This window comes from Azospirillum tabaci (assembly GCF_014596085.1).
GTDB lineage: Bacteria > Pseudomonadota > Alphaproteobacteria > Azospirillales > Azospirillaceae > Azospirillum > Azospirillum tabaci.
The window spans coordinates 1-56,350 of record NZ_JACCJY010000031.1 but is presented as its reverse complement, the minus strand read 5'-3'; the positions used below and the strand labels follow the sequence as shown (position 1 = coordinate 56,350).

At 69.8% G+C, this 56,350-nt stretch carries 54 protein-coding genes (1 of these 54 cut by a window edge); 36 read left to right on the top strand and 18 right to left on the bottom strand.

Going from position 1 to position 56,350, the window contains the following annotated elements; all coding sequences use genetic code 11:
- From H0B54_RS23675 to H0B54_RS23630, 10 genes are all read left to right on the top strand, one after another.
- Positions 1-211, top strand: the final stretch of a protein-coding gene (locus tag H0B54_RS23675) for a branched-chain amino acid ABC transporter permease (protein WP_014200179.1). Its footprint begins 662 nt before the window's first position; 211 of the gene's 873 nt are visible here — the last part of the coding sequence; the start codon falls outside the window, past its left edge; it ends in the stop codon at positions 209-211.
- A 1-nt stretch (position 212) separates the two neighbouring features.
- Positions 213-1,184, top strand: a complete 972-nt coding sequence (locus tag H0B54_RS23670; protein WP_188262359.1) for a branched-chain amino acid ABC transporter permease — start codon at positions 213-215, stop codon at positions 1,182-1,184.
- Positions 1,181-1,969: an ABC transporter ATP-binding protein gene (locus H0B54_RS23665; protein WP_188262358.1), complete on the top strand. Its 789-nt coding sequence runs from the start codon at positions 1,181-1,183 to the stop codon at positions 1,967-1,969. The genes H0B54_RS23670 and H0B54_RS23665 overlap by 4 nt, the downstream gene beginning before the upstream one ends.
- Positions 1,966-2,730 (top strand): ABC transporter ATP-binding protein, encoded by a 765-nt coding sequence (locus H0B54_RS23660; protein WP_188262357.1) that lies wholly within the window; start codon positions 1,966-1,968, stop codon positions 2,728-2,730. Before H0B54_RS23665 ends, H0B54_RS23660 begins: the two co-directional genes overlap by 4 nt.
- Before the next feature lie 99 nt (positions 2,731-2,829).
- A complete protein-coding gene (locus tag H0B54_RS23655) occupies positions 2,830-4,041 on the top strand; it encodes an FAD-dependent monooxygenase (protein WP_188262356.1) in 1,212 nt (403 codons plus the stop codon).
- Positions 4,042-4,208: 167 nt separating this feature from the next.
- Complete coding sequence (locus H0B54_RS23650; protein ID WP_281390110.1) at positions 4,209-4,964, top strand: maleate cis-trans isomerase family protein; 756 nt, start codon at positions 4,209-4,211, stop codon at positions 4,962-4,964.
- An 11-nt stretch (positions 4,965-4,975) separates the two neighbouring features.
- The gene (locus tag H0B54_RS23645) at positions 4,976-5,785 is read left to right on the top strand and encodes an alpha/beta fold hydrolase (protein WP_188262355.1); all 810 of its coding nucleotides are present in this window, start codon (positions 4,976-4,978) and stop codon (positions 5,783-5,785) included.
- A 27-nt stretch (positions 5,786-5,812) separates the two neighbouring features.
- Positions 5,813-6,859 (top strand): 2,5-dihydroxypyridine 5,6-dioxygenase NicX family protein, encoded by a 1,047-nt coding sequence (locus H0B54_RS23640; protein ID WP_188262354.1) that lies wholly within the window; start codon positions 5,813-5,815, stop codon positions 6,857-6,859.
- Positions 6,856-7,470, top strand: a complete 615-nt coding sequence (locus tag H0B54_RS23635; protein ID WP_174451711.1) for an isochorismatase family protein — start codon at positions 6,856-6,858, stop codon at positions 7,468-7,470. The genes H0B54_RS23640 and H0B54_RS23635 overlap by 4 nt, the downstream gene beginning before the upstream one ends.
- 91 nt (positions 7,471-7,561) lie before the next feature.
- The gene (locus H0B54_RS23630) at positions 7,562-8,326 is read left to right on the top strand and encodes a TetR/AcrR family transcriptional regulator (protein ID WP_188262353.1); all 765 of its coding nucleotides are present in this window, start codon (positions 7,562-7,564) and stop codon (positions 8,324-8,326) included.
- A 117-nt stretch (positions 8,327-8,443) separates the two neighbouring features.
- Here H0B54_RS23630 and H0B54_RS23625 read toward each other — a convergent pair whose 3' ends face one another.
- Positions 8,444-9,475, bottom strand: coding sequence for a LacI family DNA-binding transcriptional regulator (locus H0B54_RS23625; RefSeq protein WP_188262352.1), 1,032 nt, complete (start codon positions 9,473-9,475; stop codon positions 8,444-8,446).
- A gap of 221 nt (positions 9,476-9,696) precedes the next feature.
- On the opposite strand from H0B54_RS23625, the gene ptsP reads away from it, so the two are divergent.
- From ptsP to H0B54_RS23600, 5 genes are all read left to right on the top strand, one after another.
- Positions 9,697-12,234: a phosphoenolpyruvate--protein phosphotransferase gene (ptsP, locus tag H0B54_RS23620; RefSeq protein ID WP_188262351.1), complete on the top strand. Its 2,538-nt coding sequence runs from the start codon at positions 9,697-9,699 to the stop codon at positions 12,232-12,234.
- Positions 12,231-13,193, top strand: coding sequence for a 1-phosphofructokinase (gene pfkB, locus H0B54_RS23615; RefSeq protein WP_188262350.1), 963 nt, complete (start codon positions 12,231-12,233; stop codon positions 13,191-13,193). The genes ptsP and pfkB overlap by 4 nt, the downstream gene beginning before the upstream one ends.
- 35 nt (positions 13,194-13,228) lie before the next feature.
- A complete protein-coding gene (locus H0B54_RS23610) occupies positions 13,229-14,971 on the top strand; it encodes a fructose-specific PTS transporter subunit EIIC (RefSeq protein WP_188262349.1) in 1,743 nt (580 codons plus the stop codon).
- Between the two features lie 261 nt (positions 14,972-15,232).
- Entirely contained in the window at positions 15,233-15,820 is a 588-nt protein-coding gene (locus H0B54_RS23605; protein ID WP_188262348.1) for a DUF6655 family protein, read from the top strand.
- 143 nt (positions 15,821-15,963) lie between these two features.
- Complete coding sequence (locus tag H0B54_RS23600) at positions 15,964-17,568, top strand: GAF domain-containing protein (RefSeq protein ID WP_188262347.1); 1,605 nt, start codon at positions 15,964-15,966, stop codon at positions 17,566-17,568.
- A gap of 61 nt (positions 17,569-17,629) precedes the next feature.
- Here H0B54_RS23600 and H0B54_RS23595 read toward each other — a convergent pair whose 3' ends face one another.
- Positions 17,630-18,310 carry a LuxR C-terminal-related transcriptional regulator gene (locus tag H0B54_RS23595; protein WP_014200193.1) on the bottom strand — a complete coding sequence of 227 codons (681 nt, stop codon included), beginning with the start codon at positions 18,308-18,310 and terminating at the stop codon, positions 17,630-17,632.
- 306 nt (positions 18,311-18,616) lie between these two features.
- Between H0B54_RS23595 and H0B54_RS23590 the strand changes: the two genes are divergently transcribed.
- The 4 genes from H0B54_RS23590 to H0B54_RS23575 all read left to right on the top strand — a co-directional run bounded on the left by H0B54_RS23590 (position 18,617) and on the right by H0B54_RS23575 (position 20,945).
- Positions 18,617-18,817 (top strand): hypothetical protein, encoded by a 201-nt coding sequence (locus H0B54_RS23590; protein WP_014200194.1) that lies wholly within the window; start codon positions 18,617-18,619, stop codon positions 18,815-18,817.
- Between the two features lie 100 nt (positions 18,818-18,917).
- Positions 18,918-19,346 (top strand): VanZ family protein, encoded by a 429-nt coding sequence (locus tag H0B54_RS23585; protein ID WP_188262346.1) that lies wholly within the window; start codon positions 18,918-18,920, stop codon positions 19,344-19,346.
- 109 nt (positions 19,347-19,455) lie between these two features.
- Complete coding sequence (locus H0B54_RS23580; protein ID WP_040137885.1) at positions 19,456-19,698, top strand: hypothetical protein; 243 nt, start codon at positions 19,456-19,458, stop codon at positions 19,696-19,698.
- 209 nt (positions 19,699-19,907) lie between these two features.
- Positions 19,908-20,945, top strand: a complete 1,038-nt coding sequence (locus tag H0B54_RS23575) for an FkbM family methyltransferase (RefSeq protein ID WP_343069019.1) — start codon at positions 19,908-19,910, stop codon at positions 20,943-20,945.
- 6 nt (positions 20,946-20,951) lie between these two features.
- Here the strand turns inward: H0B54_RS23575 and H0B54_RS23570 are convergent, their stop codons facing one another.
- The 12 genes from H0B54_RS23570 to H0B54_RS23515 all read right to left on the bottom strand — a co-directional run bounded on the left by H0B54_RS23570 (position 20,952) and on the right by H0B54_RS23515 (position 33,119).
- Positions 20,952-23,072 (bottom strand): tetratricopeptide repeat protein, encoded by a 2,121-nt coding sequence (locus H0B54_RS23570; RefSeq protein ID WP_188262344.1) that lies wholly within the window; start codon positions 23,070-23,072, stop codon positions 20,952-20,954.
- Positions 23,073-23,194: 122 nt separating this feature from the next.
- Entirely contained in the window at positions 23,195-24,499 is a 1,305-nt protein-coding gene (locus H0B54_RS23565; RefSeq protein WP_188262343.1) for an NAD(P)/FAD-dependent oxidoreductase, read from the bottom strand.
- Complete coding sequence (locus H0B54_RS23560) at positions 24,496-25,695, bottom strand: M20 aminoacylase family protein (protein ID WP_188262342.1); 1,200 nt, start codon at positions 25,693-25,695, stop codon at positions 24,496-24,498. Before H0B54_RS23560 ends, H0B54_RS23565 begins: the two co-directional genes overlap by 4 nt.
- Positions 25,692-26,234 (bottom strand): L-2-amino-thiazoline-4-carboxylic acid hydrolase, encoded by a 543-nt coding sequence (locus tag H0B54_RS23555; protein ID WP_188262341.1) that lies wholly within the window; start codon positions 26,232-26,234, stop codon positions 25,692-25,694. Before H0B54_RS23555 ends, H0B54_RS23560 begins: the two co-directional genes overlap by 4 nt.
- A gap of 19 nt (positions 26,235-26,253) precedes the next feature.
- Positions 26,254-26,991, bottom strand: a complete 738-nt coding sequence (locus tag H0B54_RS23550) for an ABC transporter ATP-binding protein (RefSeq protein WP_188262340.1) — start codon at positions 26,989-26,991, stop codon at positions 26,254-26,256.
- Positions 26,981-27,748, bottom strand: coding sequence for an ABC transporter ATP-binding protein (locus tag H0B54_RS23545; RefSeq protein ID WP_094307113.1), 768 nt, complete (start codon positions 27,746-27,748; stop codon positions 26,981-26,983). The genes H0B54_RS23550 and H0B54_RS23545 overlap by 11 nt, the downstream gene beginning before the upstream one ends.
- A gap of 8 nt (positions 27,749-27,756) precedes the next feature.
- Complete coding sequence (locus H0B54_RS23540) at positions 27,757-28,824, bottom strand: branched-chain amino acid ABC transporter permease (protein WP_188262339.1); 1,068 nt, start codon at positions 28,822-28,824, stop codon at positions 27,757-27,759.
- Positions 28,805-29,722 carry a branched-chain amino acid ABC transporter permease gene (locus H0B54_RS23535; RefSeq protein ID WP_188262338.1) on the bottom strand — a complete coding sequence of 306 codons (918 nt, stop codon included), beginning with the start codon at positions 29,720-29,722 and terminating at the stop codon, positions 28,805-28,807. Before H0B54_RS23535 ends, H0B54_RS23540 begins: the two co-directional genes overlap by 20 nt.
- 127 nt (positions 29,723-29,849) lie before the next feature.
- Positions 29,850-30,971, bottom strand: coding sequence for an ABC transporter substrate-binding protein (locus H0B54_RS23530; RefSeq protein ID WP_188262337.1), 1,122 nt, complete (start codon positions 30,969-30,971; stop codon positions 29,850-29,852).
- Positions 30,972-31,003: 32 nt separating this feature from the next.
- Entirely contained in the window at positions 31,004-31,501 is a 498-nt protein-coding gene (locus H0B54_RS23525; protein WP_188262336.1) for an L-2-amino-thiazoline-4-carboxylic acid hydrolase, read from the bottom strand.
- Between the two features lie 78 nt (positions 31,502-31,579).
- Positions 31,580-32,731: a PLP-dependent cysteine synthase family protein gene (locus tag H0B54_RS23520; RefSeq protein WP_188262335.1), complete on the bottom strand. Its 1,152-nt coding sequence runs from the start codon at positions 32,729-32,731 to the stop codon at positions 31,580-31,582.
- A 7-nt stretch (positions 32,732-32,738) separates the two neighbouring features.
- Positions 32,739-33,119, bottom strand: a complete 381-nt coding sequence (locus H0B54_RS23515) for a Rid family detoxifying hydrolase (RefSeq protein ID WP_014200209.1) — start codon at positions 33,117-33,119, stop codon at positions 32,739-32,741.
- 182 nt (positions 33,120-33,301) lie between these two features.
- Here H0B54_RS23515 and H0B54_RS23510 point away from each other — a divergent pair, with 182 nt between their 5' ends.
- From H0B54_RS23510 to xsc, 15 genes are all read left to right on the top strand, one after another.
- Positions 33,302-33,781: an Lrp/AsnC family transcriptional regulator gene (locus tag H0B54_RS23510; RefSeq protein WP_014200210.1), complete on the top strand. Its 480-nt coding sequence runs from the start codon at positions 33,302-33,304 to the stop codon at positions 33,779-33,781.
- A 540-nt stretch (positions 33,782-34,321) separates the two neighbouring features.
- A complete protein-coding gene (locus H0B54_RS23505; RefSeq protein ID WP_188262334.1) occupies positions 34,322-35,137 on the top strand; it encodes an IclR family transcriptional regulator in 816 nt (271 codons plus the stop codon).
- Between the two features lie 209 nt (positions 35,138-35,346).
- Positions 35,347-36,219, top strand: coding sequence for an IclR family transcriptional regulator (locus tag H0B54_RS23500; protein ID WP_188262333.1), 873 nt, complete (start codon positions 35,347-35,349; stop codon positions 36,217-36,219).
- 14 nt (positions 36,220-36,233) lie between these two features.
- Positions 36,234-37,232, top strand: coding sequence for a bifunctional enoyl-CoA hydratase/phosphate acetyltransferase (locus tag H0B54_RS23495; RefSeq protein WP_188262332.1), 999 nt, complete (start codon positions 36,234-36,236; stop codon positions 37,230-37,232).
- A gap of 33 nt (positions 37,233-37,265) precedes the next feature.
- A complete protein-coding gene (locus H0B54_RS23490) occupies positions 37,266-38,255 on the top strand; it encodes a Bug family tripartite tricarboxylate transporter substrate binding protein (RefSeq protein ID WP_188262331.1) in 990 nt (329 codons plus the stop codon).
- 58 nt (positions 38,256-38,313) lie between these two features.
- On the top strand, positions 38,314-38,850 hold the full coding sequence (locus H0B54_RS23485; protein ID WP_188262330.1) for a tripartite tricarboxylate transporter TctB family protein: 537 nt from the start codon (positions 38,314-38,316) through the stop codon (positions 38,848-38,850).
- Between the two features lie 24 nt (positions 38,851-38,874).
- Positions 38,875-40,428: a tripartite tricarboxylate transporter permease gene (locus H0B54_RS23480; RefSeq protein WP_188262329.1), complete on the top strand. Its 1,554-nt coding sequence runs from the start codon at positions 38,875-38,877 to the stop codon at positions 40,426-40,428.
- Positions 40,429-40,474: 46 nt separating this feature from the next.
- On the top strand, positions 40,475-41,902 hold the full coding sequence (gene sauS / locus H0B54_RS23475) for an acylating sulfoacetaldehyde dehydrogenase (protein ID WP_188262328.1): 1,428 nt from the start codon (positions 40,475-40,477) through the stop codon (positions 41,900-41,902).
- Positions 41,903-41,913: 11 nt separating this feature from the next.
- Positions 41,914-43,038 carry an ADP-forming succinate--CoA ligase subunit beta gene (sucC, locus tag H0B54_RS23470; RefSeq protein WP_188262327.1) on the top strand — a complete coding sequence of 375 codons (1,125 nt, stop codon included), beginning with the start codon at positions 41,914-41,916 and terminating at the stop codon, positions 43,036-43,038.
- Positions 43,035-43,943, top strand: coding sequence for a succinate--CoA ligase subunit alpha (locus H0B54_RS23465; RefSeq protein WP_188262326.1), 909 nt, complete (start codon positions 43,035-43,037; stop codon positions 43,941-43,943). The genes sucC and H0B54_RS23465 overlap by 4 nt, the downstream gene beginning before the upstream one ends.
- Positions 43,944-44,046: 103 nt before the next feature.
- A complete protein-coding gene (locus tag H0B54_RS23460; RefSeq protein ID WP_188262325.1) occupies positions 44,047-47,031 on the top strand; it encodes a molybdopterin oxidoreductase family protein in 2,985 nt (994 codons plus the stop codon).
- Positions 47,028-47,786 carry a 4Fe-4S dicluster domain-containing protein gene (locus tag H0B54_RS23455; RefSeq protein ID WP_188262324.1) on the top strand — a complete coding sequence of 253 codons (759 nt, stop codon included), beginning with the start codon at positions 47,028-47,030 and terminating at the stop codon, positions 47,784-47,786. The genes H0B54_RS23460 and H0B54_RS23455 overlap by 4 nt, the downstream gene beginning before the upstream one ends.
- A 13-nt stretch (positions 47,787-47,799) precedes the next feature.
- Positions 47,800-48,765 carry a dimethyl sulfoxide reductase anchor subunit family protein gene (locus tag H0B54_RS23450; protein WP_188262323.1) on the top strand — a complete coding sequence of 322 codons (966 nt, stop codon included), beginning with the start codon at positions 47,800-47,802 and terminating at the stop codon, positions 48,763-48,765.
- Positions 48,766-48,803: 38 nt separating this feature from the next.
- The gene (locus H0B54_RS23445; protein WP_188262322.1) at positions 48,804-49,172 is read left to right on the top strand and encodes a hypothetical protein; all 369 of its coding nucleotides are present in this window, start codon (positions 48,804-48,806) and stop codon (positions 49,170-49,172) included.
- Between the two features lie 63 nt (positions 49,173-49,235).
- Positions 49,236-51,011, top strand: a complete 1,776-nt coding sequence (xsc, locus tag H0B54_RS23440; protein WP_188262321.1) for a sulfoacetaldehyde acetyltransferase — start codon at positions 49,236-49,238, stop codon at positions 51,009-51,011.
- Between the two features lie 259 nt (positions 51,012-51,270).
- Here the strand turns inward: xsc and H0B54_RS23435 are convergent, their stop codons facing one another.
- Both H0B54_RS23435 and H0B54_RS23430 read right to left on the bottom strand, forming a co-directional pair.
- Complete coding sequence (locus H0B54_RS23435) at positions 51,271-52,128, bottom strand: ParB/RepB/Spo0J family partition protein (RefSeq protein WP_109068426.1); 858 nt, start codon at positions 52,126-52,128, stop codon at positions 51,271-51,273.
- Positions 52,118-53,140, bottom strand: coding sequence for an AAA family ATPase (locus H0B54_RS23430; RefSeq protein ID WP_188262320.1), 1,023 nt, complete (start codon positions 53,138-53,140; stop codon positions 52,118-52,120). The genes H0B54_RS23435 and H0B54_RS23430 overlap by 11 nt, the downstream gene beginning before the upstream one ends.
- Before the next feature lie 177 nt (positions 53,141-53,317).
- Between H0B54_RS23430 and H0B54_RS23425 the strand changes: the two genes are divergently transcribed.
- Together H0B54_RS23425 and H0B54_RS23420 are read left to right on the top strand one after the other, a co-directional pair.
- Complete coding sequence (locus H0B54_RS23425; protein ID WP_094307134.1) at positions 53,318-53,542, top strand: hypothetical protein; 225 nt, start codon at positions 53,318-53,320, stop codon at positions 53,540-53,542.
- A gap of 443 nt (positions 53,543-53,985) precedes the next feature.
- Positions 53,986-55,086, top strand: a complete 1,101-nt coding sequence (locus H0B54_RS23420; protein WP_246472727.1) for a lipid II:glycine glycyltransferase FemX — start codon at positions 53,986-53,988, stop codon at positions 55,084-55,086.
- A 71-nt stretch (positions 55,087-55,157) separates the two neighbouring features.
- On the opposite strand, the gene H0B54_RS23415 is transcribed toward H0B54_RS23420, so the two are convergent.
- Together H0B54_RS23415 and H0B54_RS23410 are read right to left on the bottom strand one after the other, a co-directional pair.
- A complete protein-coding gene (locus H0B54_RS23415; protein WP_035683083.1) occupies positions 55,158-55,355 on the bottom strand; it encodes a hypothetical protein in 198 nt (65 codons plus the stop codon).
- 97 nt (positions 55,356-55,452) lie between these two features.
- Positions 55,453-56,106 (bottom strand): HAD family hydrolase, encoded by a 654-nt coding sequence (locus H0B54_RS23410; protein WP_188262318.1) that lies wholly within the window; start codon positions 56,104-56,106, stop codon positions 55,453-55,455.
- Between the last annotated feature and the right edge of the window lie 244 nt (positions 56,107-56,350).

The window sequence follows — 56,350 nt, the reverse complement described above, 5'->3', positions numbered from 1 at the left end:
CAGCCTGAAGAGCTTCGTCGTGGTGATCCTCGGCGGCATGGGCAGCTTCGCCGGGGCCATCGCCGGGGGCCTGCTGCTGGGCGTCGCCGAGGCGATGTGGGGCGGCTACGTCTCCATGGGCATGGTGGACGTCATCGGCTTCGTCCTGGTCATCCTGATCCTGCTGTTCCGGCCCCAGGGCCTGTTCTCGATCCGCACGGAAAGGGCCTGACATGACCCTGGAACGCAACATCCTGCTGGCCCTTCTGGCGGGGGCGGCGCTTCTGCCCTTCGCGGTGTCGGACCAGTACATCCTGCACCTCGCCATCATGGCGCTGTTCTACGCGGTGCTGGCGAGCAGCCTCAATCTGGTGGTCGGCTATGTCGGCGAATTCTCGCTGGGCCACACCGCCTTCCTCGGCACCGGCGCCTACACGGCGGCGCTGCTGTCCACCCAGGCCGGGATGCCGATGTGGGTGACGATCCCGCTGGCCGGGCTGGTCTCCGCCGTCTTCGGCTTCGCCATCGGGGCGATCACGCTGCGGCTGCAGGGCCCTTACTTCGTGATCGTCACCCTGTCCTTCGCCGAGGTGCTGCGCATCATCGCCAACAACTGGATCGCGGTGACCAACGGCCCGATGGGACTGGCGGGCGTCGGCCAAAATCTGTTCGGGGACGTGGCCGTCACCGACAAGGCCGGCTTCTTCCTGATCGTGCTGGGCATCGCCGCGGTGGCGCTCTACCTCTCCTACCGCTTCGTCTATTCGAACGCCGGCCGGGCTGCGGTGGCGGTGCGCGAGAACCGCTACGTCGCGCAGTCCATCGGCGTCGATCCCTTCGGCACGGCCATGCAGGCCTTCGTGCTGGGCGCCTTCCTGGCCGGCTTGGCCGGGGGCTTCTACGCCCACTACATCTCCTTCGTCGGGCCGGAGGTGTTCCGCTTCGCCTTCATGGCGACGATGATCATCATGGTTCTGCTGGGCGGCAAGGGCACGCTGATCGGCCCGCTGGCCGGCGCGGTGATCGTGACCGTGCTGGAGGAGTATCTGCGCGAGATGCAGGAACTCCGCCTCACCCTGTTCGGGCTGATCGTCATGGCCATCGTCCTGTTCCTGCCCAACGGCCTGATGGGCTTCATCGCCCAGCGCCGCGAGCAGCAGGCCGCCAAGCCGACCCTCAACGCCGCGAAGGAGCGCACCGTATGACGGCGACAACCGACCGGCAGCCGCTTCTGCGCGCCGACGAACTGACCATGACCTTCGGCGGCATCACGGCGGTGAAGGACTTCAGCTTCCACATCGAGCCCGGCGAGATCGTCGGCCTGATCGGCCCCAACGGCGCCGGCAAGACGACCTGCTTCAACATGCTGACCGGCTTCTACGCGCCGAGCAACGGGCGGGTCCGCTTCAAGGGGCAGGACATCACCAACCGCAAGCCCCACGCCATCGCCCGGCTCGGCCTCGTCCGCAGCTTCCAGAAGACCAACGTCATGAAGCGGCTGACGGTCTTCGAAAATGTGCTGACCGGCCATTACATGGCGAGCCGCCAATCCCTCCTCGCCACCTTCTTCCCCGGCGAGGCGGTCCGCCGCGCCGAGCGCGAGGCGCGGGAGAGCGCCGCGGCCATCGTCGAGACGATGGGTCTGGCCCAGCGTATGAACGCCCCGGCGCATCTGCTGTCCTGCGGCGAGCTGCGCCTGCTGGAGGTCGCGGTGGCGCTGGCCGCCAAGCCCAGCCTGCTGATGCTCGACGAGCCCGCCGCCGGGCTGAACAGCCACGAGGCCGGGACCTTCGGCGCGGTGCTGAAGACGCTGGTCGGGCGCAGCATCGACGCGCTGCTGATCGTGGAGCACAACATGGATCTGGTCATGTCGGTGTCCGACCGGATCGTCGTCCTCAATTTCGGCCGCAAGCTGGCCGAGGGCCGGCCCGCCGAGATCCTGGAGAACCGGCAGGTCGCCGAAGCCTATCTCGGAAAGGCCGCCGCATGACGCTGCTCTCCGAATCCCCCTCGCCCTCCGCCATCGCCGAGGCCGCCAACGCGCCGGTCCTCGCCGTCGACGGGCTGCACGTCTCCTACGGTTCCACGGCGGCGCTGCACGGCGTGTCGCTGGACGTGCGGGCCGGCGAGACGGTGGCCCTGATCGGCGCCAACGGCGCCGGCAAGAGCACCATCCTGCGGGCGATTTCCGGCCTGCTGAAGGCGCGCTCCGGCACCATCGTCTGGAACGGCAAGTCCATCGCGAACCTGCCCGCCGACCGCATCGTCGCCGCCGGCATCGCCCACTGCCCGGAGGAACGGCACGTCTGGCCGAACATGACGGTGCAGGAGAACATCGCGCTCGGCGCCTATCTCTGCCGCTCGCGCGAGGAGGTGCAGCGGCGCATCGGCATGGCCTTCCACCGCTTCCCCCGGCTGCGCGAGCGGTCGCGCCAGATGGCCGGGACGCTCAGCGGCGGCGAACAGCAGATGCTCGCCATCGCCCGCGCGCTGATGTCGGAGCCGCGGCTGCTGATGCTGGACGAGCCCAGCCTCGGCCTCAGCCCGAAGATGGCCGACGAGGTGTTCGACGTGGTGCGCTCCGTCAACGCCCACGGCGTCACCGTTCTGCTGGTCGAGCAGAACATCCACAACGCGCTGGGCGTCGCCAACCGCGCCTATGTGGTCAAGACCGGTCGCATCACCGCCAGCCGCCCCTCGGCGGAGCTGCGCGGCGATCCCGACCTGCTGCGCGCCTATCTGGGCGGCTGAAGGCCACAGCGACGGCGCAAGGCCGTGTCATGAATAATTAAACGAACGACCGAACAATTCTCGGTCGCCGTCCTTCAGGAGGCAAGAGTGCGAACCAACATGCGAATTGGCATCGTCGGCGGCGGCATCGGCGGCGTCGCGCTGGCCGGCAGCCTGCTCCAGCGCGGCTTCGAGGTCCGCCTGTTCGAGCGGGCGCCGGGTTTCGGCGAGATCGGCGCCGGCATCCAGATGACGCCGAACGCGGTGAAGGTCATCAAGTCGCTGGGGCTTCTGGACCAGATGCTGGCCGCCGGCTTCCTGCCGCAATCGCTGGTCGGGCGCAACTGGCGCAGCGGGCGGGAGAGCTTCCGCACGCCGCTGATCGAGACCTGCCCGGTGCTCTACGACGCGCCCTTCATCCACATCCACCGTGCCGACCTGCACGCCATCCTGGCCTCGCTGGTCCCGGACAGCGTCGCCAACTTCGGGGTGAGCTGCACCGGCGTGCGCCAGGACAAGAGCACGGCGGTCGCCAGTTTCAGCGACGGCAGCGAGTACGAGGCCGACCTGATCGTCGGCGCCGACGGCGTGCGCTCCGTCGTGCGCTCCGCCCTGTTCGGGCCGGAGGCGCCGCGCTTCACCGGCCACATGTGCTACCGCGCCGTGGTGCCGACCGGCGGGGTGGTGGACTATGTCAGCCCCGACGCCTCCTTCTGGTTCGGACCGCACAGCCACGTCGTGACCTACTATGTGCGCGGCGGCAAGGCCGTGAACATCGTGGCGGTCGCCGAGACCAAGGAGTGGGTGGAGGAGTCCTGGAACGCCCCCAGCAGCAAGGAGGAGATGCTCGGCGCCTTCCGTGGCTGGCACCGCAATGTGGAGACGCTCTTCAGCAAGGTGGACCAGGTCTACAAATGGGGCCTGTTCGACCGCGACCCGATGACGAGCTGGTCGAAGGGCCGCATCACGCTGATGGGCGACGCCGCGCACCCCATGCTGCCCTTCCTCTCGCAGGGGGCCGCCATGGCGATCGAGGACGCCTATGTGCTGGCCGAATCCCTGAAGGGCCATGGGAGCGACGTGGCCTCGGCGTTGCGCGACTACGAGGCGGAGCGGCTTCCCCGCACCAGCCGCGTCCAGCTGGAGGCGCGGGAGCGCGGGCGGACCTACCACCTGCCCTCCCCGCTGGCCCAGGCGAAGCGCGACTTCATGTACTGGCTGCGCGGCCTGTTCAACCCGCAGGCCACCGGCATCCAGGCCAACTGGGTCTACCAGTACGACGCCCGCGCCTTTCGCCCGAACCTCTCCGACAAGCCGCGCCTCGTGGCGTGAGTGGGCCGACGTTGCCCCCACCCTAACCCTTCCCCGCTGCGCGAGGGAGGGAACTGCCGCCGCTCTCGCGAAAATCTCCCTCCCCTGCGAAGCGGGGGAGGGCCGGGGTGGGGGCCAGGGCAACAACGAAAGCCAGCCCCGCCGCAAGACATCTCCAAGGACCGACCATGACCAACAAGACCTATCGCATCGGCCAGATTGTCCCCAGCTCCAACACGACCATGGAGACGGAAATCCCGGCGATGCTGACCGCCCACGCGCTGGCGCACGGCACCCGCTTCACCTTCCATTCCAGCCGCATGCGCATGAAGACGGTGAAGAAGGAGGAGCTCGCCGCCATGGACGCCGAGTCCGACCGCTGCGCGCTGGAGCTGTCGGACGCCCGCGTCGACGTGCTGGGCTACGCCTGCCTCGTCGCCATCATGAGCATGGGCAAGGGCTACCACCGCGTCTCGCAGGAGCGGTTGCACGGGCGCACCGTGGAGAACGGCGGGGCCGCCCCGGTCATCACCAGCGCGGGCGCGCTCGTCGACGGGCTGCATGTTCTGGGCGCCAAGAAAATCGCCCTGGTCGCCCCCTACATGAAGCCGCTGGCGCAGCTCGTCGTCGATTACATCGAGCATGAGGGCGTGCAGGTGGCCGATTGGCGGGCCCTGGAAATCCCAGACAATCTGGAGGTCGGACGCCACGACCCGTCCCGCCTGCCGGCGATCGTCGCGGGCATGGACACCGCCGGGGTGGACGCCGTGGTGCTGTCGGCCTGCGTCCAGATGCCGTCGCTGCCCGCCATCGCGCAGGTCGAGGCGATGACCGGCAAGCCGGTGCTGAGCGCCGCCGTCGCCACCACCTACGCCAAGCTGAAGGCGCTGGGCCTGCCGACGCGCGTTCCGGGGGCCGGCGCCCTGCTCTCCGGCGCCTACTGACGGGGGTTGCCATGACCAGCAGCACCTACCGCTACGGCGCGAACGTCCGCGCCAACGGCATCCGCCAGCATTACCTGCGCTACGGCGGCCAGGGACGTCCCGTCGTCATCGTTCCGGGCATCACCAGCCCCGCCGTCACCTGGGGCTTCGTGGCGGAGCGCTTCGGGCGCAGCTTCGATACCTACGTGCTCGACGTGCGCGGGCGCGGCCTGTCGGAGGCGTCGGACGCGCTCGATTACGGGCTCGACGCCATGGCCGCCGACGTGACGGCCTTCGCCGAGGCGCTGGGCCTGCGCGACTACGCGCTGGTCGGCCACTCCATGGGTGCGCGCATCGGCCTGCGCGCGGTCAGCCGCCATGGCGCCGCCCCGGCGCGGCTGGTCATGGTCGATCCGCCGGTCTCCGGGCCGGGCCGCCGTCCCTACCCGGCGCAGTTGCCCTGGTACGTGGATTCCATCCGCCTCATGCGCGAGGGCGCGGACCTGGAGGCCATGCGGCCCTTCTGCCCAACCTGGACGGACGAGCAACTCCGCCTGCGCGCCGAATGGCTGCACACCTGCGACGAGCGGGCCATCGTCACCGCCTTCAACGACTTCCAGACCGACGACATCCACGCCGACTTCCCGCGCATCCCCTGCCCGGCCCTGCTGATCGCCGCCGGGCGCGGCGACGTGATCCGGCCGGAGGAGGAGGCGGAGATTCGCGAACTCCAGCCCGAGCTGGCCGTCACCCGCGTCGAGGGGGCCGGCCACATGATCCCCTGGGACGACGCGGAGGGCTTCTACCGCGCCTTCGGCACGTTCCTCGGCACCGCCGTCTGACCACCCATCCGGAAAGGGACACGCATCATGCCCGTCAGTGACGCCGATATGGTCCGCGCCTGGACCCATGTTCTGACCCTGTCGAAGCTGAAGCCGCAGGAGGTGGTCACCGTCCTGACCAGCGACGGCACCCACCCGCAGACCCTGCGCACCGCCCTGATCGCCGCCTCCACCCTGGGGGCGCGGGTCAACCGGCTGGACCTGCCGCCGGTGAACGCGGAGCACGCCCACAGCCGCGACAGCCTCGCCTATCTCGGCACCACCCCGCTGACCGGAAACCGCGCCGCCATGGCCGCGCTGAAGGAAAGCGATCTGGTGCTGGACCTGATGACCCTCCTCTTCTCGCCGGAGCAGATGGAGATCCTGGAGAGCGGCACCAAGATCCTGCTCGCCGTCGAACCGCCGGAGGTGCTCGTCCGCTTGCTTCCCAGCCTGGAGGACAAGGTGACCGTGGGCGAGGCGACGGCGCTGCTGAAGGCGGCGAAGGAGATGCACGTCACCTCGCGCGCCGGCACCGACTTGCGCCTGCCCATCGGCGAGTTCCCCACGGTGCAGGAATACGGCTTCGTCGACGAGCCGGGGCGCTGGGACCATTGGCCGAGCGGCTTCGGCTTCACCTTCCCCAACGAGGGGCAGGCGAGCGGACGGATCGTCCTCGACAAGGGCGACATCCTCCTGCCGATGAAGTCCTATCTGACGTCCCAGATCGAGATGACGGTGGAGAAGGGCTACGTCACCGCCATCACCGGCGGGCTGGATGCCGACCTGCTGAACGACTACATGGACGCCTTCGCCGACCCGGAAGCCTACGCCATCTCCCACATCGGCTGGGGCACGCAGACGCGGGCGCGCTGGTCGACGCTCGGCCTCTACGACCGCGAGCAGACGCTGGGCATGGACGCGCGGGCCTTCGCCGGGAACTTCCTCTTCTCGCTCGGCCCCAACAACGAGGCGGGCGGGTCGCGCACCACCGCCTGCCACATCGACATCCCCATGCGGAACTGCACCGTCAGCCTGGACGGGCGCGCGGTCGTCCGCGAGGGCAAGCTGCTGGCCGGAAAGGAACTGGCATGAGTGTTTCGGAACAGGCCGTCTACGAGCGGCAGGGCTTCGGCCGGTCGCTGGGCATCCAGGGCCGGATCGGTCTGCTGATCGTCGATTTCGTCAACGGCTTCGCCGACCCGGCGGTGTTCGGCGGCGGCAACATCGCGCCGGCCATCGCCCGCACGGCTCAGGTGCTGGAGAAGGCCCGCGCCATGGGCTGGGCAGTCGCCCACAGCCGGATCGTCTACGCCGACGACGGATCGGACGGGAACGTCTTCTCCATCAAGGTGCCGGGCATGCAGACCCTGACGGAACACGCCGCCATCAGTGCCATCGTGCCGGAGCTGACCCCGGTGCCGGGGGAGCTGGTGGTGCGCAAGACGGTTCCCTCGGCCTTTTTCGGGACCGGGCTGGCGCCGTGGTTGACACAGCGCGGCGTCGAGACTCTTTTGATCGCCGGAGCGACGACGAGCGGCTGCGTGCGGGCCAGCGTGGTGGACGCCATGTGCCACGGCTTCCGCCCGGTCGTCATGGCCGATTGCGTGGGCGACCGCGCCCTGGCGCCGCACGAGGCCAACCTGTTCGACATCGGCCAGAAATACGGCGACGTGGTTCCGGCGGAGCGCATTCTCGCCTTGTGAGACGCTGCTATGGTTGAAAAGAGGATCGGGCGTTGCACCATGTTAGACTTTCCATCCGAAGCGTGCCGCCGGGAGTGAGATGAGCCGACCGATGAGCAAAGTCCAGGACAGCGCGCCCGTTGCCGACTCCGTGCCGGAGAGCGGCACCGCGCGGGGCCGCCCCCCGCGCGGCCGCCGCGCCGGCCCGGGCCGTCCTGAGGGCACCAGCAACGTGCGTGACCAGATCCTGGATGCGGCGGAGCTGGAGTTCGCCAACCTCGGCTACGCCGGCACCAGCCTGCGCAACGTCGCCGACCGGGCCGAGGTGACCCAGGCCCTCATCAGCTATTATTTCGGATCGAAGCACGGGCTGTTCGAGGAGGTCTTCCTGCGCCGCGGCCGGAAGATCGCCGACGAGCGCATGGAGCGGCTGGAGGCGCTGCGCCGCGGGGCCACGCCGCCGGCGGTGCGCGACATCGTCTACGCCTTCCTGATGCCGGCGCTCGCCATGCGCGAGACGGAGGGGGGCCGCACCTTCATGCGGCTCCAGGCTCGGCTGCACACCGAGCCGCCGGAAATCTCCTACAAGCTGCGCAACGAGGCCTACGACGCCTCGACCCGCATCTTCGCCGCCGCGCTGAAGGAGGCGCTGCCGCATTTGTCGGAGCGGGATGTCTACTGGCGGATGACGCTGATGATCGGCGCCTATCTCTACGCCTTCTCCGACACCCACCGGCTGGAGGAGCTGGCGCCGGGCATCTGCAACCCCGGCGACCCGGACGAGATCATCACGGAAATCAGCAGCTTCGTCAGCGCCGGCATGCTGGCCCCGGTGCCGGAACTGGCGCGGGCGCCGGGGAAGAGGAAGCGGGGGTAATAACGGTCGGGGTAAGTGGTTTCATCGAGCCCCCACCCAACCCTCCCCCGCTTCGCAGGGGAGGGCTTTTTCTCCTCCCCCTGCGAAGCGGGGGGAGGTCGGGAGGGGGGCCCCAATTCAACCACTCACCCCACCCGTCGATCCCCGCGCCACGCAGGTCCCCGACAGCACCACCTTGCGCGTCGCCCGCTCCGGGTCGTCGAGCCGCTCGAACAGCAGCGTCATGGCCGCCCGCCCGATCTCGTGGACCGGCTGTTCGATCACCGTCAGACCGGGGCCGACCAGCTCCGTCCAGGGCTCGTTGTCGAAACCCGCGACCGCCAGATCGCCGGGAATCGCCAGCCCCAGCGTCCGCGTGGCCTTCACCACCCCCATCAGCAGCAGGCTGTTGCTGACCATCACCGCGTCCGGCATGGCGCCGGAGCGCCGAGCCTCCGCCAGCCAGCGGGCGATCTCCGCCTCCGCCGCCTCGGCGGTCGGCGGGACGAAGCGCGCCTCCGCGTGCAGACCATGGGCGGCCAGCGCCGCCTGATAGCCGGCGTGGCGCTCCACCGCCGTGGTGCTGGTGTTGCCGAACAGGCCGGCGATGCGGCGGTAGCCCTGGGCGTGCAGGTGATCGACCAGCAGGGCGGCGGCCTGCGGGTTGTCGAGCACCACCGAATCGAAGCGCCCGGCGGGCGCGCTGCGGTCGATCAGCACGACGGGAAAATCCAGATCGGCCCGGTCGAGCTGGGCCAGCGTCGCGCGGGTCGGCGCGAAGATCAGGCCGGTCACCCGCTCCTCCTGCATCAGCCGCAGGTACATGGCCTCCCGCTCCGGGTTCTCGTCTGTGTTGCATAGGATCACCCGCATGCCGGCCTGGAAGGCGGCGTCCTCCACCGCGCGGCTGACCGCGGTGAAGAAGGGGTTGCGGATGTCCGAGACGATCAGCCCGATGGTCTGGGAATGCTGCGAGCGCAGCCGCCGCGCCGACAGGTTCGGGCGGTAGCCGGTAGCCCGCACCGCGTCCTCCACCCGCGCGCGCAGCGCGTCGCTGACCGGGCCGTTGCTCAGCACCCGCGACACCGTGGCAACCGAGACCCCGGCCTCGCGGGCGACATCCTTAATACCGATGGCCTTGATGCTGATGGCTTTGACGCTGTCGCTCATGATGATGCGGCCACCGATCCGGCTTGAAACTGTTTTTGAAATCGTTTCCATCCCTTAGGGCCATTCCGCCGCCCCATACGGCACAGTGTGCCCGAAGGAGTCCGCGGATTCAATGCAAACTCCGTTGACAGAGCCTGATGTAATCGTTTTCAATAACAGCGCTGCAAGGACGACACTCAAGAACGCCCGGCGCCAAACCGAACGGAGGAGACGGACCCGCCATGGCCCCCGACACCAACACAGCCATCATGCCCACCGGCCTGCCCCCCGATCTGCTGCGGCCCGATCTGCTGCGACTGAACGCCAGCCCGGCCGGCAAGGAGGAGGCGATCCGCGAGGCCGCCCAGCTCCTGATCGCCGCCGGCTGCATCGATCCGGCCTACGCCGCCAGCATGCTGCGCCGGGAAGCGGTGGCGAACACCTTCCTCGGCCACGGAGTCGCCATCCCCCACGGCATGGTCGAGGACCGCGACATGGTCCGCCGCAACGGCATCGCCATCCTCCAGGTGCCGGGCGGCGTCGAATGGAATCCCGGCCAGACGGCCCATCTGGTGGTCGCCATCGCCGCCCAGTCCGACGCCCACATCGCCGTGCTGCGCCGCCTGACCCGGCTGATGCAGGACGAGGCGCGGCTGACCGCCCTGTTCACCGTCACCGACCCCGCCGCCCTCGCCGCCGCCCTCAGCGAGGACGCCCCTGCCTCTGCCCCCACCACGCCGGGCGGCGATCTGGCGGAGCGGTTCGACTGGGTGGTCGACTACCCCACCGGCCTGCACGCCCGCCCGGCCACCGCCTGGGTGGAGACGGCGCGCGCGTCCGCCGCCCGCATCCAGGTCCGCCACGGCGATCTGGTGGCCGACGCCAAGGCGCTGGTGGCGCTGCTCCAGCTCGGCCTGCGGGCCGGCGACAGCGTGGTCGTCTCGGCGGAGGGCGAGGACGCCGTGGCGGCGCTCGCCCGCATGCAGGCGACCATCACCCGGCTGACCGCGCGGGAGAAGGCAGACGCCGCCGCCGCGGCGCAGAAGGCCCGCGCCCCCGCGCGCGGCTGGACGCCGCCGAACCCGCTGCCCGCCGTTCCGGGAATCGCCGCAAGCCCCGGACTCGCCATCGGCCCGGTGCATGTGCTGCCGCGCGCCGTCGTGTCGGTGCCCGACGAGCCGGTCCCACTGATCGAAGGCGGCGACCGCCTGCACGAGGCGCTGAGCCTGACCCGCCAGACCCTGAAGGCGCTGGCCGACGACACCGCCCGGCGGCTCGGGCCTTCCGAAGCGGCGATCTTCACCGCCCAGGCGGAAATCCTGAACGACACCGACCTCGTGACTCTGGCCTGCCAGCTCATGGTCGAGGGGCACGGCGTCGCCTGGTCCTGGCATCAGGCGGTGGAGCGCACCGCCGCCGGGCTAGCCGCGCTCGACAACCCGGTGCTGGCGGCCCGCGCCGCCGACCTGCGCGACGTCGGCCAGCGCGTGCTGGCGCGGATCGACCCGGCGCTGCGCACCGGCGGGGCGCCGGACCTGCCGGACACCCCCTGCATCCTGATCGCCGAGGACCTGTCGCCCTCCGACACGGCGGCGCTGGACATGGCGCGGGTGATCGGGCTGGCGACGGCGCAGGGCGGCCCGACCTCCCACACCGCCATCCTGGCGCGCACGCTGGGGCTTCCGGCCATGGTGGCGGGCGGGGCCGCGCTGATGGAACTGGCGAACGGCACCCCGGCCATCCTCGACGGGCAGACCGGGCGCCTGCATCTGTCCCCCGCCGAGGCCGACACAGCCGACGCCCGTGCCTGGATCGCGCGGGAGGAGGCCCGCAAGGCGGAGGAGGAGGCCCGGCGCGGCCTGCCCGCCCGCACCCGCGACGGCCACGAGGTGGAGATCGGTGCCAACGTCAACCGTCCCGATCAGGTGGCGGTCGCCCTGTCGCAGGGGGCGGAGAGCGTCGGTTTGATGCGCACCGAGTTCCTGTTCCTGGAGCGCGGCGACGCCCCCGGCGAGGACGAGCAGTACGAGACCTACCGCGGCATGCTGACCGCGCTGGAGGGCCGTCCGCTGATCGTCCGCGCGCTCGACATCGGCGGCGACAAGCAGGTGCCGCACCTTCAGCTTCCCCACGAGGAGAATCCCTTCCTCGGCGTGCGCGGCGCCCGCCTGCTGCTGCGCAAGCCCGAGCTTCTGGAGACGCAGCTCCGCGCCCTCTACCGTGCCGCCAAGGACGGCGGAGCCCTGTCGATCATGTTCCCGATGATCACGGCGCTGGGCGAGGTGCAGGCCCTGCGCGCCGCTTGCGAGCGCATCCGGGCGGAGCTGGACGCCCCCGCCGTGCCGCTGGGCATCATGGTCGAGGTGCCGGCGGCGGCCATCCAGGCCGACGTCCTGGCCCGCCATGTCGATTTCTTCTCCATCGGCACCAACGACCTGACGCAATACGCGCTGGCCATCGACCGCCAGCACCCCGAACTGGCGGCGGAGGCCGACAGCCTGCACCCCGCCGTCCTGCGGCTGATCCGCATGACGGTGGAGGGGGCGGAGCGGCACGGCCGCTGGGTCGGCGTCTGCGGCGGCATCGCTGGCGACCCCTTCGGCGCGGCCCTGCTGACCGGGCTCGGTGTGCGCGAACTCTCCATGACGCCGCGCGACATTCCCGCCGTGAAGGACCGCCTGCGCGGCAGCGACCTGTCCGCCCTGAAGGAAGCCGCGCAACGGGCGCTGGACTGCGAGACCGCCGACGCGGTGCGCGCGCTCGACGGAGGCGAGGCATGAGCACGCTCGAAGAGGACATCCGGCCCGTCGTCACCGTCACGCTGAACCCGGCCATCGACCAGACCATCACGGTGGAGGCGCTGCGCCCCGGCCATGTGCACCGGGCAAGCGCCGTGCGGCGCAACGCCGGGGGCAAGGGCGTGAACGTGGCGAGCTGTCTCGCCGACTGGGGCACGCCGGTGGTCGCCACCGGCCTGCTGGGCAGCGGCAACGCCGCGGCCTTCGAGGCGCTGTTCGCCGCCAAGGGCATCGCCGACCGATTCGTCCGGCTGCCCGGCGAGACGCGCGTCAACGTCAAGATCGCCGACCTTGCCGCCGCCGACACCACCGACCTCAACCTGCCCGGCCTGACCGCCGACACTGACGCGCTCGACCGCGTGCGCCGCACCCTGCGGGAGCTGGTCCTGCCGGGCACGCCGGTCCTGCTGGCGGGAAGCCTGCCGGACGGGCTGCCGGCGGACAGCTACGCGACGCTGACGGCGGACCTGCGCGCCCAGGGCGCCCGCGTGGTTCTGGACAGCAGCGGCCCGCCGCTGGCGGCGGCGCTGGCCGCCCCGGACCTGCCCTTCTGCATCAAGCCGAACCGGCACGAGCTGGAAGCCTGGGCCGGCGCGCCCCTGCCCGCCACCGCCGACCTTCTGGAGGCGGCGCGCGGCCTGCACCGGAACGGCGTGGCGGTCGTGGTGGTCTCGCTGGGGGCGGACGGCGCGCTGTTCGTGGCCGACGGCCCGGCGCTGCACGCCCGCCTGCCGGCGGTCAACGCGCTGAGCACGGTGGGGGCCGGTGACGCCATGGTGGCGGGGCTGATCGCCGCCTTCGGCGCGGACGCGCCGCTGGAGGGCATCGCCCGCCTGTCCGTGGCCTTCGCCACGGCGAAGCTCGGCTGCTTCGGACCCAACCTGCCGGGGGCGGACGCGGTTCGCGCGCTGGCCGGACAGGTCGAACTCTCAACGCTTTAATGAACGGGGAGCGGGCGACCGCTCGGGAGGAAACCATGGCGAACATGCTGGCCGTGATCGCGGCGGGCGATCTCAGCACCCAGGCCGTCCTGGCCGCCGAAGCGCTGCGCAAGGCCGCGGCGGCGCTCGGCCACACCATTCAGGTGGAGGTGCGCTCCAGCCTCGGCGTCCGCAACACGCTGCCCACCGGGGCGGCGCAGGGCGCGCAGGGGGTCATTCTCGTCGGCTCCGGCGATCTGGGCGAGGAGCGCTTCGCCGGGCTGAAGCGCAGCGCCGCGGCGCTCGACGCCGTGCTGCGCGACGCGCGGGCCGTGCTGGAACAGGCGTTGGCGACCGCCCCGGCCCAAGCTCCGGCGCAAACGGGCACGAAGAAGATCGTCGCCATCACCTCCTGCCCCACCGGAATCGCCCACACCTTCATGGCGGCGGAGGGCATCCAGCAGGCCGCCCAGGCGCTGGGCCACGCCGTTCGGGTCGAGACCCAGGGCTCGGTCGGCGCGCGCGACACGCTGACGGAGCAGGAGATCCGCGAGGCCGACGTGGTGCTGATCGCCGCCGACACGCAGGTGGACCTCGCCCGCTTCGCCGGAAAGCGCGTCTTCAAGAGCGGCACCAAGCCCGCCATCAACGACGGCCGCGCCCTTGTCGAACGCGCCCTGGCCGAGGCGCAGCCCCACGGCGGCGCCCCGGCGCTGGCCGACAGCGTGGCGGCGGGCAAGGCCGCCAAGGCGGAGCACGCGGCGGCGCAGCGCAGCGGCCCCTACAAGCATCTGATGACCGGCGTGTCCTTCATGCTGCCCTTCGTGGTGACCGGCGGCCTGCTGATCGCCATCGCCTTCGCGCTCGGCGGCATCTACGTGTTCGAGGACAGCCAGCAGGGCACGCTGGGCAACGCGCTGTTCCAGATCGGGGCCAAGGGCGCCTTCGCGCTGATGGTTCCGGCGCTGGCCGGCTACATCGCCTTCTCCATCGCCGACCGTCCGGGCATCACGCCGGGCATGGTGGGCGGCATCCTCGCCGCCAATCTCGGCGCCGGCTTCCTCGGCGGCATCGTCGCGGGCTTCATCGCCGGCTACGCCACCAGCTTCCTCAACCGCAACATCCGGCTGCACAAGAATCTGGAGGGACTGAAGCCGGTGCTGATCCTGCCGCTGCTCGGCTCGCTGGTCACCGGCCTCGCCATGATCTATGTGGTCGGCGCCCCGGTGGCGGAGGCCCTGGCGACGCTGAGCGCCTGGCTGAAGGGCATGCAGGGCAGCAGCGCGATCCTGCTCGGCCTGCTGATCGGCGCGATGATGGCCTTCGACATGGGCGGGCCGGTCAACAAGGCCGCCTACGCCTTCTCCACCGGCCTGATCGCATCCCAGGTCTACACCCCGATGGCCGCCGCCATGGCCGCCGGCATGGTGCCGCCGCTCGGCCTCGCCCTCGCCACCAAGCTGTTCGCCGACCGCTTCACCAGGGAGGAGCGGGAGGCCGGCAACGCCGCGGGCATCCTGGGCATCGCCTTCATCACCGAGGGCGCCATTCCCTTCGCCGCCCGCGACCCGCTGCGCGTCATCCCGGCGCTGGTCCTCGGCGCGGCGCTGACCGGCGCCATTTCCATGGGCATCGGGGCGGAGCTGAAGGTTCCGCACGGCGGCATCTTCGTGTTGCCCATTCCCAACGCCGTCACCCATCTGGCGGGCTACGTCGTCGCCCTGGTCGCCGGGACGGTCACCACGGCGGTCGCGCTGCGCTTCCTGAAGCGTCCGGTCAGTACCGTGGTGACGGCGTAACAGCGCTGCGAAAGCATCGTTGAGATGAAAACGTTTACATAACCCCTGGACAGAACGCTTCCTCCCCCCTATCTTTCTTTTGCTGCCTCGGCAGCACGCTCTATAGGGCGTTTCCTCCCTAGACTCAGGCCACGTGCGGTTTCCGTGCGTGGCTTTTTTTTGCCCAGTGTGTTCTGCGGTGTGCGGGGCCGGTCCCAAATCTCTCCCTTGCCCAGACCGGGCGAACCTGAGAAGCCGGAGGGGAAAAGCACGAGGACCCGAATGCCCCGCAACAGACCGATGATCCTTGCAGCGCTGGCGGCCACCGCGGCCCTGGCCGCCGGATGCACCGATGTGAAGGAAAGCCTTCCGTCCCGGACCGCCACCGAACAGCTCCTGATCTCCAGCGCCGCCGACAACGCCGCCAACCGCCTGCGGCTGGATCTGCCGGCGGACAAGCGCGCCTTTCTGGACACCGGCAATTTCGACGGCACCGACGCCAAATACGCCGCCAGCGCGATCAAGGAATCGCTGCTGCGCCAGGGCATCCGCCTCGTCCCCGACCGGGCCGCCGCCGACACGATCATCGAGATCCGGCTGGGCGCCCTGTCGGTGAACCAGAGCAAGACGGTGCTGGGCATTCCCCCCATCACCCTGCCCGGCACGATCACCCTGCCGGAGGCATCGGTCTACAGCTCCACCGAGAACCAGGCGGTCGCGAAATTCTCCGCCTTTGCCTACGACAACCGGAGCGGCGCCCTGGTCGCCTCGACGGAGCCGGCCTACGGCCTGTCGGGGGAGCAGAGCTACCGGGCAATGACGCTGTTCTCCTGGCGCACCTCGCCTCCCTACCCCGAAGACACCAACTGACGACACCAACGGACGCGGGCATTTCCGCACAAATTTTGCGTCCAACCAAAGCCATAGCCGCATTCTCTGGCGCGGCTGGGGGTGGACGCGTAACATGCCGCTGCCCCGCGGGGCGCGGCATCAAGCGCAAAGGCGACGGCACAGTGGACGATCATGGGGCGGAGCGGGACAGCGGCGGCGCCCGACGATCGGAACGGCTGCTGCTTGCCCAGAAGACCGCCCTGGAGCGGGCGATCGGCGGCGCCGGGCTGGACGAGGTGTTGGCCTTGCTGGTCCGGGCGGGCGCCGAACAGCTCGGCGCACGGGCGGCCATCTTCCTGGTGAACGAGGACGGTCTCACCCTGCGCCTCGGCGTGGCGGTGGGCCTGCCGGACTCCTGCGCGCGGGCGATGGACGGATCAGCGATCGGCCCGCAAGCCCCCTCCTGCGGTCAGGCCGCCCACAGCGGGAAACGGGTGGTGGTCGAGAATGTGGCGCTGGACCCTCACTGGGCGTCCCACCACGCGCTGGCGCGCGAGCATGGCATCGCCGCCTGCTGGTCCACCCCGATCCGCGCGGTCAGCGGCGCGATCCTGGGCACCTTCACCATCTTCCACGCCGCCCCCTGCGTCCCCGGCCCGCCGGACCTGGAAACGGTGGATCTGCTGACGCACACCGCCGCCCTGCTGATCGAGCGGGACCGGACGGAGCGCGAGCGCCAGTCCAGCGAAGCGCTGCTGTCCTCGGTTCTGGAGCATCTGCCGGTCGGCGTCGCCGTCTACGACACGCAGGGCCGCACCACCCGCAACAACCGGCTGATGCGCGACTACACCAACGGTTCCCTGCCATCCGCCGACGACCGGGAGGCGTCGCGTTGGCGCGCCTTCCACCCCGACGGGCGGCCGGTCGAGCGCAAGGATTTCTCGGGCGCGCGCGCTTTGCGGGGCGAGATCGTGGTGCCCGGCATGGATTTCCTGCACCGCGCCGCCGACGGGACGGAGCATTGGACGCGCGTGTCGGCGGCCCCGCTGCGCGACGGCGACGGGCGGATCACCGGCGTGGTCGCCGTGGTCAGCGACATCGACGCGGAAAAGCGGGCGGCGCAGGGTTTGGCCGCGGCGCTGGACGAGGCCCGCCGCAGCGAGCTGGTGGCCCACGAGATGAGCCACCGCATCATGAACAGCTTCCAGCTTCTGCACGGGCTGGTGTCGATGCAGACCGCCACGGTCACCGACCCGGCGGCGCGCAAGGCGGTGGAGCAGGCCTTCTCACGAATCCAGGCGATGGCGCTGGTGCAGCGCCGCCTGTTCGAGGCGACGCGCAACGACCTCGCCACGCTCGACGCGGCCGACTATCTGCAACGGCTGGGGGAAAGCCTGACCGGTGCCTTCATCGATTCGGGCCGCTGCACCCTGGTCATCGACGCCACGCACGGAATCCCGATGCCCGCCGCGCAGGCCTCGTCCATGGGGCTGATCGTGACGGAGCTGGTGCTGAACGCCCTGAAGCACGCCTTCGGCGCGCAACAACAGGGGACGGTGACCGTACGGTTCGAAGCCTGCGGAGACGACCGCCGGCTGACGGTGACCGACGACGGGGCCGGTCTGCCGGACGGCGCCGGCACGGTGAAGCCCGCCGGGTCGGGGCAAGGCATGGGCATGACGCTGGTGCACGGTCTGGTGCGCCAGCTCGGCGGAAAGCTGAAGATCGACCGCCCCAATCAGGGCGGCCGCCCCGGAACCCGCTTCGTTCTGACTTTTCCAGCCTGACCCTTCCAGCGTGTCAGGCGTCGAAGCCACCGGATTCCGGGATGGCGCGGCGTCCTGATCCTTAGGCGACGGCTTCCATCGGCTTTTCCACCTTGCCGCCGAACCCGTTCTCCAGCGCCCAGATGGCCGCCTGGGTGCGGTTGGAGGCGTTGATCTTGCGCAGCAGGCTCTTCAAGTGAACCTTCACCGTCGCTTCGGTGATGTTCAGATGATTGGCGATCATCTTGTTGCTGTCACCCTGCAGCAGGCGCTCCAGGATCTGCGTCTCGCGCTGCGACAGGCCCTTGGCCGCGGTCGGGCCGTTGGCGCTGGTGTTGGCGCCGGCCTTGCCGGTGATGAGGAGAGCGGCGAGGTGGGTCGGGAAGACCTTTTCGCCGATCATCACCAGACGCAGCGACTGCGCCAGCGCGGCGGGGGAAATGTCCTTCATCAGGAAGGCGTCGGCGCCGGCCTGGATGGCGTTGGCCATTTCCTGGGCGTCGAGATGGCTGGCCAGAAGGACGAGCCGCGCGGTCGGATACTGCTCCCGCAGGACGGTCACGGCCTGGACCGTGCCGTTGGCGGAAGCCGGGTCCATCATGATCAACTCGGGCGTGTCGCCCTCCATCATGCCCGGCGGCGGTACGTCGCTGAAACTGGCGGCCTCTTTCGTGATGCGGAACTCCCCTTCCGAGAAGAGGGCCTTCATGCCTTCGCGGAAAAGTTTGTTGGCGTCGATCAGAAAGATGGAGACCGATTGCATCGTCCAGTCACTCTCGAAGGTGATTGAGATGAGCCACCCTACCCTATCGTTGGCGGGCCGACCACCCGTCCGTTAGTAGAATATTAACCAATGAAGTCCGAGGCACGTCCTCCCATCGGGCATATGCCCCTCCCCGGAAAGCCGGTCCAGGACGCTCCCGGATGCCTGGAAACCCAGAAAAACCCAGCCTGAACAGGTCACTACCCATTTTGCGCAGGAATCGGACGCCGTCTCGTTAATATCACGGCAACCATAATCGGCCATTGGTACAGTCATCGTAATTCATCGCTTGGATGGGTGCCCGACATGCCGATGGTGTCCATGTGGAAGAAGATCAGTCCCTGTCACTTCGTGATGCAGGACTGTCACCGCCGGATCGAAATCCGTTACCACGCCACCGGCTCGCAGAGCGGCTGGGGCGTCTACGCCGACGGGACATTGGTGCAGCAGCGCGCCGCCTTCACCGAAGCGCGCGGCATTGCCATGGGGCTGGCGACCGGTTCCTGAAACGAGCCTTGCCCGCCTGATGTCACAGCGCGGACATTGGGCGGTTAACCGGCTCTTGAGAGTGTTCCGCGCAGGATGGCCTTCGTCGCAGGAGGCCGTCATGACGTTCCGCCCACTTTCCCTTGTCTGGCGCCGACTCGCGCTCTGCGCCCTTCTCGGCCTCATGGGGATCGCCTTCTGGGCCGCGCTGCAACCGCAGTTGGCGCCCAGCGGCCTTTACGGCTTCGACAAGCTGGTGCATGCCGGAGCCTTCGGGCTCCTCACCCTGCTCGGCATCCTGGCCAGCGCCAGCCGGCGCTCCGCCGTCCTGGCGGTGCTGGCGGTCTTCGCGCTCGGCGCCACCATCGAGGTGGCGCAATCCTTCGTCCCGGGACGCGAGGCCAGCCTGTCCGATCTCACCGGGGACGCCGTGGGAATCGCCCTGGGAATCATGACCGTCCGGCTGGGACATCGCGCCGCCGAACGCGCGCGCCGCGCGCGCCATGGAATAGTCACGCAGCCCACGGCGTTTGCGTCCTTACCGGAGTGAGGGGACGCAGCGTCCGGACCGGCAATCCCGAGCAGCCTCCTCCGTTTTTGGTTTTGTTCGTCTACCGAACTATGCTATGCCGAAAGGCAGGACATCTGGAGTAACGCTTATGGACTGGCATAACGAAAAGGCTAAGACCGGCGCCCGCGCCCTGGAATCCGCGTTCGGCGTGATGCTGACGGTCTGCGAGGCCACCGACGGCTGGTGGAACTGGCACGCGGAGCACGAGGGGCTGAGCTGGACCCCCGACGCCCGCTGGTTCGCCACCCGCCGCGAGGCGCAGGATGCGGCGGAGGAATGGGCCTCCACCCTGGCGCCGCAGCATCTGGGCTTCCTTCACCGCGCGGCCTGACGCCGTAACCAATGCGATCGGGGCGGTGCCGTTGACCCGCCCCGCGTCCGCTTCCACAATGGCGACCGTGCCAAGGCGACGGGAAGCGGCTGCGATCATCCCTTGGGACTGTCGATCAGGCCCATGGCGGTGACGAGATGCAGCACGAGACGCCCTCCCTTCCCGGTCTAACGCTTCAGAAAGCCTTCCTGCCGCCCGAAGCCACTCTGGTGGCAGTTGGAACGGGCGCAGGGCGGTGGGCGGACCCCGCCGCTGGCCGGGCATGCCTTGCCCCGCCATCTTCCTCGCCAGGACTCGACGCGTGGTGCGGTCCGGTCGGGCTGCGCCACATCGACTGGCTGGTTCTGGACGGCTGCGGCGACGCCCTGGCGGTGCTGGACGGTGCCGCCGATCTGCTGCGCCTGCGCCGCATCGATTTCCTCCAGTTCGACGAGGCCGAGGCCGGAGGGCAGTTGGCCGCGCTGTACGCGCGCTTGCAAGCTTACGGCTATTCGCTGTTCTGCTTCGCCGACCGCAATCTGGAGTTCCGCGCCACGCCGCCGGCGGACGGGCGCGGCGGCACGCACATGGCGGTCGCCCCCCGGCACTGGAACCGGCTGTTCGCGCGCAGCCAGAGCATGTTCCGCTACAAGGACCTGTTTCCCCGCCACGGCGTCGCGCCGCGCGGCATCATCCATGTCGGCGCCCATGAGGGCGAGGAATACATCAACTACCAGGAAGCTGGTTGCTCCCGCGTCCTGTTCGTCGAGGCGGACCCCGCGACCTTCGCCACGCTCCAGGCCCGTTTCGCCGGCAACGGCGACGTCGTCTGCCTGAACGCCGCGGTGTCCGACACGGCCGGGCTGGCGCGCTTTTCCCGCATGTCGAGCCGCCAGTCCAGTTCCCTGCTGGAGCCGACCGGCCATCTGACCGTCTATCCCCACATCACCGTCGACGAGGTCATCGAGCTGGAGACCCGGACCCTGCCGGACCTGCTGACGTCCAACGGCCTCGCCCCGGGGGATTTCAACGTGCTGGCGATCGACGCGCAGGGGTCGGAATGCCGGATTCTGAACGGCTGCCGCAGCCTGCTGCCCCGGTTCGACGCGGTGATGACCGAGGTGAGCTATGCGGAGCTGTATGAAGGCTCGGGCCTCGCCGCCGATGTGGACGACATCCTGTTCGCCCACGGCTTCGACCGCGTCGCCGAAACCAGCCCCTACCATCACAGCTGGGGCGACGCGCTCTACGTCCGCCGTCCCGGCTGACACCGGTCAGGGAAGCAGGACCGGCCCGTTCCAGGGATCGAAGGGCACCAGCCGCGCCGTCTTGCGGTCGGGGCGCAGCGCGGCGCGCAACGCCGGGTTCAACATCGCCGCCGTCACCGAGAAGGAGCTGTTGGACACGGCGACGTGATCAGCCCGCGACAGGATCCAGTGGTCGGTGAAGAACTCCGCCCCCGGCAGCGGCGTCCCCAGATCGCCGGCGAGAACGGGGTGGTAGCGGTCGAAGCGGTCCGCCAGTTCCGGCGCGTCGGTGGCGAGATAAAGCACCGGCTGGTCCAGCGTCGTCCACACTCCGGCCAGCCAGTCGAGATACCAGCCCTCCGGCGCGATCCAGAAGCGGTCGTTCAGGCCGAAATCGCCGCGGCGCAGATGGATCGCCACCAGGGTCCGCCCGCGCGCCCGCAACCCATTCAGCGCCGCCGCGGCGTGCTCCGCCACCGCGCCGACCGGCGTGAATAAGCTGCGAAACCGCGCGCGGTAGGGGGCCAGCGGCGCGGTGTCGCCACAGAAATAGCCAACCACGTCGTGACCGTCCGCGCCCGACAGCGCCCGCCCGTCCAGCAGCGCCGGAACACCGCAGTCCTCCTCATGCAGGCTGGGCAGCGGCGGGCCGGGCAAGGGGTCGTCCAAGCCGTAGAGATGGCGCCCGATCCATTCCGGCGTTTCCAGCTCCATCCCGTTCCGCTCCGCGCAGACGCGCAGGTATCCGTATTGGAGAAGCTGGTTGCCGAACCGCCCGGCATGGCCGAGCGTGGAGGCCGACAGGCGCCGCTTGCCCGACGCTCGGCGCGGCGATGGGGCATCGCCCACGGCCCGGCGCAGCAGCAGCATCGCCCGGCAGGAAAAGCCCGTACCGATGCCCGGTGCGGCGGCGATCGCCCGGTCATAGAGGGCCAGCGCCTCGCCGTCGGCACCCTGCCCCTCGCGGACCGCGCCGGCCAGCAGCAGGCCGGTGGGCAGGCCGGGGGCGAGCCGCAGCGCCCAACGGGCGCAGCGCACGGCCCAGGCCGCATCACCCCGCCGCAGCGCGGCGCGGCCGAGCGCCACCCAGGAGTCCCCGTCGCCCGGACGCGCGGCCAGCGCCCGTTGCAGCAGCGCCGCCGCCCGCTCCACCGACCCGGCGCGCTCGCACAGGCGGCCACGCTCAGCCAGCGCCGCGACGTCGCCGGGACGCAGCCGGCCGGCGCGGTCCAGCGCCCGCCCGGCCGCCTCCAGGGCATGCACCGCGTCGAGCGCCGCGCCGAGGGCGAGGTGCAGCTCCGCCGAGGCGGGGTCGAGCGACAGGCCGCGCCGCACCGCCGCCAGCGCCGCGCGCGGCTTCTCGGCGATCTGCTGGGCGGCGGCGAGCCGGACCAGCAGCCCGGTGTCGGTTGGCGCGGCCAGCGCCGCGCGCCGGCCTGCCGTGACCGCCGCGCCGCGCTGTCCCAGGGCGTTGCGCAGCAGGCACAGGCTCGCCCAACAACCGCTTTGCGCGGGGTCCAGGGCCACCGCCGGACGAAGCGCGGCAATGGCCCGTTCCGTCTGGTCGAGCGCCTGCCATGCCTCCGCCTCGGCCATGCGGGCGCGCAACAGCGCCGGGTCGAGCCGGGCCGCGATCCCGGCCAGCCGGGCGGCCTCCTGCAACCGTCCAAGCCCCTTGGCGGCCATCGCCGCGTCGAAGGCGGCGGACAGGTTTTGCGGATCGAGGGCCAGCACCCGTTCGTAACGCGCCGCGGCGGAGGCCAGGGCGCCGGAATCGAACGCGGTTTCGGCCAGCAGGCGGAGCGCCGGGGTCAGCCGCTCCGCCGCCTCCGCGTGATCCGGCTGCAGGCGCAGCGTGGCGAGCCAGCTCGCCGCCGCGTCGGCGGTCTGCCCGAGCGCGTCCTGAACCTTGCCGCGGTTGAGATGGTAGGTCGGCGATGCCGGATCGCCGGCCACAGCGGCGTCGAGATGGGACAGTGCCGCCGCGACCCGTCCGGTCTGGGCGAGCAGCAGCCCCATCAGATGGCTGGCGTCGGGATGGCCGGGGACTGCCTCCAGGATCCGGCCATAGAGCGTCTCCGCCTCCGCCACCCGCCCGGCGATGTGATGGTCGAGCGCGATGGACAGGGCTTCGGAGACGGTGGCCATGAGCCGGGGCAATCCGCGTGGGGCCGCTTCGGGATGGCGCCACAGTGGCCGGGCCACCCCGGACTGTCAACCGCCGGACGGCGCCCCCTCTTCCGCCCTGGGAGAGGGATGGTCGCCCACCCTTAGTCCATGCGGTCCAGCCGGCGCAGATGCAGCATGTAGAGCCGGGAGAAGCGCGTCACCAGATCGTGGAACGGCAGCGGCTTCACCGGAGTGAAGGGCAAGGCCAGCTCTGGCGCGCCCGTCCCCATCGCGTGGCGCGCCAGTTCGCGGCCCACGGCGGTGCCCAGCGCCATGCCGCGCCCGTTGTAGCCGACCGCCCCGGTCACGCCGGGTGCCAGCTCGTGGAAATGGGGCCGGAAATCGGCGGTCATCGCCAGATGCCCGCTCCAGCTCCGCGCGATGGCCGGATTGCCGATCTGGGGGAAGACGCGGCGGATGCGCTCCCGCGTGCGCTCGCGCGCCCGCCGCTCGGCGTCGGCCGACCGCACCAGCGTGCAGCCGGAGACCAGCCGGTTGTCGGCGGTCCAGCGGAAGAAATGCAGGTCGCCGCGGGTGTCGCTGCACGCCATGTCGGAGGGCAGCACGCTGGCGCGCAGGGCGGCGGGCAGCGGCTCCGTCACCATCTGGAAGTTCAGCACCGGCACGACGGAGCGGCGCAGCCCGGGCCACAGATCGTCGGTGTAGGCGTTGGTCGCCAGCACGACGCGGTCGGCGGTCACGCAGCCCTGCGGCGTGGTCAGCCGCCAAGCGGTTCCGACACGGTCGATGGCGGAGACCGGCGTGTCGCTGTGGATGGAAACGCCCAGCCCGAGGGCGGCCCGCGCCATCTCGCGGGCCAGCGACAGCGGGTTCACATGCCCGCCGGTCGGGGCGACCATGGCGCCGTGCCAGAAGCGCGTGCCGAGCGCCCGCTCCGTCTGCGCCGCGTCGAGCAGCGCGACCTCCGCCCCCAACGCCCGCCACTGCGCGACCCGCTGCTCGGCCGCCTTCATGCGGCCGGGCCGGTGGGCCGGTTGGATCCAGCCCTTCTGCACGCCGTCGCAGCGCATCCGGTGGCGCTCGATCAGGTCGAAGACCAGCGCTGCCGACCCGCCGACCATGCGGGCCAGCGCCGATCCCTTCACCTCGCCGTAGGCCGCCGTCAGGTTGGCGGGGTCGAGGCGCGACAGAGTCGGGATGATCTGGCCGTTGTTGCGGCCCGACCCGCCGAAGCCCGGCTCGCGCGCCTCCAGCACCGCCACGCGCACGCCCTGCTCGGCCAGATGGATCGCCGTCGACAGGCCGGTGACGCCCGCCCCGACCACCGCCACATCCACCCCGACCACCCCGTCCAGCGGACCGGTCTCCGGCCCGGCGATGGCGCTCGCCGCCCAGTGGGACTCCGGAAGCGGCGCATCCAGCAGCGGTTTGAGAAGCGCGCTCATCGCGCCCCCTCCTCGACCAGCAGCGTCTTGGCCAGCGCTACCCAATAGCTGGCGCCGATGGCCAGGTTGGCGTCGTTGAAGTCGTAGCCGGGGTTGTGCAGCAGGCAGCCGCCGTCCGTCGGCCCGTTGCCCAGCCAGACGTAGCAGCCGGGCCGCTCCTTCAGCATGAAGGCGAAATCCTCCGCCCCCATGGAAGGCATCGGATCGTGGTCGATGTTCCCCTCCCCGACCAGCGCGGCGGCGACGCGGGCGCACAGCGCGGTCTCGGCGGCGCTGTTGACCGTCGCCGGGTAGCGCCGCTCGTAGCGCACGCTGGCGGTGCAGCCGAAGGCGGCGGCGGTGTGCTCGGCCAGCGCGCGCAGCCGCGCCTCGACCATGTCCTGCACCCCCTCCTTGAAGGCGCGGACGGTGCCGCGCAGCGTGACCTCCGCCGGGATGACGTTCCAGGTGTCGCCGCCGGTGATCCAGGTGGTGGAGACCACGGCGCTGTCCAGCGGGTGCAGGCTGCGCCCCGGAATGGTCTGCAGGGTGGTCAGCAGATGGCCGGCGGCGGTCATCGGGTCGTGGCCGAGATGCGGCATGGCGGCGTGGCTGCCCTTGCCGTGGACCGTCACCTCGAAGATGTCGTAGCTGCCCATCATCGGCCCCGGCCGCAGCGCGATCTGCCCCAGCGGCAGGCCTGGCCAGTTGTGCATGCCGTAGACGCCCTCCACCGGAAACCGCTCGAACAGCCCGTCGGCGATCATCTCGCGGGCGCCGCCCTCGTTCTCCTCGGCCGGCTGGAAGATGACGTGCAGCGTCCCGGCGAAGTCGGGGTCGTCGGCCAGGACCTTGGTGGCCCCCAGCAGCATCGTGGTGTGGCCGTCGTGGCCGCAGGCGTGCATCCGGCCTGGGTTGACCGAACGGTGGGCGAACTCGTTGGTCTCGTGGATGTGCAGCGCGTCCATGTCGGCGCGCAGCGCGATGGCGCGGCCGCCGGGCCGCCGGCCCTTCAGCGTGCCGACCACGCCGGTGCGCCCCAGCCCCGTCGCCACCTCCAGCCCGAAGGCGCGCAGCTTGTCGGCGACGAAGGCGGCGGTCTCGTGCTCCTCGAAGGCGGTTTCCGGATGGGCGTGCAGATGGTGCCGCCACTGCCGCATCTCCGGGGCCAGGGCCTCGGCGGCGGGATGCAGGCGGACGTTCGCGGGGATGGTCATTCCGGGGACTCCTGGGGTCCGCCCGCCGGCAGGCTGTAGCGGAAGTCGCAGTGGCTGGCGCCCTGCATGATGGTCTGGGTGCGGGTGAAGCGGACGTCGGGCCGGTAGCCGCACATGAACTCGCCGTCCCGGTTGCAGGACAGGATGTCGCCGATCTCCTCCACGCCCATGGCGCGGTAGCTTTCGGCGTAGCGGCAGCGGGTGACGTTGAAGCCCAGCCGGTCGGGGCCGCTCTCGATCACCTCCAGCCGCAGGGCATCCCCGGCGGTCCACAGGGCCAGCCGCTCGTGGAAGGTGGCGAGGTCGGCGGTGCCGCGGGTGGCGCGGTCCTCCGCCGCCATGGCGGCGCCGGCCTCGCGGGCCATCACCTCGATGGCGCGGGCGAGCACGGCGCGCGCCCGCTCCCGACCGATCTCGGGCAGGAGCTGGTCGTAGAGCGCCTTGGCGAAGGCCGCCTCGATGCGCCGCCGCTCCAGAATGGGCAGAGGGGCAGGAGCGGGAGTTGGGGCGGGAGCGGCGTTTTCGGTGTCGGTGGTCATCGCTGCGATCCTTTTTCCATCAGCCGCCCAGATAGGCCGCCCGCACGCGCGGGTCGGCGGCCAGATCGGCGGCGCTGCCCGAGAGTGTCACCCTTCCCGCCTCCATGACATAGGCGTGATCGGCGACGCGCAGCGCGGCGCGGGCGTTCTGCTCGACCAGTAGGATCGAGGTGCCCTCGCCGCGGATCTGGACCAGCAGGTCGAAGATCTGCTTCACCACCATCGGCGCGAGGCCGAGCGACGGCTCGTCCAGCAGCAGCAGGCGCGGCTTCGACATCAGAGCGCGGGCGATGCACAGCATCTGCTGCTCGCCGCCCGACAGCGATCCCGCCTTCTGGGTCAGCCGCTCACGCAGGCGGGGGAACAGCTCCAGCATCCGCTCCATGCGGGCGGCGCGGTCGTTGCGCAGCGTCCGCCCGCCCAGCAGCAGGTTCTCCCGCACCGTCATGGTGCCGAAGATCTGCCGCCCCTCCGGCGCCTGGGCAAGGCCGCGGCGCACCACCTCATGGCTGGGGCTGTCGGTCATGTCCTGGCCGTCGAAGACGGTGGCGCCGCCGCTGGTGCGGTAGATGCCGGACAGGGCGCGCATCAGCGTGGTCTTGCCGACGCCGTTGGCGCCCAGCACGGCGACGATGGCCCCCTCGGCTACGTCGAGCGAGACGCCGCGCAGGATCTCCTGCGGCCCCATGCGCACCGTCAGGTCGCGGACCTCCAGGATGCGGCGGGTGGCGACGGCGTGTGCGGCGTCAAGCGGCATCGTCTTCCACTCCCAGATAGGCTTCGAGGACGGCGGGATCGCGCTGCACCGCCTCCGGCGTGCCGTCGGCGATCTTGCGGCCGGACGCCAGGACGATGACGCGGCTGCAGCTTCCCATCACCAGCCCCATGTCGTGCTCGACCAGCAGGACGGTGACGCCGCCGGCGTGCAGGCGGCGGATGAAGTCGGCCAGCTCCGCCGTCTCGGTGTCGTTGAGGCCGGCCGCCGGCTCGTCGAGGATCAGCAGGCGGGGCGCGGTCGCCAGGGCGCGGGCGATCTCCAGATACTTGCGCTTGCCGTAGGACAGGTTGGCGGCGATGTCCCCGGCCTGGGCGGTCAGGCCGACGCGCTCCAGCGCCTCCCAGCTCCGCTCGCTGACCGCGCGGCTGTGGGCGCCGCCGTTGACCAGCGCCCGCCAGGGCGACTGGCCGAAGGCGCCGACCGCCCCGACGGACACGTTGTCGAACACCGTCATGTTCGGGAAGACGCGCAGGTTCTGGAAGGTGCGGCCCATGCCCATGCGGGCGATTTGCCAGGGCTTGCGCCCCGTGACGTCCTGCCCGTCGAAGGTCACGGTGCCGTCCGACGGCGGGGTGAAGCCGGTGATCAGGTTGAACAGGGTGGTCTTGCCGGCGCCGTTGGGGCCGATCAGCCCGACCAGCTCGCCCTTGGCGATGGTGGCGCTGACATCGCTGACCGCCAGAAGGCCGCCGAAGCGCCGGGTCAGCCCCTGGATGGAGAGAAGCGTGTTGCTCATGATCCGCCTCACTTCCAGCCGACGGGCGTGCCGCCGGCGATGGTGGCCCAGCCGCGGGAGAAGGAGCGGCGGACGAAGCCCAGCGCGGTGCCTTCGGCCAGCATGCCCTTGGGCAGCAGCAGGATGGACAGGAACATGGTCGCCCCGACGGCGATCATGCGGTAATCGCCGATGTCGCGCAGCGCCTCCGGGAGGACGATCATGAACAGGGCGCCGACGACCGCGCCGGGAAGGCTGCCCAGCCCGCCGACCACCACCATCGCCAGGATCAGGATCGATTCCATGAAGCGGAAGTTGTCCGGCGCGATGTAGGCGGAGGTGTGGGCCAGCAGCGCCCCGGCGATGCCGGCGAAGAAGGTGGCGACGACGAAGGACTCGATCTTCAGCCGCTCCACGTTGATGCCCATGCTGTCGGCGCACTGGTCGTCCTCGCGCAGAGCCCGCAGCGCGTTGCCGTAGTAGGAGTGGGTCAGCCGGTGCAGCACCCAGACGCAGGCGACGGCGATGACCGCGACCGCCAGATAGCGGCTGAGCAGCGTGTCGGCCTGCCAGCCGAACAGCTCGATCGGCGGGATGCCGCGGATGCCCATCGGGCCGCGGGTCACGTCCACCCAGTTCAGCAGGACCACGTAGATCATCTCGCCGATGCCGAGCGTGGCGACGGCGAAGTAGATGCTGACCAGCCGCATGGTCGGCAGCGCCACCAGGAAGCCGAACAGCGCGGCGATCAACCCCGCCGCCGGCAGCGTGACGACGAAGGGCAGGCCGAGCTTCGTGGACAGCAGGGCCGCCGCGTAGGCGCCGATGCCGTAGAAGGCGGCGTGGCCGATGGACAGCAGCCCGGCGGTGCCCGTCACATGGTTCAGGCTGGCCGACAGGATGACGAAGATCATCGTCGTGATGGCAATCTGGGCGAGGTAGCTGGACCCGGTGCCGACGATCGCGGCGGGCACGGCGCCGAAGGCGACCGCCAGCAGGAGGAAGGTCCAGGCGAACCGCCGGCCTCGCCCGGAAAACGCGGCGGGCGGCGCGAGGGTATCCGGCATCAGCCGGGCGTCAGGCACGTTCACGTCCATGTCCGAACAATCCTTGCGGGAAGAAGACCAGCGTGATGACCAGAAGGCTGTAGGTGATCAGGTCCTTCCAGCCGCTCGACAGGAACTCGGTCGCGATGCTTTCCGACACGCCGAGCAGCAGGGCGCAGGCGACCGCCCCCGGGATGCTCGACAGGCCGCCCATCACCATGGCGACGAAGGCCTTCACCCCCGGCGCGAAGCCCATGTGCGGCGAGATGGCGCCGTCGTAGAGGCCGACCAGGATTCCCGCCGTGGCGCCCAGCATCGAGCCGACCGCGAAGGTGGTGACGATGGTGCGGTCGGTGTTGATGCCGACGTAGCGGGCGCCGAGCTGGTTGTTGGACACGGCGCGGATGCCGAGGCCGGTCTGGGTGCGGTAGAGCAGGAACTGCAGCGCGCCCAGCATGACGGCGGAGGTGGCGAAGATGACCAGGCTGCCGCTGGCGACCATGATCGGCCCGATGGCGACCGGCTGCTGCAGCAGGTAGCCGGACGGGATGCCCTGCATGTCGCCGCCGAAGATGTGCATCATGATCTCGCGCGTCACGATCGACACGGCGAGCGAGGAGAGCAGCGTCGCCTCGCGCATGGCGCGGGATTTCTGGCTGGCCTCGTCGGTGAAGCGGCGGAAGGGGCGGAAGGCGATGCGCTCCAGCCCGACGCCGGACGCGGCGCCCACCGCCAGGACCAGCGGCACCACCGCCAGCAGCGGCGGGGCCATCGCGGTGATGACCATCAGCCCGACGAAGGCGCCGATGGTGTAGACCTCGCCGTGGGCGAAGTTGACGACGTTCAGGACGCCGAAGATCAGCGTGAAGCCGATCGCCATCAGGGCGTAGACGCACCCGATGGACAGGCCGTTGATGACCTGCTGAAGGAAGAAGACATCGAAGACCATGGCGTGCTCCAGGCTTCGGGGAGCGCGCCCGCCGGTCCCGGCGGAGCGCGCACCACGGCGTGTGTCCCGAAAGGAGAATCGTGTGGAAAGCCCTGGGGCGTCCCCGGGGCGTCCTAGACGCTACCGGTCACGGGCCGGTCACGACCTGGAAGCGGCCGTCCTTCACCATCATCTTCGCCAGCGCCTTGGCCGGCTCGCGGGTGACGGGGTCGAAGCTGGTGGCGCCGGTCACGCCGGGATAGCCGCTGGTGGCGGCCAGCGCGTCGCGCAGGCTCTCGCGCGTCACCGACGGGCCGGCCTTGGCGACGGCGTCCAGCATGATGCCGACCGCGTCGTAGGCCTGGGCGGCGAACATGCCGGGCTCCGACTTGAAGCGCGCGGCGTATTCCTTCACGAAGGTCTGGACCGCCGGGTCGGGGTTGTCGGGCGTGAAGGTGGTGGCGAGATGCAGCCCCTCCACCGATTCACGCCCCAGCTCGATCAGCTTGGGCGAATAGAGGGAGCTGGTGCCGTAGAGCGGGATCTTGATGCCGAGCTGCTCGCGCTGCTGGGCGAAGGCAGCCCCCTCCTCGTAGAACATCGCGAGGTAGATCACGTCGGGCTTCTGCCGGGCGACCTTGGTCAGGATGGAGCGGAAGTCGCGGTTGCCGGGGTTGAACGCCTCGGTGGCGGTGATCTTGCCGCCCTTGGCCTTGAAGCCGCTGACGAAGCCGTCGAGCGCCGAGATGCCCCAGTCGTTCTGGATGTAGATCACCGCCGCCGTCTTCATGCCCGCCGCGATGATCCAGTCGGCGTTGTACGGGCCTTCGAAAGCCTGGGTGGTGATGTTGCGGAACTGCCAGGGGCTGAGCTTGGTGAAATCGGGGTGCGAGGCGGTTTGGGAGAGCTGCGGCATCTTCTCCGCCGCGTAGATCTCGCCTGCCGCCATCGACACGGTGGAGGAGAAGTCGCCGATCACCCCGACGACCTTGGAATTGTCGAGGAACTTGTGCGCGATGTTGCGCGCCTCCTTGGGATCGTCCTTGCTGTCCTCGAAGGTGATGGCGACCTTGGCGCCGGCCAGCTTGCCCGAGGCGTTGAACTCCTCCAGCTTGATCTGGGCGGCGTTGCGGAACATCTCGCCATACTGGCTGCGGTCGCCGCTGAGCGGCGCCTGATAGCCGATGACGATCTCGCGGTCGGCGGCCTGGACGGCGGTGGTGGCCAGCATGGCGCCCAGAACGGCGCCGAGAATGGCGTTCTTCCTCATGGTTCGGTTCCCCTGTCGGCGAGGCTGGACGGTCAATTCGCAGCGGCCGGGGCGGCGACGCCCGGCGTGATCGTCAGGTGGCAGCAGGTGCTGCGGCCCGGCTTCCAGGTGTCGACCTCGATCTCGAAGCCGGCGGTCTCGAAGGTGCCCTTGTCGACCGCGCCGGCGAGTTCGCAGAGCGTCTCCACCGTCTCGGCCGGCAGGTTGGCCTCCAGCCAGGCTTCCTTCAGCGGACAGGTGTGGAAGCGGATCTCCAGCACTTCGTCGGTGCAGCGCACGACCTCCGGCCCGAACTGGGCTTCGGCGTCGGGGATGAACTTCAGGAAGGAGTCGCGCAGGCCGGCCAGATCGGCCGGGGCGTGCGGCGCGAAATTATGGGCGATGGCCGCACCCCGGCGATAAATGGTGCGCGCCATGATCTCCCGGGCCTTCTCCTCGCCGATCTCCTTGCGCATCTCGTCGAAGGCCGCCTCATAGACCATCGCGCGGCTCTTCATCGCGTTGCGCAGAAGTGTGCGAAACTCGTCCATCGGTGAATGCTCCTGTTTTTCTGCCAATTGTCTTGCGGTGGCGATTTTTATTTCTTGAAAGCGCTTGTTCTTTTTGCTTCAGAGGGACGGGCCACCCTGCAGGAAGGCCTCGATCCGCGCCTCGTCGGCGGCGGTGTCGAAACCGGCCCGCGCCATCCAGGCGTCGTCGTGGTAGGTGTTGCGGTAGCGCTCGCCGGAATCGCAGATCAGCGTCACCAGCGACCCCGCGCGCCCGGCGTCGCGCATCCGTCCGGCGATCCAGCACAGCCCGAAGAAGTTGGTCCCGGTGGACCCGCCGACCATCCGGCCGAGCCGCCGCGACAGCACCCGCATCGCCGCCAGCGAGACCACGTCGGGCACCTTGATCATCTGGTCGACGACCTCGGGGATGAAGGACGGCTCGACGCGGGGCCGCCCGATGCCCTCGATGCGCGATCCGCGCTCGCAGGTGAGCGCGGCGTCGCGGTTGACGAAGCTGTCGTAGAAGACCGAATGCTCGGCGTCGGGAACGCACAGCCGGGTCGGCAGATGGCGGTAGCGGATGTGGCGCCCGATGGTGGCGGCGGTGCCGCCGGTCCCGGCGCTCATCACGATCCAGTCCGGCACCGGGTGGCGCTCGCTGCGCATCTGGCCGAAGATCGACTGGGCGATGTTGTCGGTGCGCCAGTCGGTGGCGCGCTCGGCGTAGGTGAACTGGTCGAGATAGACGCCGCCCTGCCGCGCCGCCAGCGCCGCCGCCTCGGCGTAGATCGCCTTGGAGGATTCGACGAAGTGGCAGCGCCCGCCGTGCAATTCGATGGCGGCGATCTTCTCGTCCGAGGTGCCGCGCGGCATCACCGCGTGGAAGGGAAGGCCGAGCAGCCGGGCGAAATAGGCTTCCGACACCGCGGTGGAGCCCGACGACGCCTCGATCACCGGCGTGCCCTCGCCGATCCGCCCGTTGCAGATCGCGAACAGCAGCAGCGACCGCGCGACGCGGTGCTTCAGGCTGCCGGTGGGGTGGGTCGATTCGTCCTTCAGATAAACGTCGATCCCGGACAGTTCCGGAACATCGAGCTTCAGCAGCGGGGTGTCGGGCGACCGCGCCGCCTCGGTCTCCAACAGCTCGATCGCGCGCCGGGTCCAGTCGCGGCCGGTGGCCTCGGGGAGCGGGGTGTAATCGAGGCGGAACGGCTGACGGATCGAACCGGCGCCGGGAGAGAACGGCACGGTCTGCGCGGAAGCGGTCATGTCACCCTCAAAGCGCGATGACGGCGTCGATCTCGACCGACGCGCCGAGCGGCAGCGCCGACACCTCGACGGTCGAGCGGGCGGGGAACGGCGCCTGGAAGAAGCCGGCATAGACCTCGTTCACCGCCTTGAACTGGGTGAGGTCGGTCACGTAGACGGTCATTTTCACCGCCTTCGCCAGGCTGGTTCCGGCGGCCTCGGCGATCGCCGCGATGTTGGTCAGGCTGCGCGCCGCCTGGGTGGGCGCGTCCGGGCCGGCGAAGGCCCCGGTGGCCGGGTCGATCGGCAGCTGGCCGGAGACGAACAGCAGCCCCCCGGCGACGCGGGCCTGGGCGTAGGGGCCGATGGCGGCCGGGGCTTTGTCCGTGGCGATGGTGTCGGTCATCATCCTGATCTTTCCTGGTTTGGCCCTGTGGTGGCGACCGTCGCCGGTGCTCAAAGGCTGGGCGGTCTGCCCGCGGTGGCGGCATGCGGATGCATGCGAAATCCTCAAAACGAAAAAGCTTTTCTCCTGGCGGGCCAAACGAGCAAAATCATCCGTCCCAACCGCGAAGGCCCCGAGCAACCCCGATGACCATCGACGCCACCGACCGGAAGATCCTGGCCGCCCTTCAGGCCGACGCGACGCTGTCGCTCGCCGACCTCGGCAAGCAGGTCGGCCTGTCCGCCACCCCCTGCTGGCGCCGCGTGCAACGCCTTGAACAGGAAGGCTATGTCCGCCGCCGCGTGGCCTTGCTGGACCGGGCCAAGCTGAACGTCGACGTGACCGTCTTCGTTGCCGTCCGAACCAGCAAACACTCGGCGGAATGGCTGGAGGAGTTCCGCCGCGTGGTGGCCGACATACCGGAGGTTGTCGATCTCTATCGCCTGAGCGGCGAAATCGATTATCTGCTGCGGGTGGTCATTCCGGACATCAAGGCCTACGACGCTTTCTACCGAAAGCTCATCGAGCGCATCGAGCTTCAGGATGTCTCGTCAATGTTCGCCATGGAAGAAATGAAGTCGACAACGGAAGTCCCTCTCTCTTACGTAAAAACCCAGAACAGCTAGGGTTTTACTTGATGGTTTTTCTTTTTGACTCACGACTCGGCAATTTTCGTGAAGCCCCTGTAGTGATTATCAATATCGCATGGTTGGCATGAGAATTTTTTACTTTTTTGGCTGCGGCCGTGCAACATCGTAGAAAATCTTTCTACAAATCCGGCGTTTTTCACAAAATTCATCCTCGGATTGGCAGCAACCCGGATCGGTCGGGTGTTTGTAAGCCCCGTCATGGCGTCCCCTTCCGCGCAGCAATCGCCTTGGCATCAAATCCCTCTCCCGCCCTGGGAGAGGGTGCCCGCGCAGCGGGCGGGTGAGGGTGGAACCGAGGATCAAGGCGCTGATTCTCGGCAGTACCCTCGCCCTTCCCACGCTTCGCGCGGGCCCCTCCCCTCTCCCGGGACGGGAGAGGGGATATCACATGCGATTGTCTCGCCCCCCTCCGAGCCAGCGCCCAGCACCCGTTGCCTATTGCCTGCGCAAAGCGGCCGGTCTATATGCGTCACGTCTCACTCAATGAGACGCTGAAACCGCCAGGGCAGGCGAACCTTGAAAACACACAGTACGCAGACTCCCGACGCCGCCACCGCCAACGTCCCCGACGACGCGGCCAAGCCGAAGGCCGCCGCCACCGACCGGACCTTCGCGATCCTGGAACTGGTCGCGTCGGCCTCCGGCCCGCTGGCGGTCAAGACCATCGGGACGACGCTCGGCCTGCCCAAGCCGACCGCCCACCGCCTCGTCAACGGCCTGATCGACAAGGGGCTTCTGGCGCGGGACCTGGAAACGCGCGACGTCATCATCGGCGTCGAGGCGGCGCGGCTGGCGGTCGGCATCCTGCGGGCCTCGCTGTCCCGCGCGCCGGTCCGCTCCGTGCTGCGCGCGGTCAGCGCCGAGCTGGGGGAAACCTGCAACGTCGGCGTCCTCGACGGCGGCGACGTCGTCTATCTCGACCGCGTGGAGGTCGAGCACTGGCCCCTGCGGCTCCAGTTCGGCGTGGGATCGCGCGTGCCGATGCACTGCACGGCCATGGGCAAGCTGTTCCTCGCCACCCTGCCGGACGGTATGCGCAGCCGCCTGCTCGCCTCCGGCCCCTTCTCCGCGCAGACCGCCCACACCCTCACGGATCCGGACGCGCTGGCCGCCGAGCTGGAGCGCATCGCCGCGCGCGGCTACTCGCTCGACGACGAGGAGTATGTGGTGGGCGTGTTCTGCGTGGCCGTGCCGATCCTCTCCTCCACGGGGCGGACGGTGGCGGCCATCGCCGTGCAGGCCCCGAAGGTCAGACTGTCGCACGACCGCGTCGAGCAGGTCCTGCCCATCCTGCGCCGCGGCGCCGAGGCCCTGTCCGCGCAGTTCGGATAGCCTCCCTCCCCCATCGTTCTTCAAAACCGGACGTTTCATCGCCCGAGCCGCGGGAAGCCGGCTGGGCATGCCCCCGTATGCATGGATAATTGGGTACACGAACTTTTTGGGCTTGCGCGACCCAAGGTCCTGTGAGTTAATGATACAAATCGTATCGCTGAATGAGACCAAGAGGCCGAGCGATACGCTTCCAGTCACGGGGAGGAACGATGACGCGGAAGATCGCCTTGGGCTCCGCTCCGTTGCAGGAGCCCCGCGAACCGACAACCGAAGACCCCTCCGACAACAGCTCCGGAGACCGTCGGCCCCTCGCCGACCGCGTCCTGGCGTTGCTGGAGGCGGTGGCCGGGGCGGGGCAGCCGACGGCCGTCAAGGACATCGCCGAGAAGCTGGCCCTGCCGAAGCCGACGGCGCACCGGCTGATCGCCATGCTGGAGGAGCGCGGTTTCCTCGCCCGTCCGATCGACGGCCGGCTGGTGACCGTCGGCCCGAAACTGCGCAGCCTGGCGCTCAACACGCTGCGCAGCTCCCTGGCCCAGGCGCCGTCGCACGCCCGGCTGCGGGCGCTCAGCCTGGAGCTTGGGGAGACCTGCAACATCGGCGTGCTGGAAGGCGGCGACGTCGTCTATCTCGACCGCGTCGAGGTGGAAGGCTGGCCGCTGCGCCTGGAATTCGGCGTCGGCTCGCGGGTGCCGCTTCACTGCACGGCGATGGGCAAGCTGTTCCTCGCCTTCCTGCCGGAACTGCCGCGGCGGCGCCTGCTGGATTGCCTGCCGCTGCCCCGGATGGCGGCGGCGACGTTGTGCGACCCGGCGCTGTTCCGCGCCGAGTTGGAGCGCATCGCCGGCTGCGGCCATTCCTTCGACGACGAGGAATACATGCCGGGCGTCTTCTGCGCGGCAGTGCCGATCCGCGACGGCGCGGGACGGATGATCGCCGCCCTGGCGGTGCAGGCGCCGAAAGTCCGGCTGTCGCGGGAATCGGTGGCCGACCGGCTGCCGGTCCTGCACCGGGCCGCAAGCGACATGGCCCACGCGCTGGGCATCGACGCCGCCCCGGCCGAGCCGGCCCTCTCACCTTAAGGAAGACGGACGCCATGGCAAGGACGCTTGAGACGACCGCCGCCGGATGCCCGGCCCGGCTGATGGCCCGCAGCGCCGCCCTGGAGCCGGTTCCCACGGCGGTGGTCGCCGCGGGTTCGCCGGTCGCGCTGGAAAGCGCGCGGCGCGCCACCGCCCTCGGCCTCATCGAACCGGTCCTGGTCGGCGATCCGGCGGCCATCGCCGACAGCGCCCGCCGGATCGGCTGGACGCTCCACGGCGCCTGCGTTGTTCCGGCGCGCGACGATGCGGCGGCGGCGCGGATCGCGGTGGCGCTCGCCCGCTCCGGCGACGTGGGCGCGCTGATGAAGGGGCACATCCACACCGACACGCTGATGCTCGCCGCGCTCGACCCGAAGAGCGGGCTGCGCACCGGGCGCCGCTTCACCCACGCCTTCCACATGACGCTGCCGGGATCGGGGCGCGAGCTGGTCATCACCGACGCGGCGATCAACGTGGCGCCGTCGCTGACGACCCGGCTGGACATCATCCGCAACGCCGTGGAGCTGTGGCGGCTGGTCGGCGGCAACGATCCGCGCGTGGCGCTGCTCTCCTGCACCGAGGAGGTGACGGAGCGCGTCCCCTCCAGCCTGGACGCCGACCGGCTGACCCGCCTGTGCCGGCAGGAGGTGCCGGGCGCGACGGTGTTCGGGCCGCTGGCGCTCGACCTCGCGGTATCCGCCGAGGCGGCGCGGATCAAGAATCTGTCCCACCCCTGCGCCGGGGCCGCCGACATCCTGGTGGTGCCGAACATCGAGACCGGCAACGCCCTGTTCAAGGCGCTGGTGCATTTCCTGGACGCGGTCGCCGCGGGCGTCGTGCTGGGTGCTGCGGTGCCGATCGTCCTCACCTCGCGCGCCGACCCGCCGGCGGCCCGCATCGCCGCCGCCGCCATCGCCCAGATCGCCGCCGGGCGCCGCCGCGCCGCCACGCCGGGCGCGCCCTATCCCGCCACCGCAGCCAAGGGAGGCGCCGCACCCAGCCTGCACGCCTGACGGTCAAAAAACAAATCCTGGGAGGGAATGCAAATGCTCCGCAACGCCTTGACGCTCACCGCGGCGGTGGCCGCGCTGCTGACACCCGTCCTGTCATCCGACCCCGCGCGCGCCGACGACTACCCGTCACGCCCCATCGAGGTCATCGCGACCTTCGGGGCCGGCGGCGGCGCCGACCTGATGGCGCGCCAGTTCGCCCGCCTCGCCGAACCGCATCTCCGCGTCGCCATGCCCGTCGTGAACGTGTCCGGAGCGTCGGGCAATGCCGGCCTGACCCGCGTCCTGACCAACCCGGCCGACGGCTACACGGTCGGCACGCTGATCGCGCTGTCCGTCTCCTCCTGGGCGTCGGGCCTGGGCACGGCGAAGCCGGACGATTTCGTCTATGTGGCGATGATGCAGAACTCGCCGTCGATGCTCTACGTCTCCAAGAACAGCCCCTTCAAGACCTACGAGGAGTTCGCCGCCCACGCCAAGGCCAACCCCGGCAAGCTGCGCGTCGCCACCTCCGGCTACGGCACGCAGGACGACATCACGCTGAAATATCTGGGAAGCCAGGGCGTGCCGGTGACCAACGTCCCCTTCGCCCGCCCGTCGGAGCGCTACGCCTCGCCCATCGGCGGCCACACCGACGCGATCTACGAGGAGCCGGGCGACGTCGCCCAGTTCCTGAAATCCGGCGACCTGCGCCCGATCGTCGTCTTCGACAAGCAGCGCCACCCCTCCTTCCCCGACGTGCCCGCCTCGGCGGAGCTGGGGCTGGACATCGGCGACCTGCCGAACTTCCGCACGCTGGCGGTGCCCGCCGGCACGCCGCCCGAGCGCGTGCAGAAGCTCCACGAGGCCGCCGCGAAGGTGCTGGCGAGCCCGGAATGGAAGACCTTTTGCGCCGACACCTTCACCTGCGTCGACACGCTGGTGACGCCGGACCAGGCCAAGGAGGAGGTCAAGGCCTTCTACGAGACGGTGAAGGGCTATCTGGACCGCTTCGCGACCAAGACGGTCGGCCAGACACCGGGCTGAGGCCGAGTCCGCTTCCGAATTCGCCCCACCCGCTTCATCGCTCCTCAGGGAGGGAACCGTGACTCCCCTGTCCCACGGTCTTCGCCGGCTGGCGACACCCGCGGCCCTGCTCGCCGGGTCGCTTCTTCTCTCGCAACACATCGTGCGCGACAGCACCATGATCGCCAGCCTGCCCGACCCGATCGGGCCGGCGGGATGGCCCCGGCTGATGCTGGGCGCGGTCGGGCTGTGCGCCCTGATCTGGATCGGCAGGGAACTCCTGGCGCTGCGCCGCGCGGTCGACCAGCAGAAGCCGATCGACGAGGAATACGAAGGCTACGCCCATGGGCGCGCCATGATCGGGCTGGGGCTGGTCGTCCTCTACGGCCTCGCCCTGCCGCAGCTCGGCTTTCCGGTCGCCACCGCCGCCTTCGTCGCCCTGTGGTGCCTGATCGGGGGCATCCGGCGCCCGCTGACTCTGGCGCTGGTCACCGGCATCGGCTGCGTCGTGCTGCTCTACGTCTTCGTGTTGCTCGCCCAGATGCCGCTGAACCGCGGCCAAGGCGTCTTCGACGGCTTCACCGTCGCGCTCTACCGCCTGCTCGGCATCTACTGAGCCGGCCACCGGAGGGATCGTCCCATGGATATCCTCGCCAATCTGGCCGGTGGCTTCGCCGGCGCCCTCGATCCGTACAATTTCGTCTTCCTGGTGTCGGGCCTGATGCTCGGGGTGGTGGCCGGCGCGCTGCCGGGCATCTCCTTCGTCAACGCCATGGCCATCGCCCTGCCCTTCACCTACCTGCTGCCGCCGGTCACGGCGATGTCCTTCCTCGGCGGCATCTATGTGGGTGGCGTGTTCGGCGGTTCGATCTCCTCGATCCTCATCAACATCCCCGGCACCCCGGCCTCGCTGCCGAGCTGCTGGGACGGCTACCCGATGACGCGCAAGGGCCTGTCCTCGCGGGCGTTGAGCATCGCCATCACCGCGTCCGCCTTCGGTGGGCTGGCCAGCGCGTTGCTGCTGACTTTCGGCGCCCCGCCCTTCGCCAGCTTCGCGTTGAAGTTCGACCAGCCGGAATTCTTCGCCGCCACCATCCTGGGCCTCGTCAGCGTCATCGCCATCGCCAAGGACGCGCCGCTGATGAGCGCGCTCTCGATGTTCCTCGGCCTGCTGATCGGGACGGTCGGCGTCGATCCGATGTACGGCATGCCCCGCCTGACGCTGGGCGTCCCCGACCTGGAGAGCGGCATCAACTTCACGGTCGTGATGATCGGCCTGTTCGCCATCGGCGAGGTGGTGGACCTGATCTGCAAGCGGGCCGGCGGCGGCCGCTCCATCACCACGAAGCCCGGCAAGCAGGTCGGCCTGTCGGACCTGTGGCGGGTGAAGTCCTCGATCCTGCGCGGCACCGGCCTCGGCTGCACCATCGGCGTCATCCCCGGCGCCGGGGCCACGGTGGGGGCGGTCATTGCCTACAGCGTGGAGAAGCAGGCCTGCGGCAAGGGCGACCGCTTCGGCACCGGGATGGAGGAGGGGCTGGCGGCCCCGGAGGCGGCCAAGAACGCGACCACCGGCACCGCCATGATCCCGCTGCTGACGCTGGGCATCCCCGGCAGCGCCGCCACGGCGATCATGCTGGCCGCCATGCTGATCCACGGGCTGAACCCCGGCCCGCTCCTCTTCACCTCGAACACCACGCTGGTCTACACGATCTTCGCCAGCATGCTGATCGCCAACCTGCTGATGATCGTCGCGGCGATGGGCGTGGCGCGGGTCTTCTCCACGCTGATGCGCGTGCCGCCGGCCATCCTCGGCGCCTTCATCATCGTGCTGAGCGTCGTCGGCGCCTACGGCGTGCGCAACAACCTCTTCGACGTCTATGTCTGCCTCGCCTTCGGCATCGTCGGCTATTTCATGAAGCGCACCAACTTCCCGCCGGCCCCGCTGGTGGTCGGCGTGATCCTGGGGCCGCTGTGCGAGCGCTACTTCCTCACCTCGCTCGCCAACTACGAAGGCAACATGGCGGTGTTCTTCACCCGCCCGATCAGCGGCACCATCCTGGCGCTGTCCGCGATCTTCCTCGCCTGGTCGATGTGGCCGGCGGTCAAGCCCCTGCTCCGCCGTCCTCCCAACGATCCGACCCACGGCGATCCGGCCGCCAAGGAGCCGCCGCGCCGGGTGCTCAAAGCCTGACCGTCCGAACCAACGAACGAACCTTCAGGGAGTGAGACAAGCAACCATGGACAACATCATGCTCGACCGAACGCCGGCCAGCGCCGACCAGGAGGCCATCGCCGCCCTCGTCGCCCGCGCCCGCGCCGCCCAGCGCGCCTTCGCCGACGCGACGCAGGAGCGGGTGGACGACGCCGTCGCCGCACTCGCCTGGGCCATCTACGAGCCGGGCCGCGCCCGCGCCCTGGCGGAGCTGGCGGTGGCCGACACCGGCCTCGGCAACGTCGCGGACAAGATCGTCAAGAACCAGCGCAAGACCTTCGGCACGCTGCGCGACCTGATGCGGGTGCGCACCGTCGGCGTGATCGAGGAGGACACCGCCAAGGGCATCGTCAAGATCGCCAAGCCGCTGGGCGTCGTCGGCGCCGTCACCCCCTCCACCAACCCGGCGGCCACCCCGGTCAACAAGGCGATGATGGCCGTCAAGGGCCGCAACGCCATCATCATCGCCCCCTCCCCCATGGGCTCCGCCGCCACCGGCCGCACGGTCGAGCTGATGCGGGCCGAGCTGGCGCGCATCGGCGCGCCGGAGGATCTGGTGCAGATGATCCCCACCCCGATCACCAAGGGCCTGACCCAGGCGCTGATGGAAGCGGTCGACCTCGTCGTCGTCACCGGTTCCCAGGACAACGTGCGCCGCGCCTATTCCAGCGGCACCCCGGCCATCGGCGTCGGGGCCGGCAACGTCCCGGTCATCGTGGACGAGAGCGCCGATCTGGCCGAGGCGGCGCGCAAGATCTGCGCGTCCAAGACCTTCGACAATTCCACCTCCTGCTCGTCGGAGAACGCGCTCGTCGTTCTCGACTCCGTCTACGACGCGACCATCGCGGCGTTGGAGGAGGCCGGCGCCTACCTCTGCACCGCGGAGGAGCGGGAACGCGTGCAGTCCCGCCTGTGGGAGAACGGCAAGCTGAACCGCAAGCTGATCGCCAAGGACGCCGCCGTCCTGGCCGAGGCGTTCGCGCTGTCGCCCAAGGCGCGCGAGGCCCGCTTCTTCCTGGTGGAGGAGACGGGCGTCGGCAAGGCGCATCCCTTCTCCGGCGAGAAGCTGTCGCTGGTGCTGGCCGTCTACCGGGTGCCGGACTTCGACGCGGCGGTCGATCAGGTGCGCAGGATCCTCGACCACCAGGGGCGTGGCCATTCCTGCGGCATCCACACGCGGGACGAGGCGCACGCGAAGCGGCTGGCCGACGAGCTGGACGTGGTGCGCGTGCTGGTCAACTTCGCCCACACCTTCGGCAACGGCGGCGGCTTTGACAGCGGGCTGAACTTCACCCTCTCGATGGGCTGCGGGAGCTGGCAGAAGAACTCCATCTCCGAGAATCTGAGCTGGAAGCACTTCGTCAACATCACCCATCTCGTCCGCCCGATCCCGGAGGACAAGCCGAGCGAAGAGGCCCTGTTCGGCCCCTTCTGGTCCCGCCACGGACGCTGATGGAGGCGACGATGAACTTCGAGGAACAGGCCGGGAAATCCGTGCTCGCCCGCGCCGGGGTGAGCGTTCCGCAGGGGCGCCTCTGCGCCAGCGCGCAGGAGGCCGAAACCGCCGCCCGCGCCATCGGGCCGGTGGTCGTCAAGGCGCAGGTGCCGACGGGCAAGCGCGGCAAGTCGGGCGGCGTCAAGCTGGCCACCACGCCGGAGGAGGCGGCCGCCGCCGCGCAGGCCATCCTGGGCATGGAGATCGGCGGCTTCCCGGTCGCCCGCGTCCTGGTGGAGGAGCAGGCGGCCATCGCCCGCGAATTCTACGCCGCGGTGCTGAACGACCCGGCCAGCCGCAGCCCGCTCGTGCTGTTCTCCACCGAGGGCGGCATGGACATTGAGGAGGTCGCGGCGACCCGCCCCGAATCCCTGCGCCGCATGGCGGTGGACATCCGCAAGGGCTTCGGCCCGGCGGACGCGCGCCGCCTGCTGCTGGGGCTGGACCTCGGCGAGGCCGCGGTGCCGGTGGCGGCGATGCTGGTCGATCTCTACCGCGTCTACCGCCAGCACGACGCCGAGCTGCTGGAAATCAACCCGCTGGCCCTGCTCGCCGACGGCCGCGTCGTGCCGCTGGACTGCAAGCTGACGGTGGACGATGCCGCGCTCTACCGGCAAACGGACATCGCCGAACTGGGCGCCAGGGAAACGCTGTCGGCGCTGGAGGAGCGCGGGCGGGCACTCGACCTCAAATTCATCGAGCTGGAGGGCAATGTCGGCGTCCTGGCCAATGGTGCCGGGCTGACCATGACGACGATGGACGTGGTCAGCCACGCCGGCGGGCGCCCCGCCAACTTCCTGGAGATCGGCGGCGAGGCCTACACCAAGGGGACGGAGGCGCTGGACCTCGTGCTGTCCAACCCCGGCGTCAAGAGCCTGGTCGTCAACTTCTGCGGCGCCTTCGCCCGCACCGATGTGATGGCCGGCGGCGTGATCCAGGCCTGGAAGACGCTGAACCCCACCATCCCCGTCTTCTTCTCCATCCACGGCACCGGCGAGGACGAGGCCGTGCGCATGGTGCGGGAGGAGCTGGGGATCGAACCCTACGACCGGATGGAAGACGCCATCTCGGCAGCCGTGGAGGCCGCGCGATGATCGTACGCAAGAGCGACCGGGTCCTGGTGCAGGGCATCACCGGCAAGCAGGGCACCTTCTGGACCGAGCAGATGCAGGCCTACGGCACCACCGTGGTCGGCGGCGTGAACCCGAAGAAGGCCGGGCAGAGCCATTGCGGCGTGCCCATCTTCGCCACCGCGAAGGAGGCCATGGCGAACGGCGGTTTCGACGTGTCGGTGATGTTCATCCCGCCCGCCGCCGCCAAGGCCGCCGCCATCGACGCCATCGAGGCGGGCGCCAAGACCGTCGTCTGCCTGACCGAGCACATCCCCTCCCACGACGTGATGGAGATGCACGCCGCGGCGGCGGAGCACGGCACGCGCATCATCGGGCCGAACACCGCCGGCATCGTGACGCCGGGCGAAGGATTCGTCGGCATCATGCCCGCCTTCAACCCGCGCGTCTTCCAGCCGGGGCGGGTCGGCGTCATCTCGCGCAGCGGCAGCCTGGGCACGCTGGTCTGCCTGAACCTCGTGCGCGGCGGCCATGGGCAGTCGGCCTTCCTCGGCATCGGCGGCGACCCGATGATCGGCACCACGACCAAGGACGCGCTGGCCGCCCTGATCGACGATCCAGGCACCGACGCCATCGCGCTGATCGGCGAGATCGGCGGCAGCATGGAGGAGGAAGCGGCGGAGCTGGTGGCGAAGACGGACAAGCCCGTCGTCTCCTTCATCGCCGGTCGCGCCTCCCCGCCGGGCAAGAAGATGGGCCATGCCGGCGCCATCGTGACCGGCGACCGCGGCAGCTACGCCTCCAAGCGCGGCGCGCTGGAGCGCGCCGGGGCCGTCGTGGTCGATGTGCCGGGCGACCTGCCGGCGGCCCTCGACGCCCTGATGGCCGAGGCCGCGAAACGGTCGGGCGCGCAGCGGCTCGCGGACTGAGCGCTCAGCCGCCTTTTTGAAGAACGGCACGGCAGCACAGCCACCCTCCCCCGGCCCCCGCCGGGAGGGAACGGGGGAGGCATTCCGGAAGGAACGGAACAGGATGGCGAAGATCGACGACGTCGGCGGCCAGCGTGCGCGCGGGTTCGCCTTCACCCAGGGGTTCCAGCGAAGGAGCGGGCCGGCGGCGCCCGAGGACGCGCGCGGCTGGCTCGACCGCTACCAGTCGCCGCGCGAGGACATCGACCCCTCGCCGACCGTCTCCGACACGGTCAAATACACCACCTGCTACATGTGCGCCTGCCGCTGCGGCATCAAAGTGCACATCAAGGACGGCCAGCTCCGCTTCATCGAGGGGAACAAGGACCATCCGGTGAACCACGGCGTGATCTGCGCCAAGGGGTCCGCCGGCATCATGACCCAGAACTCCCCGGCCAAGCTGCGCAAGCCCCTGCTGCGCACGGGGGAGCGCGGCACCGGCGAGTTCCGCGAGATCGAGTGGGACGAGGCGCTGACCATCCTGACCGAGCGTCTCGGCAAGATCCGCGACAGCGACCCCAGCAAGCTCGCTTTCTTCACCGGGCGCGACCAGAGCCAGTCGCTGACCGGCTTCTGGGCGGCGCAGTTCGGCACGCCCAACTTCGCGGCGCATGGCGGCTTCTGCTCCGTCAACATGGCGGCGGCGGGCATGTACACGCTGGGCGGCAGCTTCTGGGAGTTCGGGGAGCCGGACTGGGACCACACCCGCTACCTGCTGCTGTTCGGCGTGGCCGAGGACCATGACAGCAACCCGATCAAGATCGGCCTGTCGAAGATGAAGGCGCGCGGCGCCAAGATCGTCTCCGTCAACCCGATCAAGACCGGCTACTCCGCCATCGCCGACGAGTGGATCGGCATCCGTCCGGGCAGCGACGGGGTGTTCGTCTTCGCCCTGATCCACGAGCTGCTGCGCGCCGACCGCATCGACGCCGAGTATCTGGTCCGCTACACCAACGCCCCCTGGCTGGTCATCCAGGACCCCGGCGCCCCCGACGACGGCCTGTTCGCCCGCGACGCCGACGGCGCCCCGCTGGCCTGGGACGCGGTGGAGCAGCGTGCCGTTCCGGCGACCGCAGCCGGCATCCGCCCGGCGCTGGTCGGCGCCGTCACCCTGCCAGACGGGCGGCGGGCCGTGCCCTCCTTCCATCTGCTGGCCGAGCGCTACCTCGACCCGCAGCACGCGCCGGAGGCGGTGGCCGAGCGCTGCGGCGTGCCCGCCGACACCATCCGCCGCATCGCCGCCGAGATGGCCCACCTCGCCTTCCAGGAGACGCTGACCATCGAGCAGCCCTGGACCGACTGGGCGGGGCGGCGCCACGAGCGGATGGTCGGGCGGCCCATCGCCATGCACGCCATGCGCGGCATCTCCGCGCACTCCAACGGCTTCCACACCTGCCGGGCCATCCACATCCTGCAAATCCTGCTGGGCACCATCGACGTGCCGGGCGGCTGGCGCTACAAGTCGCCCTACCCCCGCCCCGCTCCGCCGGGTCCCAAGCCCGCCGGCAAGCGCGGCGAGACCGGCCCCGGCAAGGCCATCGCCGGGATGCCGCTCGGCTACCCCATGGGACCGGAGGACCTGCTGGTCGGCGAGGACGGGCAGCCGCTGCGCATCGACAAGGCCTTCAGCTGGGACGCGCCGCTGTCGGTGCACGGGCTGATGCACATGGTGGTCGCCAACGCCTGGGAGGGCGACCCGTACCGCGTCGACACGCTGTTCATGTACATGGCCAACATGGCCTGGAACTCGTCGATGAACACGTCCGAGACGATGCGGATGCTGTCCGACAAGGACCCGGACACCGGCGAGCACCGCATCCCCTTCATCGTCTATTGCGACGCCTACGCGTCGGAGATGGTGGCCTACGCCGACCTCGTGCTGGCCGACACCACCTATCTGGAGCGGTGGGACTGCATCTCCCTGCTCGACCGCCCGATCGGCAGCGCGCACGGCCCCGGCGATTCCATCCGCCAGCCGGTGCTGACCCCCGACCGCGACGTGCGGCCCTTCCAGGACGTGCTGATCGAGCTGGGCGCCCGCCTCGGCCTGCCCGCCTTCGTGCGGGAGGACGGCAGCCCGCGCTACCCCGGCGGCTATCCCGACTATATGACCAACCACGAGCGCAAGCCCGGCATCGGCCCGCTGGCCGGCTGGCGCGGCGCCGACGGGAAGGACGCCGGCAAGGGTGCGCCCAACCCGGACCAGCTCGACCGCTACGTCCGCAACGGCTGCTTCTGGCACTTCGAGCTGCCGCCGGAGCAGCACTATTTCAAGCACGCCAACCAAGCCTATCTGGAGACCGCCACCCGCATGGGCTTCCTCGACAAGCCGGAGCCGGTGATCCTCCAGCTCTACGTCGAGCCGCTTCAGAAATTCCGCCTCGCCGCGCGCGGGCACGGCGCGGTGGTGCCGCCCGCCGACAAACGGCGACGGGTGGATACCTACTTCGACCCCCTGCCCTTCTGGTACCCGCCGCTGGAGGAGGAGGGGCTGGACGAGGGCGCCTTCCCGCTGCACGCGGTCACCCAGCGCCCGATGCCCATGTACCATTCCTGGGGCTCGCAGAACGCCTGGCTGCGGCAGATCCTGGCGCGCAACAGCCTGTACATCGCGCGCTCCACCGCGGAGGCGCTCGGCCTCGCCGATGGCGACTGGGCCTGGGTGACCAGCCCGACCGGGCGCGTCCGGGTGCCGATCCGGCCGATGGACGGGGTGGAGGCCGGGACGGTGTGGACCTGGAACGCCATCGGCAAGCGCTCCGGCGCCTGGAACCTGTCCACCGACGCGCCGGAGGGGACGAAAGGCTTCCTGCTCAATCACCTGATCTCCGAACTGCTGCCGGAGCGCGACGGCTACCGGTACGCCAACGCCGACCCGGTGACCGGACAGGCCGCCTGGTACGACCTGCGCGTCCGCGTCGAGAAGGCGCCGCCGAAGGAACGGGCCGAGACGATGCCGCGCTTCCCCGCCCAGGCCATGCCGCCGGGCGTCGAGCCGCCGCCCGCCATCCTGCGGACCGGCGCCGTCTTCCGGAGGACCCGCGCATGACGAGCCTTCCCAACCGCGAACCCGGCACGCCCCGGCTGGGGCTGGTCATCGACCTGGACACCTGCGTCGGCTGCCACGCCTGCGCGGTGGCCTGCAAGCAGTGGAACGACGGCGGCCACATGGCGCCGCTGACCGACACCGACGCCTACGGCGCCGGACCGGACGGGGTGTGGTTCAACCGCATCCACAGCTTCGAGGCCGGCTCCGAGCGGGGCGGCTGCGGCGGGTCGCGCACCACCAACTTCCCGCGCTCCTGCCTGCATTGCGAACAGCCGGCCTGCGTGACCGTCTGCCCGACCGGTGCCTCCTACAAGCGGGCCGAGGACGGCATCGTTCTGGTCAACGAGGATCTGTGCATCGGCTGCAAGCTGTGCTCCTGGGCCTGCCCCTACGGCGCGCGGGAGTTCGACCAGGACGTTGGCGTGATGAAGAAATGCACGCTGTGCATCGACCGCATCCACAACGAGACGCTGGCGGAATCGGAGCGGGTGCCGGCCTGCGTCATGGTCTGCCCGACCTCCGCCCGCCATTTCGGCGACCTCGCCGACCCGTCCTCCGCCGTCTCGAAGCTGGTGGCGGAGCGCGGCGGCTACGACCTGATGCCGGAACTGGGCTACCAGCCGACCAACAAGTACCTGCCGCCCCGGCCCCGCCCCACCCTGGCGCTCGACGAACGCGTCACCAAGGACAGCGCCAACGACGATCAACCGCTCCACGGCCTGCTGAAATGGGCCGACCGCATCCTGGCGCGCTGAGGGAGGGAGTCCCATGCATCCGGCCTTCTCCATCATCTTCTTCACGAGCGCGGCGGGCGCCGGCTACGGTCTGCTCGCCCTGCTCGGCCTGCTGGCGCCCTTCGGCCTGCTGCCGGCGAGCCCGCTGTTCGGCCTCGCCGCCCTCGCCCTCGCCCTGGGTCTGGTGGTGGCCGGTCTGCTGTCCTCTCTGGCCCACCTCGGCCGGCCGGAGCGGGCGTGGCGGGCGCTGTCGCAATGGCGCAGCTCCTGGCTGTCGCGCGAAGGGGTGGCGGCGGTCGCCACCTTCCTGCCGGCGGGCGTCTTCGCCATCGCCTGGATCGTCCTGTCGACCGGCAATGACGGAGGCGGGAGCGGCGTGGCGGGCATCGCCGGCTGGATCACCGCGGCGATGGCGGCGGTCACCGTCTACTGCACGGCGATGATCTACGCCTCGCTGAAGCCCATCCGCCAGTGGGCCAACCCCTGGGTGCCGCGCACCTATCTGGCGCTGTCGCTGATGACCGGAGCGCTGCTGCTGAACGCGCTGCTGGGCGTGGCGGGTCAGGCGGCGGGCTGGTCCTCGCTGCTGGCCCTGGCGTCGGTGGCGCTGGGCTGGGCGGCCAAGGAAGGGCATTGGCGGCACTGCGCCACCGCCCGCCCCGTCAGCACCGCGGAGACGGCGACCGGGCTGGGCCACATCGGGCGGGTCCGCCTGCTCGACGCCCCGCACAGCGAGGACAACTACCTGCTCAAGGAAATGGGCTTCCGCGTCGGACGCCGCCACGCCGTCCGCCTGCGCTTCATCACCCGCCTCGCCGCCTTCGCCCTGCCGGCGGCGCTGAGCCTCGGCGCGCTGGCCGCCGGCCCTGGCGCCCTGTCCGGCACGCTGGCGCTGCTGGCCGCCGCCGCCGCCGCGCTGGGGGTGATCGCCGAGCGCTGGCTCTTCTTCGCCGAGGCGAAGCACACCGTGACCCTCTTCTACGGCGCCGGGGAAGCCTGACCCCGCCTCTTCACCCCTCAATCGGGAAAGGAGCAGACATGCCGCAGGACCACACCGATCACGGCTCCGCCCTGGCCTTCTTCATGACCCGCGCCAAGGCGATGGATGCCAGGAGCCTCTACATCTGCGGCTCGCCCTCCTGCCCGCGGGTGGGCTTCCGCTCCGGTCCGGGCATCGTCTACGAGCCGCTGTCCACCGGCCTCGCAGGACGTCTGGTCGACCGCTTCGCGGTGGACGGGCACGGCCTGAGCCAGGGGCTGCTCGTCTGGAGCGGACGCCATTACCGCTGGTTCGCCATGCCGATGCCGGAGGGGGCCGACGGCTACGCCCCCCTGATCGCCGTGCACCGGCCCGCCATTTGTCCCGGCCCCGGCGAGCGGGCCATGCCGCGCGTGATCGCCGGCTGACCACCCTTGGCCACCCTCCCCTTTCATCCCACGCCACCCATCCATGAAACGAGGATGCGCACCATGAAAATGACCACCGAGGAAGCGTTCGTGAAGGTCCTTCAGATGCACGGCATCCGGCACGCCTTCGGGATCATCGGATCGGCCATGATGCCGGTCTCCGACCTCTTCCCCAAGGCCGGCATCCGGTTCTGGGACTGCGCGCACGAGACCAACGCCGCCCTGATCTGCGACGGCTACAGCCGCGTCACCGGGGAGATGGCCATGGCCATCGCCCAGAACGGACCCGGCGTGACCGGCTTCGTCACCTCGATCAAGACCGCCTACTGGAACCACACGCCGATGCTGCTGGTGACGCCGCAGGCCGCCAACAAGACCATCGGCCAGGGCGGTTTCCAGGAGGTCGAGCAGATGGCCATGTTCAAGGAGATGGTCTGCTACCAGGAGGAGGTGCGCGACCCCAGCCGCATGGCCGAGGTGCTGAACCGCGTCATCGAGAAGGCGTGGCGCGGCTGCGCCCCGGCGCAGATCAATGTGCCGCGCGATTTCTGGACCCAGGTCGTCGACGTCGAGCTGCCGCAGATCGTCCGGCTGGAGCGTCCGGCGGGCGGGCGGCAGGCCATCGCCGAGGCGGCCCGCCTGCTGTCGGAGGCGAAATTCCCGGTCATCCTGAACGGCGCCGGGGTGGTGATCGGCGGGGCCATTCCGGACAGCATCGCGCTGGCGGAGCGGCTGGACGCGCCGGTCTGCTGCGGCTATCAGCACAACGACGCCTTCCCCGGCAGCCACCCGCTGTCGGTCGGGCCGCTCGGCTACAACGGCTCCAAGGCGGCGATGGAGCTGATCGCCAAGGCCGACGTCGTTCTGGCGCTCGGCACACGGCTCAACCCCTTCTCCACCCTGCCCGGCTACGGCATCGACTATTGGCCGAAAGCCGCGAAGATCATCCAGGTGGACATCAACCCCGACCGCATCGGCCTGACCAAGAAGGTCTCGGTCGGCATCTGCGGCGACGCCCGCCAAGTGGCCCAGCAGATCCTGGCGCAGCTCGCCCCCGGCGCCGGGGACGCGGGCCGGCTGGAGCGCCGGGCGCTGATTCACCAGACCAAGTCGGCGTGGCTGCAACTTCTCTCCTCGCTCGACCATGAGGAGGACGATCCCGGAACGAGCTGGAACGCCGAGGCGCGCGAGCGCGAGTCCGACCGCATGTCGCCCCGTCAGGCGTGGCGGGCCATCCAGGCCGCCCTGCCGGCGGACGCCATCCTTTCCACCGACATCGGCAACAACTGCGCCATCGGCAACGCCTACCCCACCTTCGAAGAGGGGCGGAAGTATCTGGCGCCGGGCATGTTCGGCCCCTGCGGCTACGGCTTCCCGTCGATCGTCGGCGCGAAGATCGGCTGCCCGAACACGCCGGTGGTCGGATTCGCCGGTGACGGCGCCTTCGGCATCTCGATGAACGAGATGTCCTCCATCGGGCGCGAAGGATGGCCGGCGGTCACCATGGTGATCTTCCGGAACTTCCAGTGGGGGGCGGAGAAGCGCAACACGACGCTGTGGTTCGACAACAACTTCGTCGGCACGGAGCTGAACCCCAAGCTCAGCTACGCCAAGGTGGCCGAGGGTTGCGGCCTGAAGGGCGTCACCGCGCGCACCCAGGAGGAGGTGACGGCCGCCCTGCGCCAAGCCATCGAAGACCAAGGGCGCGGCATCACCACCTTCGTCGAGGTGATCCTGAACCAGGAGCTGGGCGAGCCGTTCCGCCGCGACGCCATGAAGAAACCGGTCGCAGTCGCCGGCATCGACCCGGCGGACATGCGCCCGCAGCAGCCCTTGTAGAGCGGGGCGCGGCGCCGTTCACATGGTTCTTCTTTGCATGAGTTGCAGGGGCTTTGCCCCCACCCTAACCCTCCCCCGCTGCGCAGGGGAGGGAACTTTTTTGCCCCCTCCCCTGCGCAGCGGGGGAGGGCCGGGGTGGGGGCAATACTGTCCAAAATTGACGCCCCGGGGCACGTCACGTTTCGACTTCGAAAGCTCCTATAGGTTGTTTTATTTTTAAAATAGCACAATCTAAAGGTGCTTTCGATTTCGAAAGCGGTCATTCCCCCAACAGATCGTCGATGCGCATCCGCAGGTCCCGCAGAAGCTCCCGATGCTCCTTCTGCATCGCGTTGCTGACCGCGTCGATGGCCTTCAGCTCCTTCTCGATGCGGTTGATCGAGCGGCCCAGCACGCGCATCGGCTCCGCCGATCCCGGCGCCTTGGACGCCCGCGCCGCGCGCACCGACTGCACCGTCAGACCGCCGGTGCGCGCCGACTGCCACAGCCGCCTCACCTCGCCCTCGTCGCCGACGAAGGCCAGCTCGACCAGGGCGGAACGGGACACCGCGTCGGGATTCTCCCGATACTCGCGGAGGATGTCGGTGGGCAGGTCCAGCACCTTCAGCCGCTTCGACACCTCGGCCTCCGAACAGCCGAGCACAGCGGCGACCTCCGCCTGGGCGTAGCCGTGGCTGTCGATGAGCTGAGTCAGGCCGCGAGCCAGATCGATGGCGTCCAGGTCCACGCGCTGGACGTTCTCGATCAGCGCGATCTCCTCCGCCTTGCCCTTGGTGATGATGGCGGCGATGGTCGGGCGGCCGAGCATCTGGTGGGCGCGCAGGCGGCGCTCACCGGCCACGAGGCGGTAGACGCCCTTCTCCGCCGTCTCCTGCACCAGCACCGGTTGCTGAAGCCCGTGCCGCTCGATGGAGGCGGCCAGCGAGGCGAGCGCCGTCTCGTCGAAGACGGTGCGCGGCTGGTTGGGGTCGGTGCGGATGGCGGCGACGTCGGCTTCGATCAGCCGGGGCAGGGCGCCGGTCAGCCCGAACAGCCGGTCGGTCTCCAGGGCCGGGGCGGTGTTCTTCGCTTGAAGGACCGTGGCGGCGGTCTGGCGGGTCAGCTTCTTAGGCGGCATCGGACGACTCCCGGATGCGTCCGGTGGCCTTCAGAAGGGCACCGGCGATGGCGGCGTAGCTTTCCACGCCCGGCGCGCCGATGTCGGCGTCCAGCGTGATGACGTTGGCACCGGCGGCCTGCGCGTAGATGGTCGCACGCGGCACCGGCGGGAAGACCCGGTAATCCTCGCCCCACAGCCGGCCGATGTCGTCCAGCGAGGAGCGGTCCTGCGTCTGGCGGGGATTCAGCATGGTCGGCAGGACGCCCAGCACCCGCAGGTTCGGGTTCAGCCGCCGCTGGATCTTCGTCACGGTGTCCAGAAAGGCGTTCACGCCCAGGATGGCGTGCGGCTCCGCCTGGCAGGGGATCAGCACGAAATCCGCCGCGGTCAGCGCGTTGATGGTGACCGCCCCCAGGTTCGGCGCGCAGTCGATCAGAATGAAATCGTACTCGCCCCGAACCGCGTCCAGCATCTCCGCCATGGCGGTCTGCGCGTTGGTCAGGTTGCCGGGAAGCTCGGTGTCGGCGCTGGCGAGCGCAATGCTCGACGGCACGACGTCCAGCCCATCCACGCTGGTCGGGCGGATGACCTCGGCCAGCTTCGCCTTGCCCATCAGCGCGTGGTAGAGCACCCTGCCCTGCTCCGTCAGCGCCACCACGTCGGTCTGCGGCACGCCGACATGGACCGTGGCGTTGCCCTGCGGATCGGCGTCCACCAGCAGCACGCGGTTGCCGGACCGGGCCAGCATGAAGGCGACGTTGATCGAGGTCGCCGTCTTGGCGGTGCCGCCCTTTTGCAGGCCGATGGCGATGGTCGTGCCAGCGCGCGGCGTCGCGGTCGCCGGCTGTTCCAGCGACAGCAGCAGCAGGCGGCCCAGCACGTCGCGGGGCAGGGGTTCGCGCCCCGTCTCCCACTTGCTGAGCCGCTGCTTGTCGTATCGGCGGCCGGTCAGTTCGTTCACGAACGCGGCCATTTGCGTCTGGGTGAGGCCGCGCCTCTCGCGCAGCAGCTTCAAATCGTCGCCGGTCATTGCCCCCTCGTCGCCCCATTTGCCGGAGTCGTCTGGGAAGCTATCAAGTCGTCCCAACCCCCGCAATGGGTGTCTACCCAAGATCCGGAGCAGCCGGCACTGGCGGAAGGGGGCCTCTCCGGTGCATAACTGGACAGGCGGGGCCGGCGGCGGCACCGAGGCTGTGGGGTTGCGCGAATGGCGGCGAACTGGTCGGTGCGGCAACTGGTGTGTCAGGCGCATGGTTGCGAGTTGGCCGTGTCGTGGCGGACCGATGGCCGCTGGACCTGGACCGTGTCGGTGGCCGGGGAGCGCATCGCCGTCGGCATCGCCCAATCGCAGGAAGGCGCCCAAGACGCCGCCGCCAACGCCGCGGAACGCCACGCCCGCGCAGATGGCGTCATCCAACTGACCATGTTTTGACGGACGACGCCTGAAAGCCCGTTCACCGGCGTCGAATTGGGCGTATTGCACCGCAGCATTCACGTCGATACGGGCGTAGCCCATACAATCCCCAGAAAAAGCGCTTAGCCACAGAGAATAATCCAGTGGGATTTTGCGCGAACCCATCAGGGTTTGTGTGATTTTCCCGTGCGTCTCCTATTGTTTGTGGACGATCGCAAAGACCGTAGGCCGCGCGTGATCTGCCTAAGACCTTCCGCGGAGTTTCGACCTTTGACGATCCGACGGCTCTGGCCTCCGGCCAGGGAAGCGGGACGGGCGAGGTTCCACGTCCGCCCCGGTTGTACCCATTCGACCAACCACGCGAGAGGCTCGACGTGACTTCGCTGGGGAAACGCCAGATTCACACCGACGCATTTGGGGGCGATTGCCTGGACGCTTCACCCGCTGTCGAAATCGACCGTATGGACCGCGGCGGCTGGTACGCCGTCATGAACGGCTTCGACGACGCCAACATTTTCCAGACCTGGGATTTCGGGCGCATCGCCCATCCCAGCCGCGACCTCAGCCACATCGTGCTGCGCCAGGACGGCCAACCGGTCGCCGCGGCACAACTGCTGGTCCGCCGGGTGCCGGGCATCGGCGGCATCGCGCTGGTCATGTGGGGACCGCTGTGGCGTCCCAAGGGCCGCCAAGCCGATCCGGCGGCGTTCCTGGCCATCATGGAAGCGATGAAGGCCGAATACAGCGTCCGGCGCGGGCTGTTCCTGCGCGTCCTACCGCGCATCGAGGACGGGGCAGGGGAGGGCGCCGGCGCGCTGTCCGCCATGGAGGCGCTGGGGATGCGGCACAGCGACGGCAAGGCCCCGTACCGCACCTTCATCATGGACCTGACCCGCGACGAGGCGACGATCCACAAGGACCTGTCCCGCCACTGGCGTCGCGGCCTCGCCAAGGCCGAAGGGGCAGGGCTGGAAATCGTCGAGGGCTCCTCGCCGGAGATTTTGGACGCCATCGATGACCTGTTCATACAGACGCAGCGCCGCAAGGGCTTCCGCGCCTTCGACAGCCGCACCCTGACGAAGGTCCATCGTGCCCTGCCCGAGGGCATGAAGATGCACGCCGTGATGGCCTCCCACAACGGCGAGCCGGTGGCCGGCGTGGTGGTGTCGCTGCTGGGCGACACGGCGCTGATGCAGAACTCGGCCACCGCGGAGGCCGGACTGCCGCTGAACGCGGCCTTCCTCGTCCATTGGAAGGCGATGCAGTGGGTGAAGGCCAACGGCGGGAAGCGTTACGACCTGCATGGCGTCAACGCCCAGGCCAACCCCGGCGTCCACCTGTTCAAGCGCGGCTTCGCCGGCAAGGGGGAGGAGGAGCGGGTCTTCATCGGCACCTTCGAAGCGCCCGGCCCGATGCTCAGCCGGCTTCTCGTCGAAGGCGGCCAGACGGTGCGCACGCTTGCCGCGACCTGCACCGCGCAGGCCAGTCAGATGATGGCGATGGCGATGAACAAGGGGCAGGCCGAGCGCGCCGACGCCACCACACCGTCCAACCCAGCCTGAACGTCGGACACGCAAAACGCCCGGTCCATGGCCTGGACCGGGCGTTTTGTTGGTGTGTTACCGGGCAAGCGTCACTGGGTGCGTGCGATCACCGGCACGCCGTCCAGATCCTTGGGAAGATCGTCGGGGATGCCCGACGCGAAATTGACCGCGATGGCGTAGTCGTCGGACAGCTTCGTGACTTCGGCGCGGGTCATACCGGGGTACCCGCTGAGGATCGCCAGATAACGGTCACGGGCGGCTTCGGCAGCCTCTTTCGGCACGGGCATACTGACCTCCCTTTCGTCATAGGTTGCCCTAATCATTTATGGATTGTTGGCCCCATAAACAATACCCCAATGCGACCGCTTACCGCAAATCCGCCGCTCAGATTCGTTGAGCGAGCCCGTGCAGGTCGCCGACCACCGTCACGTCGGGTGGGAAGGGGTTCGGTAGCCCTTCCGACACCACACCGACGAAGCCCATGCCGGCCTTGCGGGCGGCTTCCAGTTCGGTCAGGGAATCGCCGATGGCGAGCGACCGCACCGGGTCGTGCCCGCCCTCCGCGACGATGCGCGCGAAGACCTCCGCCTTCACGTTGGGGGAGCCGGTGATGCTGCGGAAATGCCGCTCCAGCCCCTTGGCGCGCACGGTGCCCATCAGCACCTCGTGCGGCGTGCCCGAGACGAGATGGCAGGGCGTGCCGTCCAGCTGGTCCAGCACCGTCTCCGCGCCGGCGATCAGCGGGCAATCGGGAACGCGCGGATCGACGATCTCGGCGTAGCGGCGGGCCAGATCGTCGATCTCCGCCGGGCCGGGGTCGCGGCCGAACATCTCCCGTTCCAGAATCGCCAGCATCTTGAACCGGCTAAGGCCGCCGTTGCGCCAGATCGTCTGACGCATCCGCTCCTCCGTCTCCGCATCCTCGATGCCGTAGAGGATGGCGAAGCCGCCATTCTTGGTGGGCACGGAGTCGATGATGACGCCGTCGAAATCGAAGATCACGACCTCCGGGTCCAGCCGGTCGGGTGTCTGAAGCATTGCGCCGTCTCGCATCGTTGTGGTGGCCCCGCACGGAACAAGAGCGGGTGCCGGAAAAGGCGTCGGGGGATCGTACAGGAAATCCGCCCCGCCTCAACGCTTCGGGCGGAAGAAAAGGCCCTTCGGAAAAGCTGTCTCACAGTGTGGCGCAGGCCACAGCAGGGGAGGGCGGCGGGGCGTAGTGTCTGGTCATCGAACAGGCCGGGCCCCGACGCAGACGGAACCGGCAGCCAGCTCCCCCAGA

Coding starts and splice junctions, on each gene's coding strand:
- H0B54_RS23645 (WP_188262355.1), top strand. CDS start 4,976: ATGACCAGCAGCACCTACCGCTACGGCGCGAACGTCCGCGCCAACGGC.
- H0B54_RS23495 (WP_188262332.1), top strand. CDS start 36,234: ATGGCAAGGACGCTTGAGACGACCGCCGCCGGATGCCCGGCCCGGCTG.
- H0B54_RS23525 (WP_188262336.1), bottom strand. CDS start 31,501: ATGGACGAGTTTCGCACACTTCTGCGCAACGCGATGAAGAGCCGCGCG.
- H0B54_RS23435 (WP_109068426.1), bottom strand. CDS start 52,128: ATGCCGCCTAAGAAGCTGACCCGCCAGACCGCCGCCACGGTCCTTCAA.
- H0B54_RS23420 (WP_246472727.1), top strand. CDS start 53,986: ATGGACCGCGGCGGCTGGTACGCCGTCATGAACGGCTTCGACGACGCC.
- H0B54_RS23610 (WP_188262349.1), top strand. CDS start 13,229: ATGGCGAACATGCTGGCCGTGATCGCGGCGGGCGATCTCAGCACCCAG.
- H0B54_RS23670 (WP_188262359.1), top strand. CDS start 213: ATGACCCTGGAACGCAACATCCTGCTGGCCCTTCTGGCGGGGGCGGCG.
- H0B54_RS23580 (WP_040137885.1), top strand. CDS start 19,456: ATGGACTGGCATAACGAAAAGGCTAAGACCGGCGCCCGCGCCCTGGAA.
- H0B54_RS23630 (WP_188262353.1), top strand. CDS start 7,562: ATGAGCAAAGTCCAGGACAGCGCGCCCGTTGCCGACTCCGTGCCGGAG.
- H0B54_RS23415 (WP_035683083.1), bottom strand. CDS start 55,355: ATGCCCGTGCCGAAAGAGGCTGCCGAAGCCGCCCGTGACCGTTATCTG.
- xsc (WP_188262321.1), top strand. CDS start 49,236: ATGAAAATGACCACCGAGGAAGCGTTCGTGAAGGTCCTTCAGATGCAC.
- H0B54_RS23455 (WP_188262324.1), top strand. CDS start 47,028: ATGACGAGCCTTCCCAACCGCGAACCCGGCACGCCCCGGCTGGGGCTG.
- H0B54_RS23515 (WP_014200209.1), bottom strand. CDS start 33,119: ATGATGACCGACACCATCGCCACGGACAAAGCCCCGGCCGCCATCGGC.
- H0B54_RS23480 (WP_188262329.1), top strand. CDS start 38,875: ATGGATATCCTCGCCAATCTGGCCGGTGGCTTCGCCGGCGCCCTCGAT.
- H0B54_RS23595 (WP_014200193.1), bottom strand. CDS start 18,310: ATGCAATCGGTCTCCATCTTTCTGATCGACGCCAACAAACTTTTCCGC.
- H0B54_RS23490 (WP_188262331.1), top strand. CDS start 37,266: ATGCTCCGCAACGCCTTGACGCTCACCGCGGCGGTGGCCGCGCTGCTG.
- ptsP (WP_188262351.1), top strand. CDS start 9,697: ATGGCCCCCGACACCAACACAGCCATCATGCCCACCGGCCTGCCCCCC.
- H0B54_RS23520 (WP_188262335.1), bottom strand. CDS start 32,731: ATGACCGCTTCCGCGCAGACCGTGCCGTTCTCTCCCGGCGCCGGTTCG.
- H0B54_RS23540 (WP_188262339.1), bottom strand. CDS start 28,824: ATGGACGTGAACGTGCCTGACGCCCGGCTGATGCCGGATACCCTCGCG.
- H0B54_RS23425 (WP_094307134.1), top strand. CDS start 53,318: ATGGCGGCGAACTGGTCGGTGCGGCAACTGGTGTGTCAGGCGCATGGT.
- H0B54_RS23500 (WP_188262333.1), top strand. CDS start 35,347: ATGACGCGGAAGATCGCCTTGGGCTCCGCTCCGTTGCAGGAGCCCCGC.
- H0B54_RS23445 (WP_188262322.1), top strand. CDS start 48,804: ATGCCGCAGGACCACACCGATCACGGCTCCGCCCTGGCCTTCTTCATG.
- H0B54_RS23545 (WP_094307113.1), bottom strand. CDS start 27,748: ATGAGCAACACGCTTCTCTCCATCCAGGGGCTGACCCGGCGCTTCGGC.
- H0B54_RS23590 (WP_014200194.1), top strand. CDS start 18,617: ATGCCGATGGTGTCCATGTGGAAGAAGATCAGTCCCTGTCACTTCGTG.
- H0B54_RS23550 (WP_188262340.1), bottom strand. CDS start 26,991: ATGCCGCTTGACGCCGCACACGCCGTCGCCACCCGCCGCATCCTGGAG.
- sauS (WP_188262328.1), top strand. CDS start 40,475: ATGGACAACATCATGCTCGACCGAACGCCGGCCAGCGCCGACCAGGAG.
- H0B54_RS23635 (WP_174451711.1), top strand. CDS start 6,856: ATGAGTGTTTCGGAACAGGCCGTCTACGAGCGGCAGGGCTTCGGCCGG.
- H0B54_RS23450 (WP_188262323.1), top strand. CDS start 47,800: ATGCATCCGGCCTTCTCCATCATCTTCTTCACGAGCGCGGCGGGCGCC.
- H0B54_RS23555 (WP_188262341.1), bottom strand. CDS start 26,234: ATGACCACCGACACCGAAAACGCCGCTCCCGCCCCAACTCCCGCTCCT.
- H0B54_RS23625 (WP_188262352.1), bottom strand. CDS start 9,475: ATGAGCGACAGCGTCAAAGCCATCAGCATCAAGGCCATCGGTATTAAG.
- H0B54_RS23510 (WP_014200210.1), top strand. CDS start 33,302: ATGACCATCGACGCCACCGACCGGAAGATCCTGGCCGCCCTTCAGGCC.
- H0B54_RS23605 (WP_188262348.1), top strand. CDS start 15,233: ATGCCCCGCAACAGACCGATGATCCTTGCAGCGCTGGCGGCCACCGCG.
- H0B54_RS23535 (WP_188262338.1), bottom strand. CDS start 29,722: ATGGTCTTCGATGTCTTCTTCCTTCAGCAGGTCATCAACGGCCTGTCC.
- H0B54_RS23430 (WP_188262320.1), bottom strand. CDS start 53,140: ATGACCGGCGACGATTTGAAGCTGCTGCGCGAGAGGCGCGGCCTCACC.
- H0B54_RS23660 (WP_188262357.1), top strand. CDS start 1,966: ATGACGCTGCTCTCCGAATCCCCCTCGCCCTCCGCCATCGCCGAGGCC.
- H0B54_RS23460 (WP_188262325.1), top strand. CDS start 44,047: ATGGCGAAGATCGACGACGTCGGCGGCCAGCGTGCGCGCGGGTTCGCC.
- H0B54_RS23565 (WP_188262343.1), bottom strand. CDS start 24,499: ATGAGCGCGCTTCTCAAACCGCTGCTGGATGCGCCGCTTCCGGAGTCC.
- pfkB (WP_188262350.1), top strand. CDS start 12,231: ATGAGCACGCTCGAAGAGGACATCCGGCCCGTCGTCACCGTCACGCTG.
- H0B54_RS23465 (WP_188262326.1), top strand. CDS start 43,035: ATGATCGTACGCAAGAGCGACCGGGTCCTGGTGCAGGGCATCACCGGC.
- H0B54_RS23665 (WP_188262358.1), top strand. CDS start 1,181: ATGACGGCGACAACCGACCGGCAGCCGCTTCTGCGCGCCGACGAACTG.
- H0B54_RS23640 (WP_188262354.1), top strand. CDS start 5,813: ATGCCCGTCAGTGACGCCGATATGGTCCGCGCCTGGACCCATGTTCTG.
- H0B54_RS23570 (WP_188262344.1), bottom strand. CDS start 23,072: ATGGCCACCGTCTCCGAAGCCCTGTCCATCGCGCTCGACCATCACATC.
- H0B54_RS23560 (WP_188262342.1), bottom strand. CDS start 25,695: ATGACCATCCCCGCGAACGTCCGCCTGCATCCCGCCGCCGAGGCCCTG.
- sucC (WP_188262327.1), top strand. CDS start 41,914: ATGAACTTCGAGGAACAGGCCGGGAAATCCGTGCTCGCCCGCGCCGGG.
- H0B54_RS23530 (WP_188262337.1), bottom strand. CDS start 30,971: ATGAGGAAGAACGCCATTCTCGGCGCCGTTCTGGGCGCCATGCTGGCC.
- H0B54_RS23650 (WP_281390110.1), top strand. CDS start 4,209: ATGACCAACAAGACCTATCGCATCGGCCAGATTGTCCCCAGCTCCAAC.
- H0B54_RS23585 (WP_188262346.1), top strand. CDS start 18,918: ATGACGTTCCGCCCACTTTCCCTTGTCTGGCGCCGACTCGCGCTCTGC.
- H0B54_RS23655 (WP_188262356.1), top strand. CDS start 2,830: ATGCGAATTGGCATCGTCGGCGGCGGCATCGGCGGCGTCGCGCTGGCC.
- H0B54_RS23410 (WP_188262318.1), bottom strand. CDS start 56,106: ATGCTTCAGACACCCGACCGGCTGGACCCGGAGGTCGTGATCTTCGAT.